The organism is Halalkalibacter oceani (assembly GCF_023715605.1).
Taxonomy (GTDB): domain Bacteria; phylum Bacillota; class Bacilli; order Bacillales; family Bacillaceae_D; genus Halalkalibacter; species Halalkalibacter oceani.
In genome coordinates this window covers 115,344-173,014 of sequence record NZ_JAMBOL010000004.1, presented here as the reverse complement: position 1 = coordinate 173,014, position 57,671 = coordinate 115,344, and the positions used below count along the sequence as shown (strand labels likewise).

Below are 57,671 nucleotides of genomic sequence, written 5' to 3'. Positions count from 1 at the left end.
TGCCGTTTAACGATATCGCACTCTTTGTGAGTGCGTGGATTGAAATTCATTAATAATTCTGTATTCAGTTTTATTAATTATCGCACTCTTTGTGAGTGCGTGGATTGAAATCCTTTTGCAATCACTTCTCCATCTTTTTCTATATGATCGCACTCTTTGTGAGTGCGTGGATTGAAATTACTAATTATGATGTAACTTTAAAAACATATCGATCATCGCACTCTTTGTGAGTGCGTGGATTGAAATTTATCACAAAAATGGCAGATGCACAGGAGTAGTTATCGCACTCTTTGTGAGTGCGTGGATTGAAATAACTTGATTTCGAGCGTGTACAATTCTACCTCTTATCGCACTCTTTGTGAGTGCGTGGATTGAAATATCTGTTAGTAGTACTAATACTTGGTCAATTACCAATCGCACTCTTTGTGAGTGCGTGGATTGAAATATCAACCCCGTAGTCACGCAGACCCCAATAGGGATCGCACTCTTTGTGAGTGCGTGGATTGAAATTGGAGGAAATGAAATCGAATGCCCAGGAGCTTCAGATCGCACTCTTTGTGAGTGCGTGGATTGAAATGAATAGAAAGGAGGATGCTAATGCTTTTTGAAGAATCGCACTCTTTGTGAGTGCGTGGATTGAAATATGATGCGGAAGAATACGTTTTGCCTGATGGTTAATCGCACTCTTTGTGAGTGCGTGGATTGAAATTTGAAGATTATATTGCGTTACATAACAATGCTCAAGTTGCACTCTTTATAAGTGCAGAGATCGAAATAAGTCGTCTTGACAGCCTCTCTGGCGTTCTTCCTAGGAATCACTAGAACGAAGGTGCTGCGACTATTTCGATCAAGTTCTATTATGTTCTACTGGCTTCTTGATACTCGATGAGATGTATAATTCAAAAGAAAGCAGTGCTGCTCTGGCAGCACTGCATTTTTCTTTTTTCATTAAGGCGCTTTTTGTTCCTTCTAACAAAATGGAAATTGATGATGGTTGGTGCCTTTCCTTGGATGATTTTGGGGGGCGGTGAGGGAAAATGATAAAAGATTGTTATATTATCTAACAATAGTAATTTTGTATAGGGGTATGTGTGTTATGGTGAAAAAATTGCTTGTTTTTTGAGCGGGAGAAGTTGTTTGATACTACAGAATGATCGTGGTGTTTCTGTCTATTCAGACATATAACGGAGGGGGCGAATATATTAAACTACATGTAAGAAATCCTTGAAACATTTTATTGAAAAACTTTTAGGGTTTCGGTGGTGGCGCTTTAGAAGCGGATTTTGGAGTTGACAGTAAAGGGGAGTGAGCTGGTGGTTGCTTAGCCGGACGGATCGTCCACAGGGCCGCCGCTCAGCGAAAAACTGGCAGAGCTCAAGGTCCAATGTGGTAAAGGCTATCTGAAGTCTTTTTCTTTTCAGTCTACTACACATACATTTATTTGGAGGGTGTCGAATGGAACAATTTGTGAATCGCGATTCGGTCGAAGATTTGAAAAAAAGAATTGTGAACTGTATCAAAATTTTAAATGAGGAAGGCGTATTTGAACTGACTTATGGCCATATTAGCTGCAGAATTCCAAACAGCGATAAATTCTTGATCTTAGGTCATTTGCATGAAAGCAACAAGAATTTATTTGATGTTACGGAGGAAGATATTGTCACAATGGACATTGAAGGCGAGACATTGCCGGGCGAAGTAGAAGCCCCCGGAGAACGTTTCATCCATACGGAGGTGTACAAAAGGCGTCCGGAAGTGGAAGCGATTGTCCATTGTCATCCGATTTTATCAACGAGCTTCAGTATTTCGGGCGTGCCGATTATGCCTGTAAATAATTTAGGAACGATTTTCGCACCGGAAGTTCCAATCCATGATTATTCCGGGCAAGTGGATACAGCGGAAAAGGCTGCGGCCATGGCGGAAACGCTTGGGAACCGGATGGCGGTTGTTTTGCGATCACATGGGGCGACCATTGTTGGCAGCTCGGTCGAAAAAGCGGCCTTGAACACATTGGCATTGGAACACACAGCAAAAATGCAATTAATCGCCCACCAGGTCGGAACACCTCGCCCTATTCCTGTTGAAGAGACGGATGGCATTTTTAGTGAAGGGACAAAGGAACGTGAATATTACGATACAGCGTGGGATTTCTACTCCCGTAAGTATCAGAACCATTTATTGAAGCTTTAATGATCGGGAAAGAACAGGGGGAGGGGTGAGAAAGATGTCATATGAAAATGAAGTAACAGCTGATGAAAAACCTGCAACCCGCAAGGTTGAGTTTCGCACGATACTGGCAGTTATTTTTGCGCTCTATCATATTATCGCGCTCCAGCTTTTAACAGTGGATCCGCTCGTGTTACGGAGCACATTCCTGGCAGGAACGGTCGTGCTAACCTTTCTTTATTGGCCCTCTAGGAAAAAAGCAAGTAATCTGTATGAGATTATATTAACGCTAGGAACGATTGCTTCCAGCATTTATGTCTTTTTTCAATACCGTGAAATGATTTATCGCATTGGGATCGCGCCTACTTTCTGGGATATTGTCTGTGGGAGCATTGTGCTTATTGCTACACTGGTTGTGGCAAAACGAACATTAGGATATGGACTTCCTGTTTTGGCGGTGCTGGCGATTTTATATGCCCTGTTCGGCGATCTGTTGCCGGGAGCATACGGGCATAGCGGTTTTTCCTATGAAAAGACGGTTAGTATTATTTTCAGCACGAGTGGTATTTTTGGCATACCGATTTCGGTAGGGATCATGTATGTGCTGCCTTTCGTCATTTTTGGGGCCTTTCTTGAGATCAACGGGACAGGCCGTTACATTATGCAATTGTCTCTGGCGATTGCCGGCAGGTTCAGAGGAGGTCCGGCGAAGATCGCGACGTTATCAAGCGCGATGTTTGGTTCGATCAACGGAAGTCCGGTGGCGAATGTCGTCAGTACCGGCGTGATGACGATCCCGATGATGAAGCGGGGCGGCTACAAATCGAGTTTCGCCGGAGCGGTTGAGTCCGTTGCTTCGACGGGAGGGCAGTTGCTGCCGCCGGTGATGGGCGCCTCGGCGTTTATCATGGTTGAATTGATTGGGGTAAGCTATACCTCGATTGTCTTTGCGGCTTTGATTCCGGCGCTGCTGTATTATATTTCTGTCTTTTGGGTGATTGATTTAGAGGCGGGAAGAACGAATTTAAAAGGAATGCCGAAAAGCGAGATTCCAAAACTGGGCACCTTGCTCAGGAAGCAGGGATATTTGCTCCTACCGTTAATCGTCCTGATTGTGGCGTTGATCGGTTTTAATCTCTCTCCGTTGCGTTCGGCGTTACTTGGGATTGTCTGTGCGATCGTCATTCCGGCGATTAAGAAAGAAACGCGAATGTCGATCAAAGATATGGTGTTTGCCTTGGAAATGGGCGCGAAAAACACCGCGTCTGTTGCGACAGCGACAGCGGCTGCGGGAATTATTGTCGGTATTTTGGGCATGACGGGCATGGGCCACCAATTTGCCTCCATTATTCTTGGACTAGGGCAGGGGGTATTGTTCCTTTCTCTCATTCTAACGGCGGTTGTCGCCTTAGTATTGGGAATCGGAATGCCGACGACGGGGGCTTATATCGTAACAGCATCGATTTTGCCAACGGCGTTACTTCCATTGGGAGTCGATGTGCTGGCAGTCCATCTGTTCTTGCTTTATTTTGCCAATATTTCAAATATTACACCTCCGGTTGCGTTGGCAGCTCATGCGGCGGCGGGAATTTCGGGAGGTTCGCCGATGGTTGTTGCTACGCAGGCGTTCAAATTAGGACTGGTCGGCTTTATCATCCCGTTTATGTTTGTCTACAATCCCGCGCTATTGCTGGATGGAGAGGTCTCGCAAATTATTGTCAGTGTGCTGACGGCGGTGATCGGTGTGTTGGCATTCGGAGCAGCGTTAAAAGGCTGGTTCAAAGTTTACTTGCCACTTTGGAATCGACTGCTGCTTTTGGCCGGCTCTCTATTATTAATTAATCAGTCATACATCTTTGATTTCATTGGCTTAAGTTTGATTTTACTATCAGGGTTAAATATTTACATGCTTGTTCAGAAATCCGGTTCCAACAAGGAAGCTGCTAATCCGAGAGTTTCCTAATTACACATAGCAAAAGGGGTAAAGTAAACATGAAAAAAAGTAAACTGTATTTGTTTGTGACGTTACTTGTGATGGCAATGTTGCTCGTCATGACCGCATGCGGAAATGATCAGGCTGCAAATGAAAATGAAGCAGAAGCACCTGCTGCTGAAAATGAGGCTTCTGATGAATCGGGTGAAGAAGCTGGAGAAGGCGAAACGGTATTTCCTGACAGAATGGTCGTAGGTGCATCCGCCCCTGGTGGTTCCTTTTATACATTGGGCGGGGTTATGGGAACGTTAATTGATCAGGAGCTTGGTATTCCTGCCTCTGTGGAAGATACCGGCGGTGGCGTGGCGAACGTCCAGCTGGCCCATCAAGGGGAGTTGACGCTTGGCCTGACAGCAAACTTTGAAGCATATGATTTTTATTATGAGCAAGGGATGGATGGATTTGGAACTGTTGCGCCGATTTTTAACCAAGGTTTGCAGCTCGTTGTCAATGCGGACTCTTCGATTGAAAGCTGGGGCGACCTGGAAGGAGCAAACATCGCTTTATCACGCGCCAATACAACGCATGATATCGCCGGACGAGCGATTTTAGAAACGCTCGGGATTGAGCCAAATCAAATTATTAATGCTGGTAACGATGATATTAATTCAATGTTTAGAGATGGCCGCGTAGACGCGATGCTGCTCGTTTCTTCATTCCCGACCTCTGCCTTCTCAGAAGTCGATGTCACAACGCCGTTGCGTCTGATTCCATTGGCTCAGGATGAAGTGGAGCAAGTAATCGAGGCCAATCCGTACCTTGGACAGATTACGATTCCGGGGGGCGTGTATGAAGGAACACCGGATGATACGTTAACCGTATCAGTCTGGTCGCTGTTTGTTGCACCGAAGAGTGTATCTGATGATGTTATCTATGAATTAACAAAAATTATTTATGATAACAAAAGTACGTTCCAGGATGGCGTTTCTGCCGTCACGCTCGATCCGGAAGATGTTGTAGAGCTGAGAGCGCCTCTACATCCGGGAGCGTTACGCTATTATGAAGAATTGGAAATTGAAATTCCTGATCAAATCAAGCCAGAATAACCGTTGACTAACTAGATAAAACCGGCAGCTGCCGTGCAAGGCATTCCTCCTGGACCTTGCGCGGCAGCTTTTTCATCTATATTCAGCGGGAGAAAATTGAGAAGGAGCGCTGCAAGGACAAGGCGCCTCTGGAGGGTTTCTTATGTTATCTACCCTTGTAATACGATGTGCGTCGTATTACAATGTAAAAAACAAGCAATGTAAGGGTGGTGTGAGATGGATAAAGAATTAATGAAAGGAAGCATTGATATTTTGCTGCTGTCCCTTATTTCGCAGCGGGATATGTATGGCTATGAAATCGTGCGCTCTTTAAAGGAAACGAGCGATCAGCTTTATAATATGAGCGAAGGGACCCTTTATCCGGCATTGAAGCGTTTAGAGAAAAAAGGACGGCTCACGTCGTACTGGAGGGAAAGTGAGGGCGGGAGCCGCCGCAAATATTACGCGATTACCGATGAAGGGCGAAAGGGGCTTCAGGCGAAGCTGAATGACTGGAACACGATTCATCAGCTTATTTATAAATGCGTGGAGGGCGAGGTATGAAGACGATCGACGAGTATATTAACGAGATCCTCCGGCATGTCGAATGTGACCAGGCAGACCGCGATGAACTGGCGGAGGAAATGCGAAGTCATCTGCTGCAGGCTAAGGAACACTATCAGCTGAAGGGTGAAACGGAAGAGCAGGCGATCGCGCTGGCGATCGCCGATTTTGGCGGTGATCAGGAGGTGGGGGAGCAATTACAGCGCTCACTGTTTCCATATCGCAAAGAACTGCTCGTTTTACTAGGAGGCGGCTCGATCCTATTCGCCGCTCTTGCTTATTTACACGGAGCGGTTCAGCTTGCAGAGCCGCATTCTCTCTGGATGACAATTGTCATCCTCTCGGGGCTCGGCTTTCTCTTGCTCGCCCTTTTTCCAGCCTATATGGGAAATCGCAAGCTGCTAATGAATCTTTATTTAGCGGGGCAAATCCCTTTTTATTTTTTGGGGCTGCTTATTATTGATACAGGCACGCAAGCTTACATCATGCCGCTTCAGCTTTTTGGAGGCGGGCTGATTTTGCTCACGTTGACGCTGGTTGTGCTGACAGCGCTGAAAACGCCGGTGGAAAAGAAGCTGTCCAAGAAGAAGGAGCAAAAGCGGAAAGGAGTGCATCTCTTTAATTTATTGGCAGGCATTGTCATTGTCGGCTTTGCCGGTTTCTTTTTGGCAGGGTTGCTGATCTTTGCCGGCTTGACCGTTTATATGCTGTTTCCGCTTGGACTGATTGTCTTTTGGGCGCTTTCCTACTGGTGGCAATATGAAGCGGCTAAAAAGAACAGCCCGTGGATGTGGGTCGGTGCCGGCTTAACGGTGTGTATGATGATCATGTTTGTCGTCGTGTATATGAGATAGAGAGGAAGATAAGCGTGAAGAAAAAAACAATAGCATTAAGCTTGTCCATCGCTGTGCTGCTCGGCATTGTAGTTCTCTGGTCTATCGGGGAGTCTCATCGGCCGGCCGGAGCGAATGAATTCACTGGATTGATCGATGGCTTCGACGTCTCATATGATGAAACGCGGCTTCTCTATCGCTATGCGGTCAATGGTCAAGTCGGCCTTTATCTGGCGGAACAAAACGGCGTTGGAGAACAGCTGCTTACAGAAAGCGAAAATGAGCGCATTTCTTCCCCGGTTTTTTCACCGAATGGAACGGATGTGGTCTATGTCTCCACCATTCAGCAGGAGACCGGCTGGAACAGCTCAGTCGTGAAGCTTGACACGGTCAGCGGAGAGCGGGAAACAGTTTATGAAAGCGGGGAGTTGATTACGAGGCTAAGCTTTGGCGGTGATGACAGTACAGTCTATGCCTTGAAAGCGGCGACCTTTGAAAATTATTCACCGATTGCCCAGGAGCGACCGCATGAATTTGACATTTTTGCGATTCCGCTAGATGGCTCGGAAATGAAACAACTAACAGAACGGCTGGAATATGATATGTCTGACATAGCTGTTTCCGGCACCGATGAGGCATTGTATGTGACAATGTTCGCCGATGAGCAGGAGGCGGAAACAGCGGAAGAGATGTTTGAGGTGAAACAAAGCTTGTTTATGATGCCGCTTGAAGCGCCGGGCGAGCTGACAAAGATCGAGCCGCGTTATTGGGACGAGGAGTTGTACGGACTCGCCGTTTCCCCGGACGGACAAAAGCTGGCCCTCACCACGATTACGAATGCGGATGAAGGCGGAACATTCCAATATGAATTGTTGCTTCTCGATCTCGCGACAAAAGAAGTCGAGCAGGTCACCAACTTAAAAACATATGTGATGGAACCCGTGTTCAGAGAAAAGTATTTGTATTTCACCGAAGATCGCGCTTTTCCGAGCCGGGCCCCTGACTATCATCTTCACCGCTACGACCTTACGACGGGTGAACTGACAGAGATCACAGTCAGCGTGCCTTCCGCAATAAAGGAAGAAGGGTAAAGGCGAAGTCAGCTAAGCAAAACCTTGCTTAAACCGAGAAGGATAAAAAGCAGGGCCGGGGCAATTGAGACATAACGGAGTAGGAAGCGGTTCTTTGTTTCCTGACCGTGAATGACGCCGACAACCATTGAAACGCATAAGAGCAGCCCGGCTAATGGCGCAAAGGATAACGGCCGTTGTGCCAGGCCGGCTTGAATGCCGTAGCCGATATTATCGATGTTCATAAAGAGGGCGATCATTAAAAAATAAGATCGGCGATACAAGGGAGGGTCCTGTAAAAAGTGATAAAGACCGGCGCCGATTAACAGCAGCCCGGCAAATACTTGAATGTTCTTTGTCGGGACAAGCTCACCAATGAGATGACCGACCCCCATCGAAATAAGGATCACGACAGAGGAAAAGCCGGCAATCATCATCACGATCGACAAGGGAATCCGGATCCTTTTTAACCCGAATGAAAAGCCGATGACATAGCCGTCAAGACTGACTAACAGCGAAAGTAAAAACGTAACCAGGATGTTCAGCATAGCGCCACCTCTTGCTTTTTAGTCTATGCTCGTCATCCGCTTTGTAGTCGGTCATGCTATTTATATTTTGCTGTTGGGAAGGAAACAAGCTCATAATAATCCAAATAGGATTCATAGTAGCCCATCACTTCCCGGACATAATCGTCGCTCTGGTTATAAGCAAACAGCGCCTCTTCAATCTCTCCATTAGCCGCCCCGTGGTCAGCGAGGTAGTAGGCCGCCGCATAAGCGGCATCACGCAAGTCAAACGGGTCTGCTTTGCCATTTCCACTGCCATCGACTCCGTATCCATTGTGCTCTGTGATTAACTCGAGATCGGTCAAATCGATCTCATCCTCAATCTCACCTAATTGCCCCCCGGGGTACGACCAGCCGATCCACGTTCTCGGCATGAATTGAAAATGTCCGAGCGCCCCAACCGGACTTATTAACGGGTCCATCGTTGAAAAAATCGTTTCTACTCTATGTACAGAAGCAAGCAGCTCCCACGGGATGTCATATTGTTCAGCCGCTTCTTTGTAAATCGGCACGTAATCCTTCGGAATGTGATGTTCAGCGATTAATGTTTTATAGGTGATTTGCCGTACTTGATCATGATCTAAAAATGTATATAAAACAAGGAAAAAGAGTCCTAGTAAAACGAAAAAAACAATCGTCATAAATTTTTTCACGTGTTTCCATCCTTTAACGGTAAGCATGATCTCATTATAAACCGAAGTGCTTCATAACAAAATAGGTATTTTACCATTGTTCGATCTGCTAGTTTCAGAGCGCGACCTTGAGGGAAATGTGGCGATAGGTGGTGAAAAGGATGAAGACAGAGGTGCTGATTATCGGCGGAGGAGTCGCTGGTTTAAGCCTTGCGCTGACATTGGCGCGGCAAAGAATTCCGGTGGTTGTCGTGGAGCGGGAGGAAGGAGCCGGGCATCTTTATAAAGGTGAATTGCTTCAGCCAAAAACGCTGCAAATTTTCAAGCGCTTAGGCATGCTGGAGCGGGTGAAGGCAGAGATGTACCCGCTTGAGGCGATCCATACGAGGGAAGTCGGCCGGGGACGTGAGGAATTGCTTCACGTCTTAATGGATTATTCGGTTCTGCCGGAGCATGCGATGGCGGCGATGATTCCACATGATCGTTTGCGCGAGCTGTTGTTGAAAGAGGCGCTCACTTACGAAACTGTTCAAATAGTCCGTCCGGCTGTTTTTCTCAACCTGCAGACGAGCTATACAGCACGGATTAAATATCAAAATGAGATTCACAGCATAACAGCCAATATGATCGTCGGAGCGGAAGGGCGGGGCTCGAAAATCCGCAAAATAGCCGGACTGACGTTCAAGAGGCAATCGTATAATCATGATTTTCTTACCTTTTCCTTCGCCTGTCCGCCGGAGCTGACGGAAGGAGAAATGATTGCCGATGAACAGCGCTTTCTCGGGCTGTTTCCCTTACCTGATAAGCGCGTACGGAGCGTGCTCCAGATCAGACCCGGCGAATATAAACAGCTGAAGCAGGCTGGCCCCCAGGCGGTCCATGAGCATTATGCCCGGCTTGAACCGCGGCTTGACGGCTATGTTCAGACGGTGACCGACTGGAAGGAGATACAACTGATGTTTCCTGTCCGGCAGACGGTTTCCCGCTATTACCGGTCTAATTTGATTGTGATCGGTGATGCGGCACACAGCGTTCATCCGATGGCCGGAGAAGGGATGAACCTCGCTATTCAGGATGCTGACATTTTAGGTGAACTGATCGGCTGGATGTATCAAACGGGTAAATCGACGGACTATGCCCTGTTTCATTGGTTCGAGGATGTCAGAAAGCGGCGGGTGGAGTATGTCTCCTGGCTTAGCCACTTGTTTGCGAGAATGTACAGCCCAACGGGAAGAGCATGGCAGAGGCTGCGGCTGAGCGCGATCCGCGCCTTAGTACAAAACGAGAGGCTGCATGATCAGCAAATGATGAATATTTCCGGCCTTGGCCTTATTCCCTTCCAGGTGAAAGACGGTTTGCATCTCTTCTTCCGGGGGAAGAGAACGATATTGCAGCAGCATGTTTTCACAAAGAAGGATGATTATCCTTGGCTAGCAACAGGTGGGGTGAACAACGATGATAACTGAATATTTGCGCTTATGGAACGCGCGAAAATGGATGAAGCAAAATGAGCCTTTTTTGCCGACCTGGCATGCTCATCTTGGCTACAGCCTCGATTTGTTCCACCATTTTTCCAAGGGTGCCTCTGTGGAGGAGGTAGCGGCCCGCAACAATTGGAATCAGGATCTTCTGCAACGCTGGGTGGACGTCGGCATTGTCCTTGGTCATTTGAAAATGAAGCGCAATGGCAAAATCAAGCCGAAGCGACAGCTCGTTAAATATGTTTCCAAGGAAAGTCCTAATTCAGTCGGTATTCTTATTAAAGAAATGATGGAGCTTCATATCCCGACGATGCTCTCCTATCGTGATTTAATCCAGGGGAAAGAGGTTACCTTCTTTGAGGAGAATTATAGCGATACCGTCGCCCGTACGTCAGCTCTGCTGGAGACGATTGCCTTTCCGAAGGTCGCTTCCTCGGTCAAAAAAGAAAAAGTGACATCGGTTTTTGATATCGGTACTGGCTATGGTGGCTATTTGCGCCGGCTGAAGGAAACGAACCAAGAGCTTGAGCTATGTGGAATCGAAGTGGATGAAACGGTCGCTGCCAAAGCCTGGGAAGAACTGACAGACAGCGGCATTGAGATTATCGCCGGTGATATTGATCAGTATGAGACGGCAAAAACGTTTCAGATGGTGATGATGAACAATCTTTTGTATTATTTTTCACAAGAAGAGCGTCAGAAGCTGTTTATCAAAGCAAATCGGCTTCTTGAGCCAAAAGGCACCTTGCTGATCATTTCCCCGCTCGTTCATTCAAAGCACGGTCAGGCGTTCGCGTCGGCTTTTAATAGCTTTATGTCCGCGCATGAAAAGATGTATCCCGTCCCCTCGGCCCGGGAATTGACCGAATACGGCAGGAAAGCGAAGTTTCGCTTGAAAAAAATGACACCCATTATTAGGGAAGGCGGCTGGTATTTGCTTGTTTTCAAAAAAAAGTAGCTTGGAATCAGCCCGTCTCCATTTGGGCATCCTTTAGTGTAGACAGTCGTGGCGGTTGCTCCTATTATGGAAAACAGTTTACAGATGGTGGAATTATCATTTACGATAGAAGGAAAATAGAGACAAAGGAGAGGAATCATGATGCAACGTACTGCCCAGCAAGGTGAGCTTGGCGTCTTTCAAACGATTGAAGAACGCCATTCTGTCCGGAAATTTGATCCGGAAGCAAGGATTGAACGCGAGGAGCTGGAAGAGCTGCTCACAGTCGCGACAAAGGCCCCGTCTTCATGGAACATTCAGCCTTGGCGCTTTATCGTCGTCGATGATCCAAAAAGAAAAGAAGAGCTGTTGCCGATTGCCTACAACCAGAAGCAGGTTGTTGAAAGTGCGGCGGTGATTATTTTGCTTGGTGATTTGGAGGCGAATAAAGAGGCGGAGGCAATCTATCAGACTGCGGTCGATAATGGCTTTATGCCGAAGGAAGTAAAGGAAACTTTAGTCGGCCAAATCAACAAAGCGTACGAAGGGAATTCCCCTTTCCCACGCGATGAAGCGTTTTTAAGTACGTCACTTGCTGCGATGCAGCTTATGCTTGCCGCTAAAGCGCGCGGCTATGATACATGTCCAATGGGCGGCTTCAGCCGCGAAGCATTGATCGAAACATTTGATATCCCTTCACGTTATGCGCCTGTTATGCTGCTGGCGATCGGCAAGGCGGCTCAGCCTGCCCACCGTTCTGCGCGCCGGCCGCTGGAGGATGTAATATCGTATAATTCTCTTACCTAAGACTTGAGAGATTGATGGTGCTGTATCTCCGTTGCCCTTTGCGAAACACTTGTTCCGAAGAAAAGTTCGGGGCAAGTTTTTTTATTTGGCAATTGCCGATTGCAGGGAAAGAGCAGGTTTGCGATAATAAATGACTGGATGAATGACTTTATAGAAAGCAGGCGAAGAAATGATTGATTTACAATTTGAACAGTACCGGGAGTGCAAGCTTGACGGATTCAATCTCGTCGACTCCTATCCGGTTCAGCAATGGACTCATTATGTTGCCCGGTTTTCCGGAGCGGACCTTCCTGAGCAATTGCTGGAGCCGGAAGCTTTAATCATCGCGAACGATACTGGAGAAGTTTTACAGATCGTCCTCCGGGAAGAAGGCTGTGACTCGCCGATGTTCCAATTTACAGAAACGGAAAAAAAGCAAATTACAGCCTGGTTTGACGAGGAGATTTCACGCAAAAAATAAATTCGTTTTTCATGCTTTTATGAAGGAAAAAATCAGGCGAAAAAAAATAAAAAAATCTTTAGAAAAGAACTGGATTTTCTATATGAAAAGTACTACACTTTCTAATTGAAAGCGAAATTCTTCTGGCGAAGGAAGAGCAGAAAATTCGCTGGTTCCATTCGTTAGAAAATCGATCAAAATAAATCTATGAATGCGCTTGGATTTCCTTTAATAAATGTGACAATTATGTTAAAATGACTTGAAAGCGTTGTAATTGTTAACATTCATAGATTTGCCATTGAAGTTAAACTAGGGGGTTTTTATCAAATGTCAAGCAAGGAGCACAAAGTGGACGAACCATGGCAAGGATTTCATGGTCCCAACCTTGGCGTTGCAATCGAGCTTTACGAAGAGTATTCAAGCAATCCAGAAGCAGTCGATGAAGACTTACGGGAACTATTTGATGTCTGGGGACCGCCTCCGGCCTCTGTAGATGAGCAGGGGAGTAAGCGAGCGGCTTCGCCGGTTTTTTCTGCTGCTTCGCCGGATATGATCAGAAAATGTGTTAACGCCGTTAAACTAGCAGATATGATTCGCAGAAAAGGACATCTAGCATCAGATGTAAATCCAATCATCAAAGACAGGAAAAACAGCCAGTTGCTTGAGTTGAGTCGCTACGATTTAACGGAAGAGGATTTGAAAGAGGTGCCGGTCGATCTACTCTGCTCTGATGCTCCTGCGCATGTGAAGGACGGATTGGCCGCAATCCAATATTTGCGCGAAGTTTATACAAAAACGATTGCCTTTGAATTTAACCATGTTCAAGATATGGATGAGCGCCAATGGCTCATTAAAATGGTGGAGTCAGGCATGTATTTGCCAAATCTGACAAAACAGCAGCAAGTTAATTTGTTAAAAAGATTAACACAAGTGGAAGGCTTTGAAAAGTTCATTCACCGCACCTTTGTTGGACAGAAGCGCTTTTCAATTGAAGGACTTGATGTGCTTGTGCCGATGCTTGATGAAGCTGTCAGAGGAGTCGTCCATGAAGGAACAGAGCATGTTTTGATTGGAATGGCCCACCGCGGACGGTTGAGCGTGCTTACTCATACACTTGGCAAACCATACAAGAAAGTATTCTCTGAATTTTTACATGCGCCAAATAAAGACCTTGTCCCTTCTGAAGGTTCCACTGGAATTAATGAAGGATGGACGGGGGATGTGAAATATCATCTTGGAGCAGACAGACAGATTCGGGAAGAAAATACCGCTGAAGCGACCGTGACGTTGGCGAACAATCCGAGTCACCTGGAATTTGTCAGTCCAATTGTCGAAGGATACGCGCGCGCAGCGCAGGAAGATCGCACAGCGAAAGGCTTCCCGCAGCAGGATGTGTCGAAGGCTTACTCGATTTTAATTCATGGTGATGCGGCATTCCCGGGTCAGGGAGTGGTGACAGAAACGCTTAACCTTAGCCGTTTAAGGGGTTATCAGACTGGCGGGTCTCTTCATATCATCGCAAATAACAATATCGGTTTCACGACGGAAACGCATGATTCTCGCTCTACTACATATGCGAGTGATCCGGCAAAGGGATTTGAAATTCCGATTCTCCATGTCAACGCTGATGATCCTGAAGCCTGTATGGCTGCCATTCACTTAGCAATTCAATACCGGAAACGGTTTAAGAAGGATTTCTTAATTGACTTAGTCGGTTATCGCCGCTTTGGTCATAACGAAATGGATGAGCCGGCCGTTACGCAGCCTGGTCTTTATGACATCATCCGCAAGCATCCGACCGTGCGCGAAATCTATGCCAAGCAGCTTTCGACCGGAGGCGTTGTCGAAGAAACGTACGGAGATCAACTCGACCGCGAAACACAGGAATATTTGCAGTCGCAATATGATGAAGTGGCGGCCAACAAATCGAATAAAGTGCTGGAGCTCGTTCCGCCGGACTTTGTCGTGAACGGTCTGCCAAAGGTCAAGACGAGTGTTCCGCTTGAGACGCTGAAGGAAATCAATCAACAGCTGTTGGATTGGCCGGAGGATTTCTCAGCGAATGAAAAGCTCGAAAAGATCTTAAAGCGTCGTCTAAGCGCCTTTGAAGAGAACAACAAGGTCGATTGGGGTCTTGCGGAAACGCTGGCATTTGCGACGATTCTGCATGATGGCACGCCGATCCGTTTAACAGGTCAGGATTCGGAGCGCGGTACGTTTGCTCATCGTCATCTTGTGCTGCATGACCGGACAAATGACTCGATTTTCACACCGCTGCAAAGCTTTGAAAAAGCCAATGCTTCCTTCGCGGTCCATAACAGTCCGTTATCGGAGATGGCTGTTGTCGGGTTTGAATATGGCTACAATGTTCAAGCTCCGGAAACATTAGTATTATGGGAAGCGCAGTTCGGGGATTTTGCCAACGGTGCCCAGGTTATGTTTGACCAGTGGATTTCAGCAGGAAGAGCAAAATGGGGACAAAAGTCAGGCCTTGTCGTTTTGCTGCCGCACGGCTACGAAGGTCAAGGACCGGAGCATTCCAGCGGCAGGGTTGAGCGTTTCCTTGTGCTCGCTGCCGAGAACAACTGGACAATTGCCAATTGTACGTCAGCGGCTCAATATTTCCATATTTTACGCCGCCAAGCGAAGATTTTGGAAAAGGATGCGGTACGTCCGCTCATTATCATGACGCCGAAGAGCTTGCTTCGGAATCAGATGGTTGCATCTACTCACGATGCTTTCACCGAGGGAGAATTCCAGCCTGTCCTTGAGCAGGAAGGGTTGGGGCAGGATACAGATAAGGTCGAACGGATCATCCTTTGTAGTGGGAAAGTCGCGATTGATATTGCCGATAAAATGCAGAAAAGCAAAGATCAGGACTGGAGCTGGCTCCATATCGCCCGCGTCGAGGAGCTTTATCCGTTCCCGAAACGGCCGATTCGCAGCATCTTTGCCCGCTACAGCAATTTAAAGGAAATTGTCTGGGTTCAGGAAGAACCTAAAAATATGGGTGCGTGGCCGTTTATGGAGTCTCGTATCCGGGAAATTACACCAGAGGGAGCGACGGTCAGCTACATTGGAAGAACGCACCGTTCGAGTCCGGCTGAAGGTGACCCGACCGCACATAAAAAAGAACAAGAACGCATTGTGACAGAATCATTGACACGCAAACAATAAGAGGAGGCCTTTTCCCGTGATTGAAATCAAAGTACCAGAACTAGCAGAGTCGATTACTGAAGGAACAATTGCCCAATGGCTAAAGCAGGTGGGCGAACAGGTAAACCAGGGGGAATATATCGCTGAACTGGAGACGGATAAAGTAAACGTTGAAATTACAGCTGAACATTCCGGCGTGATTACTGAATTCAAAAAGGAACCAGGCGATACGGTTGAGGTTGGCGAAGTGATTGCTGTGATCGATGAAAGCGGAAGTGCGGCAAGCGCAGCGCCTGCTGCTCCGAAAGAGGAAGCAGCACCAGCGCCGGCAGCAAGCGCAGAAAAAGCAGAACCGGCTAAAGAAGCTGAGCCGGCTCCGGCAACTGGTCAGGACAGACCGCTCGCTTCACCGGCAGCTAGAAAGCTTGCCCGTGAGCGCGGTATTGATTTAAGCGCCGTAGCAACAGCTGATCCGCTTGGCCGTGTTCGCAAGCAGGATGTTGAAACGCATCAAACAGCACCAGCTGCACCGCAAAAGCAGCCAGCAGCGCCACAGCAGGCTAAAGCACCGGCAGCCTCCAGTGATTCTGCTAAGCCGGTAGAACGGATCAAAATGTCCCGTCGTCGTCAAACAATCGCCAAGCGCCTTGTTGAATCCCAGCAAACAGCAGCGATGTTAACAACGTTCAATGAAGTCGACATGACGGCTGTTATGGATTTGCGCAAGCGTCGTAAAGATGCTTTCCTTGAAAAGAATGGCGTGAAGCTCGGATTTATGTCTTTCTTTACAAAAGCCGTTATCGGTGCTTTGAAAGAGTTCCCGTTATTAAATGCGGAAATTCAGGGCGACGAGATTTTAGTTAAGAAGTACTATGATATCGGTGTAGCCGTTTCAACGGATGAAGGGCTTGTTGTGCCAGTTGTCCGTGATGCAGACCGCTTAGGCTTTGCTGGAATCGAGCGTGAAATTGGTGAGCTTGGGAAAAAAGCACGCGATAATAAGCTGGCAATTTCTGATCTCCAAGGTGGAACGTTTACGATTACGAACGGAGGAGTATTCGGTTCCTTATGGTCTACGCCAATTTTAAATGCACCTCAAGTCGGAATTTTAGGGATGCATAAGGTTCAATGGCGGCCAGTGGCAATTGACCAGGAGAACTTTGAAAACCGTCCAATGATGTATATTGCATTGTCTTATGATCACCGGATTGTCGATGGGAAAGAAGCCGTTAGCTTCCTTGTAAAAGTAAAGCAGCTTTTAGAGGATCCAGAATCTTTGTTACTGGAAGGCTAAGTCAATAATGGTTCTATCTCTTTAGCGGGATGGCTCACCAGGTCGGACTTTTGATCTAGTGAGCCATCCCCTGTTTTTTTCGCGGCAGCTAAGGAAAGCGAAACAGTTTGCAATTAAGCAAGCGGACCTTATAATAGTAAGATAGAAGGAAAAGGAGTGGGATAGGAAAATGATTCACAACACGTGGCAAACGCGCCCGACCATTCGCACCGTAGAATGCGTACATACAAATGCAAAAAAATACATGGTGAACCGGGCACTGACTGCTGGAAAAACATATGAGCTCAAAAATGAAACGGAAGAATTTTATTTTGTGATCGACAATACCGGAAAAATAGGTGGCTATTATAAAGAGTACTTTAAGGGATAACAGCAAAAGCGGACATGGGAGAGGTGCCTCGTTTCCGCTTCTATGGCGATGCAGGGAAGAGGGGGAGCGTAGTGGACTGGATGTTTCTGATTGATATTATCAGGCAGCACGGCTATATTTCACTTTTTTTAATCATGGCGGTTGGTCTGTTTTTCTTTCCAGTTCCCAATGAAGTTCTTTTAATGACGGGTGGTCTGCTGGCGACTACTTATTATTTAGAGCCGCTCCCGACTTTCTTTATTTTATACGCAAGTGTGATGTGTCATGGGACGATTCTTTATGTCAGCGGCCATGTTGTTTCAAAGCGCGCCCACTTACCGGTGAAACGAAAAAAATCGATTTGGCATGAGCGGGCGGAAAAGGGCAAGGAGCTGTTGGAGAAATACGGCTTGAAAGCGGCCAGCTTCAGTTATTTTTTCCCTTTCATTCGCCATGCGGTACCGTTTAGTATCGGTTTGTCTAACATCTCCTATCGCTTATTTGCGTTAGTCGGATTTAGCTCTGCCTTCGTCTGGCTTACGTTTTACTTTTTGGTCGGCTTCTATTATGGAAGAACGATTACCGACTGGTCGTCGTTTGTCGAACATATGATTTATGCGCTTGCGATTCTCGGCTGCCTCGTATTGCTTTATCACTTTATCAAAAAAAGACGACAGCGCAACCGTGGCTATGATCATTAAAAGGTGTGTCGAAAGAAGCTGCTGAAAAAGGACGATTTTCAGCAGCTTCTTCGTGATGAGCGTAGAGCCTTATTTGTTTTTTTAGGTCAGCCGTTTTCGGGCTTCTTTAGAGGAAGAGGATTCAGCTACCAGGAACATCGAGATAAAGACGAGAAGAATCCCGCTCCACTGCCAGAACGTCAGCTCATCGTGAAAAAAGAAAAAACCGACGCAAATCGCGATGACCGGCTCAATCGTCGACAAAATCGCCGCCCGACTTGATTCAATCTGGCTCAGTCCTTTTGTGTAAAGAATATAAGCAAGCGTCGTCGAGAAAAAAGCTAAGCCAAGGCTGTTGAGCATTACATCCCATTGCAGAAGAAGTGGCAGTGTATGCACGAGATTGCTGGAAAAAAGCAAAAAGACAGTCGAGCAAATAAAGGAGTATACTGTAATCGTCAAAGGCTGATAATAGCGGCTGCTCAGCTTGGCGAAAATGCTGTACAGCGCATAGAAAAAACCGGAGCCGATGCCTATTAGCAAGGTAGAGGCTGTCAGCACGATGCTTCCCTGGGGAAGGAAGCCGACGACAAAGCTGCATCCTAGTAATGTCACGACAATCGCCGCCATTTTTCTTGCTGTCAGCCATTCCTTAAAGAGAAAACGGGAAATGATCGTAACAAATAAGGGACCCGTATACAATAGCATGACCGCAAGAGATAAATTCGTCTGCTCGATCACTTTAAAAAAGCACCAATTAAAAAAGACAAAGCTGATAACCCCAGTCCCCATAAAATAAGGAAGATGGCGCCATTTTATCCGTAGCGCCTGCCGTTTCCAAACGAGCAGATAACTGAGCAAAAGAAGCATTGAAAAAAACGAGCGGATCGCGACAACCTGCCAAGCTGTCAGCCCGTGAGCGTAAAGATTTTGTACGAACAACCCGACTAACCCCCATAAAGCAGCACCAATAATCGCCAGGGAGTAGGCAAGCTTAACTGACATCTTCATTTCATCCCCTCAAAATAATTTCATGTACCGTATTAAAAACAAATTTAAAGAAGAGAGCCCACACTTAAGGAACCTATAAGAAGCTGCTGAAAAAGGACGATTTTCACTTTTTCAGCAGCCTCCTTCATACTAGCATGCCAGATTCAATTATAATGTAGAGCGGAATCTTTTTCGAACGAAAAATGGTGACTACAACGTAAATAACGGAATCAGCACCTGTTACAGTCCTTCTATGTGCTCCCATAGAGTTGCGACGAGCACCCAAGAAGTGCGGATCGAGTGTACAAAAATTTCCTCATCGTACTCCCATAGAGTGCGATGTTATTGATAAGAATGTGCTTACAGAAACAGTTATTTCAATCCACGCACTCCCATAGAGTGCGATAAGTGTTGAAGGTGGTCGTCGAACAGTCAATGTATATTTCAATCCACGCACTCCCATAGAGTGCGATGAAATTTTGGAATTGAAAGGGGATTGACACTAAGTATTTCAATCCACGCACTCCCATAGAGTGCGATGATGCTAATGGTAATGGAAAAGCCGATCCTTGGGATATTTCAATCCACGCACTCCCATAGAGTGCGATGAAATCGATCAGCGAGGTACGCCGCAACCGTCCGATTTCAATCCACGCACTCCCATAGAGTGCGATACCACGCCCTTAATAATAATGAGTCTAGTAATATTATTTCAATCCACGCACTCCCATAGAGTGCGATACCAAAACACGAACTATACATCATAACGCTCTTTATTTCAATCCACGCACTCCCATAGAGTGCGATCGTGACACCGCTTGAATATCCAGCGTCTCGGGATATTTCAATCCACGCACTCCCATAGAGTGCGATGATCCTGCTCAAACACTCGTCGGGCAAAAGGGAGATTTCAATCCACGCACTCCCATAGAGTGCGATAGCGAAAATACCTTGGTTTTCGGTGGTGTTTGGTCGCAGAGTGGTAAGGCTTCGCTTTTATGGGCTGGCTTTTTGGCTGTTTTCTTACATAGTTTTACATGGTGATTCATATTTCGGTTGTTTTTTGGTGCGAACCTCCCGGGAATTTTATGTTCGCTTGGGGTTCGCACCTTGTGTGGCATGCTGTATGTTGTTTTACTTTTTTAGTGCTAAATATTCGTTGTAGCTCATTTCTTTATCGATCAGCCCATCATCAGTCAGTTCGATAATCCGGTTGGCGATTGTTTCGTTAAATTGATGGTCATGAGATGAGAATATAAGCGAGCCTTTAAATGAAATCAATCCGTTGTTCAGAGCGGTAATCGATTCAAGGTCTAAATGGTTCGTCGGCTCATCAAGCAGCAGGACATTGGCTCCGCTCAGCATCATCTTGGAAAGCATGCAGCGGACTTTTTCCCCTCCGGAAAGCACACTTGCTTTCTTCTTCACTTCCTCGCCGGAAAAGAGCATCCGACCGAGAAAGCCGCGTAAAAACGTATCGCTGTCATCCTGCGGTGAGTATTGACGCAGCCAATCGACGAGGTTCAAGTCACAATTCTCGAAGTAAGCGGAATTGTCCTTTGGAAAATAAGCTTGCGATGTCGTCAAGCCCCATTTGAAGCTGCCGCTGTCCGGCTCCAGTTCACCGGCAAGGATTTTAAAGAGCGTCGTTTTGGCGATTTCGTTGCTTCCGACTAAGGCGATTTTGTCATCCTTGTTCATCGTAAAGCTGATGCCGTTGAGCACCTTTTCTCCATCAATTGTTTTCGACAGATTTTCGACCCGCAGCAAATCGTTGCCGATTTCACGCTCCGGCGCAAAGTGAACATACGGATATTTCCGTGATGACGGGCGAATGTCATCAAGCTCAATTTTGTCGAGCAGCTTTTTACGCGATGTCGCCTGCTTTGATTTTGAGGCGTTCGCGCTAAAGCGGGCAATAAAGTTTTGTAGCTCTTTAATCTTTTCTTCCTTTTTCTTGTTTTGATCCTGCGCCATCTTTTGCGCAAGCTGGCTTGATTCATACCAGAAATCATAGTTGCCGACGTAAATCTGGATTTTGCCGAAATCCAAATCAGCAATATGGGTACATACTTTATTCAAAAAATGACGGTCATGGGAAACGACGATTACCGTGTTTTCGAAATTAATCAGGAATTCTTCAAGCCATTCAATCGCCTGTAAATCCAAGTGGTTCGTCGGCTCATCGAGCAAGAGAACATCCGGCTCGCCAAACAGCGCCTGTGCGAGCAAAACTTTAACTTTCTCAGCCCCGGTTAAATCGGCGAGTTTTTTATTGTGAAGATCTTCGCCGATTCCGAGACCTTTTAATAGAACAGCCGCTTCGGATTCGGCCTCCCAGCCGTTCAATTCGGCAAATTCGCCTTCAAGCTCGGCTGCTTTGATGCCGTCCTCATCTGTGAAATCTTCTTTCATATAAATCGCATCTTTCTCCTGCATCACCTGATAGAGGCGGGCATGTCCCATAATGACCGTCGTTAAAACTTCAAACTCTTCGTATTCAAAGTGATTTTGCTTTAATACGGCAAGCCGCTGGCCCGGTGCAAGGTGAACGTCCCCTGACTGCGGCTCAATTTCACCTGATAAAATCTTTAAAAATGTCGATTTACCAGCCCCATTGGCTCCGATCAAGCCGTAGCAATTTCCCGGTGTGAATTTAATATTGACCTCATCAAATAGCTTGCGGTCCCCATATTGTAGTCCTACATTTGTTACAGTAATCATAAATGCGTAAGCCTCCATTGAACATAATCCTATGAATTATACCATTCATTGTAGACAAAGGGATAGGGTTCTAACAATATTTTTGCCTCTTTCTATCATGTTAAAGAGGAGCAGGAATTTGCTATAATAGCAGGTAAGTAAAAAAAGTGTGAGAACACATGGAAAGGAGAGGACGATGCAAACGCTACAAATGGAACAAGCGCAGGAAAAGCTGCAAACGATTTTCGGCTACGAGCATTTTCGCCAGGGACAGCAGGCGATTATTGAGCAGGTGCTTGCCGGTCACGATACGCTTGGGATTATGCCGACTGGAGGCGGGAAGTCATTATGCTATCAAATTCCGGCCCTGCTCCTCCCGGGAGTGACCGTTGTCATTACTCCGCTTATTTCTTTGATGAAAGATCAGGTGGATGCCCTTCAGGAATACGGGGTTGGAGCAACCTTTTTAAATAGCACCTTAACTGCGGCGGAGGAGCAAAAGCGTCATGCCCAAATTAAAGCGGGCGCCTATAAGCTCGTCTATGTCGCACCGGAGCGGCTGGAGCATCCCCATTTTCAACAGCTGCTTCAAGCGGTTTCCCTTTCGCTTGTGGCGATTGATGAAGCCCACTGTATGTCGCAATGGGGGCATGATTTCCGCCCAAGCTATTTGCGGATTCCCGAATGGCTGGAGCAGCTGAACGATCAGCCGACCGTTCTCGCCTTAACGGCTACCGCGACCAAGCAGGTTCGCGCTGACTTACAGCAGTATTTACATATTCGCGAGCAGAGCACGGTTACAATGGGATTTGCCCGGCCGAACTTGCGCTTTGAAGTGAAAAAAGGAGTGAATAAGAAGGAGTTTATTCGTTCTTACTTGACGATGCGCAAGCAGGAATCAGGCATTATTTACGCGACGACGCGCAAGGAAGTCGACCAGCTGTTTGAAGAGCTGTCAGCCGCCGGTTTTGAAGTAGCCCGCTATCATGGCGGGATGAGGGAAGAAGAGCGGTCGGACAGTCAGGAAGCGTTTATTTATGATAAAAAGAAAGTGATTGTCGCGACGAATGCGTTCGGTATGGGAATCGATAAGTCGAATGTCCGTTTTGTTTTGCATTACAGCCTGCCGCGCTCGCTTGAAGCCTATTATCAGGAAGCGGGGCGCGCGGGACGTGACGGGGAGGAAAGTGACTGTATTTTGCTGTTTGCGGCTCAGGATATTCGCACGCATACGTTTTTGATCGAGCAGTCGGATCGGATCGACGAGCGGCAGGCGATGGAATATAAGAAGCTGCAGCAGATGACAAGCTATTGTCATACAGAGCGCTGCCTGCAGCACTACATTCTCGACTATTTCGGAGACGAGGACGGAGAGAGCTGCGGCAAATGTTCGAACTGCGTCGACAGCGGTGAAAAAATAGACCGGACCCGGGAGGCGCAGATTATCTTCTCATGTGTGAAGCGGCTGCGTGAACGTTTCGGCAAAACGATTGTCGCTCAAGTGCTCGTCGGTTCCGAAAACCAGAAAATAAAACAGTTCGGCTTGGCCGATGTGTCGACATACGGCTTGATGAAGGAATGGACGCAGCGGGCGGTTGCTGATATGATTGATGTTCTGACCGCGGAAGGGTATTTACAGCCGACTGATTCTTCTTTTCCAACGCTGCAGCTCACGGAAAAAGCGGTTCCTGTTTTAACGGGTGAGGCGAAGGTGCTCTTGTCAGAGACAACGATCCCGGAAGCGGTGGAAGAACAGGATGATATTTTCGAAGCGCTGCGGCAGGAGAGAAAGCGGCTGGCCGAAGAGCAGGGGGTTCCGCCGTACATGATTTTTTCCGATCGGACGTTAAAGGAAATGAGCGGAAAAGTACCGTTGACGAAAGAAGAGTTACAATCGATTTCCGGAGTCGGCGAGCAAAAGCTGGAGAAATACGGCGAGCTGTTCCTGGCGATTCTTGCCCCTTTTGCGGAGCGGAAGCCGGCATCAGGTCAGGGGACGGCCGTGCGCCGCAAAGAACAAAAAGCAAGAAGCGGCCAATTTAAGCAGACAGCGGAAGCGTTTTTAAATGGTGCTACCGTTCAGGAACTAGCAACGGAATTCGGGTTCACCGAGCAGACGATTATCAGGCATCTGATCAAAGCCGAGGAAGCCGGGATGGAGCTTGGGCTGGCGGAAAGAGTCGAGCCACAAAAAAGGCAGCTAATTGAAGAGAAAATGAAGGAGCTTGGTTGGGAGCGGTTGAAGCCATTAAAAGAGGCGTTACCTGATTCAATTTCCTATGAGGATATTCATTTTGTCATCAGCGCATGGAAATAGGTGGGAACATTTATATGGAATGTGTGCTATGATTAGAGTAGAAAAACAGGCTACATGCGAGCTGCAGCAATGAAAGGATGATTGAGATGCAGGAATTACAGTCGATTGAACAATGGCACGACCTTTGGGAAGAATCTGCTTCAAGGACGGTCTTTTTGCTTAAGCATAGTACATCATGCCCGATCAGCGCCGAAGCGTTTCAAGTGTTTCAGGATTTTATCGAAGCGCAGCAAAAACCGGACTTGCAATTTGCGCTGGTGAAAGTGATTGAACAGCGGCCTGTTTCCAACGCGATAGCAGAAGAATTGCAAATCAAGCATGAATCACCTCAGCTGTTTATCGTCAAAAACAAACATGTCATCTGGCATGATTCACATTGGAGAATTACAACAGATCAGCTTGAAGAGCAGCTTGCAGCGTTGTAATAAAAAATGCCTCAGGCCGGTCAACGTTCGAGGTTGATTTGGGAAACCGGGCAGAAATTCAAAAAAAGAGACGGCTTTATTCATCCTGCTCGCCGTAAAAATGGCGGGCAAACTCTACTTTACCGTTTCGGGGGTGTGCCAAAAGGAAACCAACCCTTTTGCCACACCCTCTCTTTGATCTAAGCCGTAGGAGCAGTGTGGCGCCGGAATAGAGCAGTTTCACCTGGATGTATAGTAGCCTGCCAGATTAGAAGGGATGAAACCTTTTCCATCAATCTATCGTAAATCAAATAGAGGTGATCGGGATGTTAGCAGAATACCAGAAACGGTTAACGGAAGTGAAGGAGCGAAAGCGGCTATATGTAAAGTGGAGCGCTCATAAGGAGCGGGCTATCACTCATTTAACAGAGGGACATCAAAAAGCGGAACAGCTCAGACAGCAGCTGGAGCGTGAAAGAGCCGATGTCGAGCAATTAAAGAAGCTTAGTTTTACAAATTTATTTTATACGGTTGTCGGCCGGCGCTTGGAGAAAATGGAGAAGGAACAGCAGGAAGTGCTGCAGGCGCAGCTGAAATATGAAGAAGCGCTGCAAACAATTGAAGATCTGGAAGAAGAGCTGAAGGAAATACAGCTGTTATTGCACTCCCTGTCTGAACCGGTGAAGGAATATGAGCAGTTGATTAAAGAAAAGAAAGCCTATCTGATAGCGACGGATTCTGTTTTGAATGAGCGGCTTTCCTCGTTAATCGATGAGGAAGAAGAGAAAAAAGCCCAGCTAAAAGAGTATCAAGAGGCGATAGCGGCAGGGATAAAAGCAAGAGCTTCGCTTGAAAAGGCGATTTCGTCACTCGAAAGTGCCAGTGGCTGGTCGACCTGGGATATGTTTGGCGGGGGAATGATTTCAACAGCGATGAAGCATGGTCATATTGATGAAGCGCGGTCTGAAATTCACCATGCTCAGCGCGCCTTGCGCCATTTTGAAGAAGAGCTTAAAGATGTGAATGCTTATACGGATTGCACGATAGAAATAGATGGCTTCCTGACCTTCGCTGATTATTTTTTCGATGGATTTATCGTGGATTGGATGGTACACGGCAAAATTCAGGATTCCTTAACTCAAGCAACCGAAATGTCCTATCATGTTGAGCGGATTGTTGGTGAACTTGAACGGGAGGATCGAGCGCTGACAAGTACTATTGCAGCGTTAAAGCAGCAGAGAACTGAGCTGGTTGAGCTCGCTTAAGGAGCTAATGTTTTCATGACAAAGCAAAAATGGATTATCGTGATTATCCTGCTTATGGGGTTAACGGGCTATACGCTCTGGAATGAGCAGGCGGAACAAACAGTGGCACCTCAGGAGGAAGAAAGTCAACAGGAGGAGGAGCCGTCGGAGACTGAGTCTGAGGCGGAGGAATTTTTTAATCCTCTGAGCGTTCAAATCCCGGAGGCGACGCGTGAAGAATGGGATCAGCTTAAGCTCAGCCGTACAAGAGGATTAACGCGGGCGAGAGAGCTGGAGAATACGATTACTCCTGAAATCGAAATTCCATTTAAAGAAGGTGGCCAGGAGAGCTTGATCATTGAGGAGATCTGGTATACGCCGGATCAGGTTCACGTGTTTTACAGCGTTGACCTGTCCGAAGAAATTCATGAATACTACAATTTGCCTGTCCTGAGCGGAAGGTTGCGAATTGGTGGAGAGGGAGAGCTGGAATCAAATGGCTCCTACTCAAATCAATGGATGACGGATGAAGCGCGGATGGTCGAGGGCCGCTATCATGATCGGTTAATTTTTGATCCGGTTCGCAATGAAAATGGAGAAGTGATCCGGCAAATCAGCGAGCTGCATTTATTTGATTTAACGCTTCACAAGGGCGGGAAAAGCTATGAGCTGAATGAAGTTTCGATCCCGATGGAGCTGGATTTCGATCAGGTGGAGACGGTTAGCATTCCGATTGAGCAAGCATTCAGCGCAGACGGAAACAGCATTTACATGGAGGAGCTGCGCATTACTCCATTTGGGATGGAACTATTCTTCCGCGATGAGTCAGAGGATGGGGATCCATTGCTTGATCTGGCCGTTGATTTAGTCAGCAAAGACGAGACGACTATCGGCTTTTTCTACCAGGGAATGTTTCGGGAAAATGAAGAAAAATTTATTCAATTCGAGCCGGTCGACGAGCTGCCGACTGAGTTTGAGCTAAAGGTCCAGCGCGCTACATATGTGAGTGATCAAGATGTATCTTTTGCGATTCCGCTTATTAGAGACTCGCTTTTGCTCAGCATTGACCGCAGCCAGCAGGAAATCTATGAAGAAAGCATTGGAACATGGTTTGGCGCGGAGCTTGTTTTTCAGGAAGCAACTTATAGCCAGAATACATTGGAATGGACCTTGCTCGTGAAAGCGAACGAAAACGCCACTCGATCCTTGGCGATTCCTTATTTTACGGAAGCATCCTTTTACGAAAGGACAGGATTTGAATCTGGACGTCCGCCGCTTTACTTAACGTATAAGACAGGGGACCAGCCTGTCAATGATCTCCATACGATTGGCATGAACGGGAATATCGATGACCTGGGGCAGCATATCTCCGTTGAATTATCAGGCATTCGTCAGCTCGAAGCGGATGAGCTCGTTGTTCAAATTGAAAATGTCACGTACACCCAACATTTTACCGACAGCCTTTCTGTTTCATTTTCTCCAGATAACTAAAACGGAAATGAACTGAGCTGGTGAAACTTATCCGAAGCACCTGTCGTTTCATAAGAGAAAAAAAGGGGGAATCGTATGAAACGACTTTTTGTGATCGGATGTGTAGTCGTAACCGTTGCTATGCTTGCCGCATGTAGCGCCAATGAAAATGATGAGCCGAACAATCCGGCAACAGCGGACGAACAAAGCGAAGTCCCTCCAGCTGACGAGGAGGAAACTGAAACTGGCAATGAGCTGGAGAGTCCGATAGGCTCCAGTGATGCTGCTGAGATTAAGGAAATTCCGGTAACAGTTGAAGGCGAAACGGAAATGAGAGAAGCGCAGTTTCACCGCAGCGCCATCGGCTACAGCATTTACATTCTTCAGGATTTTATGCTTGAGAGCGAGGAGCCGAACCGCGATGTGATCCTGTCTAATTATGATGATTCGTTTTTCACAAGGGTGATCAATCATGGAAGCGGAGCGGATGCACAGGAGATCAAGCAGATGATCACAGAGCATGCCGAGGGAGAAATCGTCGAGGGAGAAGACGTCCCGTTAGCGGATATTGAATATACGGTTAAAGAAGAAATTACAAATGAGGATGGCGTGACCATGATCGTCCATACGGCCAAAGAATACAATGGACAATTGATTGGTTTTACGCTGTTTCTTCCGCAGAAGGAAGCGGCAGAAGGCATTTCCCCGGCTATGTGGGCGATGCTTGATACCATTGAATGGTAATTCCTGCGTAATCTGTTTAAGCCCGGTGTGAGGAAGCTGCTGAAAAAGGACGATTTTCACTTTTCAGCAGCTTTTTCGTAATGAGTGTAGCCATTACGAAAAAGGGGAGGAAATTCTTTGCTGAGATACATCGTTTTGGTCTTTATAATGCTTGTCTTTGTCGGCTGTACTGGCGATGAATCAATAAGTAATCATGTGGTCATGGCACAGGACTTTCTGCGCCATGAAGGATACGAGGTCGTTTCATACGAAGGAGAAGGCCGGCGAACGTTTGCAAAGTCTGATTTATTGGAGCTTTCTAACGAGCAAGTGTGGGCGGTTCAATATACAGAACCGGATGAATATTTAAATAAGCAAATTGAAACGGTCTCTTTCACGGTTAAAAATCATCCTTTGGATGAGCAATTCAATATGGGAAAAACGTCCGTAACCGTATGGCTGCAAAACGGAGAAGTGATCGGTGGCTGGTCGTTTCCCGTATCAAAAAAGAATGATGTGGCCGGAGCGCCAAGCTCTTTAGACGGAAAAACCGCGGAAGAAGTTCAAGGAGACTATTCGAAGTGGCAGGAACAATGGCGGGAAAAATACGGAGAGTGAGTGGAAGGGAAACCTGTCATAGTGGTGACGATGCCTCGGCAGTAAGGGAAAGCAGCCTTTTGCCGAGGTTTTTTTGCTGTTGATTGAACAGGCGGGAAGTACAACTTTCCTGAATTTACAATAAACAAAAAATTTAAAATGTTCTTGACGGATATTTTTGCACTGTGCTACGATCTAGTTAACCGATCAACGAAACCGGTTTCATTAATCGGTTTCAGAAATTGCGAGTAGGGTGGATGCCGATGAACAATAAAGCCAATAAAGTAAATATGGATACAATCGCGAAAAAAGCCGGCGTTTCAAAAACAACGGTTTCACGAATTATCAATGGCAATTTTGAATACGTCAATGAGGCAACAAAGGAGAAAGTATTACGAATCATTAAGGAACTGAATTATAAGCCGAATTCGTTGGCGAGAAGTTTAAAGCAAATGAAGTCAAATGTCATCGGCCTTATTCTCGCCAATATGAAAACGACTTTTTGGTCGCTCGTGATCGAGGGAGTCGAGAAAAGATGCCATGCTAACGGCTACAGCTTAATGATTTGCAATTCTAATAATGATCCCCAGCTTGAAAGAGAGCATATTGAAAATCTGAAAATGAAGCAGGTAGACGGCATCATTATTAATCCAATGATTGAAAACAAGCCGCTGTTTCAGGAGCTGATCGACGAGAAGTATCCGTTGGTTCTGATCAACCGCAGGATAGACGGGATGGCTTTGGATACGGTGATTATCGACAATGTGCGCTCTTCAATGCTGGCCGTTAATCATTTGAGGGATTTAGGCAGGAAATCGATTGCGCTAATCGCCTATACTTCGCAAGGGATCAGTCCGAGAGAGGATCGAATTGAAGGATACCGCAGGGCGATGGAGAGCAATGGAGTCGCTGTCGATGAAATGATGATCCGGGAAGTGGAAGAAAAGCCGGGAACCGCAAAAGAAGCGGTGAAACAGCTGCTTATGGCGCCGGATCGTCCTGATGCGATTTTATCTTCTCATGTTTCAATGATCTCAGAGGTGATCGAGGCTGCCAATGAACTGGGGCTTTCCATTCCAAATGATGTCAGCCACGTCGGCTTCGACGAGTCGGTCTGGTCGCAGCATTTGGCCTCACCATTGACGACGATCAGTCAGCCGAGTTTTGAAATGGGAGAATTAGCGGCAGAGCACATGATTGATTTTATTAAACATAAAGAAGCGTTCGTCCCGACGACTACGCTGCTGCAGCCTGAGTTAATTGTAAGAAGTTCCTGCGGCAACAATTTGTTGAATCGGGCTTGAAAACGACTGTGAAAAAAGAAGCGAATAGACATGGTTGAGGGGTAGAGGCTTTCGAGTTTGCTTGAACGTTTATTCCTCAGCCTTCTATATGAAGGTAATGGAGCAAGAGGCGTTACCGCAGAAAAAATGCAAAGAGAAGGAGTGTCGATGATGGGTTTTGCTAAGTTCCCTTAGCTTTTTTAAAAGTCAATATATGAAAGCGCTTTAATCATGTGAGTGAAACTTTAAAACAACCCGGAGGTGCTACAGTGAAACCAATTCGTTCCCTTTTATTTTGTCCCGCAAATAACGAGAAAATGGTCATGAAAGCAATTGCTTCTGAAGCCGATGCGGTCGTTCTCGATTTAGAGGATGCCGTCGCGATTGAGCAAAAAAAGCAGGCGAGACAGCAGTTGATTGCCACATTGGAAGATGTGGAGCTTTCTCCAAGAATTTTTATCAGAATCAATGATCGCCAGACTGCTTTTTTTGAAGACGATTTACTCGCGGTCGCGACATTGAAAGATGTCAGCGTTATTATTCCGAAAGTCGAGCAAAAGGAAGATATTGAAAAAGCAGTAGAAATGTTGCGGAAAGGAGCGGCTGATGGGGCGGAAAGAAGAATAAGCCCAATTCTTGAAACGGCGAAGGGGATTATGAATGCGTATGAAATTGCCACTGCCTCTGACAAGATTTGCGCCCTTTCTTTCGGCGCTGTCGACTTTGAGCTTGATATTAATGCGATTCGGACCGAGGGAGGGGAAGAATTTCTCTATGCGAAATCGCATGTTGTGATTGCTTCACGGGCAGCGGGAATCGCTCCACCAATTGACAGTGTCTATCCTGATTTCCAGGATGATCATGGCTTACAACGGGATTCATTTAAAGCCAAATCGCTCGGCTTTCAAGGGAAAGGGGCTATCCATCCAAGACAGCTCAGCATTATCAACGAAGTGTTTTCACCGACAAAAGAGGAAGTGGACTACGCCACGGCGGTGGTCGAAGCATTTGAAGAAGCTGAGAAGAATGGGCTGGCTTCGATTAAGCTTGATGGAAAAATGATTGATTATCCAGTTTATAAAAAAGCGAAACAGATGCTTGCTTATCAAAAGTAGCACATATGTAGATGGTAAATTCAGAAAATTGTTTATTACGTTTATTTTCTATAAATTAACAAAATATGGAGGGGTTGTAAGATGCAAAGCAAAAAGTTTTTTGTCGTCCTTATTATTTCATTCATGTGTTTACTTGCTGCATGTGGTGGAACAGATGATGCCAATGGAGACGGTTCAGCAACGGAAGGTGACGGTGGAGGCGAAGCAGGCTCAGGGGAAGCTGTTGATTATCCGACACGGGATATTGAGTTAATCGTTGGATGGGGAGCCGGAGGAGGCTCTGATAGTTTCGGACGGGCGATCGCGCTCGAGCTGGAAGATATTTTGGGGGTAAATGTGAATGTCGTTAATATGGAAGGATCAGGGGGAGCGATTGCCGGAAGCTATATTTTAAATCAGGCAGAACCGGATGGCTACACGCTTTGGGCGATGGCCAATTATCCGGCTACGTATTTAACCGGAGTGAACACGAATCCGTTAGAAGCATACGCGCCTGTTGCACGCATTCAATACGATACGTTGGGTCTTCATGTAACCGACGCCAGTCCGTTCGATACGATCGAAGGAATGATTGAATACGCTCAGGAGAACCCGGGTCAATTGACGATCGGTGGAACAGGAGTCGGAACATTTGACGAGATCGCGGCGACAGTACTGGAGAGAGAATTTGATATTGAGTTAAATTATGTTTCCTTTGATAGTGCCGGTGAGATGCAGGCTGACTTATTAGGTGGTCATATTAATTTGCTGCTGGAGGAGTTCGGTCCAGTAAACGAATATATTCAGGCGGGAGATATGATTCCGATTCTTGCTTTTGCGGATGAGCGGATTGAAGAATACCCGGACGTTCCTGCGGGTGGTGAGCTAGGCTCAGAGAATTTAACAATCGGCGGCATGAGAGGAATTGTTGTCAACGGTGACACGCCTCCTGAAATCGTGGAAATTTTAGAAAGCGCTCTCGAAGAGGCGAAAGATACGGAAAGATACAAGCAATATGAAAGAGATTCCTTTTTACATTTGAGAGATGGCTGGCTGAATTCAGAGGATTATACAGAGAGCATCCAAAGCACGATTGAATTGTATGATGAAATTTTAAATGGCGGGCAGTAAGAAAAGAACATGCAGAAACGGGTTGTGTCAAAAGAATAAGGCTTTTGGCACAACCCCTTCAGCAAAAATGATGATAGGAGGATTTTCATGAGAACAAATATTGTTGTTTCGATTATCACAATTTTGTTCAGCGCTTTTTTCCTCATTCAGACAGGACAGATTGTCGAGAGAGAAACAGATGCAACTTTAAGTTCGACGTTTTGGCCGACCTTTCTTTTAAGCTCGATGCTGGTTCTTGGAATCATCTTGCTAGTAAAAACAATCATTCAACGGAAAACGAACAGAGCGGATGCGGCAGAGGAGCAAGAAGGCGTTGAAGCTCAATTGGATGATTCTGACTTTGTCGACGAAGCGCCTGCATTTCCGAATCGATTATGGCTGATGATTGCGATCTCTTTTGCGTACGTCATTCTTTTGCCTTTGGTTGGCTTTATTCTTTCCTCACTCGTTATTTTAGTCGCCATTACGTTATTAATGGGTGTGAAAAAGTGGTCATCCCTTGTCTTAACATCAGTATTGGGCACCGCTTTTCTTACGTTTCTATTTATCAATCTTCTTCGTGTTCCGCTTCCGCGGGGTGTAGGAATTTTTCGCGATTTAAGTTTGCTTATCTATTAATATCAGGCTTTTCGACGGTGAACAGATCCTGATATGAGAAAGGAAGATACCAATGGGAGAAGCACTGTTTTTAGGCTTAATGAATATTTTGGATCCTATTTATTTATTGGCCTTGGTCTTAGGCGTCATCGTCGGCTTTCTCGGCGGGGCGACTCCTGGCATTAGTGGAACGATGCTCGTTATCATTTTAGTCCCGATCACATACGGGATGGATACGATCGCTGCTTTTATTATCATGACTACGATTTATGTGACTTCGGTCTTTTCAGCGTCCATTAGTGCGATATTATTCCGGACGCCCGGTACCCCGGAAGCTTTGGCGACGGTGTTTGACGGGTATACGATGGCCAAAAAGGGGGAGCCGGGAAAAGCGCTCGGAATTTCCATTTTCAGTTCGGCGATCGGCGGCTTGGTCGGAGTGTTGTTTTTAATCTTTTTAACTCCCTTCTTAGCCAGTTTGGCGCTTCGCTTTTCTTCAGCGGAATATTTTGCGATTGCGTTTCTCGGTTTAACCGTTGTCGCTTCCTTATCAAATAAAAAGGTGATTCTTGGTTTAATTGGTGTTCTTTTCGGATTGTTCATTGCGACTGTCGGGATTGACCCGAGCTCGGGCGCGCATCGCTACACATTTGAGTATGAGCAGCTCTATGCCGGAATTCCGTTCGTTCCTGTTTTAATTGGACTTTTCGCCATTTCTGAAATCTTCCGGAAAGCTCAGGAAGACCATACATTGAAAAAGGCCGTGCGGGAGTCGACGACGAGACTGCCTGACAGAAGCATCATCAAGAAAATCTCGACGACGATCGTGCGCTCCTCTTTCATCGGCACGTGGATCGGAATTTTACCGGGGGCCGGGGCCACTACTGCGGCGATGGTCAGTTACAGTGAAGCGGTCCGCTGGTCGAAGGAGCCGGAGAAGTTTGGAACAGGAATACCAGAGGGGATTGCGGCGCCGGAATCAGGAAACAATGCGGCGGCAATGGGTTCCTTTATTCCGCTAATCGCCCTTGGGATTCCCGGTGGGGCGACGACGGCCGTCCTTTTAGGAGCATTTATTCTTCACGGCATTCAGCCCGGACCAATGGTTTTAACGAACCAGTCGGAGCTCGTTTATACCATTTTTATTGCGCTGCTCTTGTCGATGGTGCTGATCTTAGTTTTAGCGAGGCCGTTTATCTACCTGTTTAAAAGTATTTTGCGAGTGTCTTACAGCTATTTAGGCGCATTCATTTTTTTATTCTGCGTCGTTGGAACCTTTGCGTTGAGAAACAATGTGTTCGATTTGTGGATTATGTTAGTGTTCGGCGTGCTCGGTTTCTTTTTAGAAAAAATCAAGTTCCCGATTGGTCCGATTGTCATTGGAATTGTACTTGGGTCGCTGGCTGAATCTCATTTAAGACGTGCTGTTCAAATAGGCGGCGGGGAGATTAGTGTCCTGTTTACTCGACCGATTAGTGGAACGATTTTGGCTTTGGCGTTACTCGCTATTTTCTTCCCGCTTATCAAATCGCTCATCAAGCGGATCAAAGGCAGCAACAAAGATATCGGTGTTGACAATAAAGGATAACTGAAGGTGGTATATATGACAAATGAGAACAAGTTACCGTTAGCCGGCTTACGAGTGATTGACGCATCATCAATCATTGCAGGCCCGAAGCTGGCGTCATATCTTGGCGACTTCGGAGCCGATGTGATCAAAGTGGAGCCTCCAAAAGGAGACGCTTTAAGGTTCGCCGGAAAGATTAAGGAAGGCAAGTCATTGGAATGGAAGCTGATGTCGCGGAACAAGAAGCCGATCACCTTAAATTTGGGGACGGAGAAAGGGCAGGAGCTGTTTTACCGGTTATCGAAGACAGCGGATGTAGTGATAACCAATTTCCGTCCTAACACGCTGAAAAAATGGAATATTGATTATGAGAACTTGTCGGCGGTAAATGAAAAATTAATTATGGTCAAGGTGTCAGGGTTTGGCGAGAACGGGCCTTACAGCAGCCGGCCGGGATTTGGCACATTGGCAGAAGCAATGGGCGGCTTTGCCAATATAAACGGTTTTCCTGACAGCGGTCCCCTCCTGCCAAACTTTGCGCTCGCCGATCAAGCTACTGCGTTGCTCGGGGCATTCGCGACGATGACGGCGATCTATGAGCGCGAGCACTCTCCGGACGGAAAGGGCCAGTATATTGATTTGCCAATATATGAAGCGTTAATGGGTATTTTAGGAAATCAGGTGATGGAATATGATCAGCTCGGTGTTCTGCCGAAACGGATGGGAAATCGTTCGGAGTGGTCCGTTCCAAGAAACCTCTACCAAACGAAGGATAAAAAATGGGTTGCTGTATCCGGCAGCGCGCAATCAATTGTTGAGCGGATTTTTAAAGCGATCGGGCGGGAGGAGCTCATTCATGATCCGAAATTTAAAGATAACCAGGCGAGATTACAACATGCCGAAGAACTGGAACAAATCATGGCCGATTGGATGATTCTCCACACGCAGGAAGAAATTCTGAAACGATTCATGGAATATGAAGCAACGATTGCTCCCGTTTATGATACAGCGGAAATGTTGCAGGATCCTCATTTTAATTTTCGCGAAAACTTTATTGATGTGCCGGACGATGATTTCGGTTCGGTGAAAATGCTTAATGTCATTCCGAAGTTTTCCCGCACGCCGGGGAAAATCAGAAATACAGGGTTGGAAAAAGGAAGCTGCAATGAGGAGGTTTATCAGGAGTTGGGCTTAAGCGCCGAAGAAATAGAAGAATTCAAGAAAAACAATATTATTTAAGCGAGGGGAGCGGACAGGATGAAATTTAACATTGCCACATTACCAGGAGATGGCGTCGGCCCGGAAATTATCTCGGAGGGAATCAAAGTGCTTCAGGCCGCGGAGAAAATTGTCAGCGGGTTTTCCCTTGATTTTCAGAAGTACGATGCCGGTGCTGGCCACTATGTCAAAACGGGTGATGTGTTTCCGGATTCCACATATGAGGAGTGTAAAGAAAGCGATGCGATTTTTTTAGGCAGTATGGGAATCCCCGAAGTCGTCTGGGAAGATGGTACAGAGGTACAAGGGAAGGTCATCTTAACGCTGCGCTTTGAGCTTGACCTCTTTGCCGGAGTGAGACCGGTGAAACTATTTGAGGGCGTCAAAACTCCATTGGAAAACAAAGAAAACATCGATTTGGTTATTGTCCGTGAAAATACGGAAGGGCTGTTTACGTCCTTTAAGGGAGGGAGCCAGATCGTCAATCAGGTCGTCGCCGACACGATGATGATTTCAAGAACAGGGACGGAGAAAATTTGCGATTATGCGTTCAAGCTGGCACAAAAAAGAAATGGCCGGGTCAGCGATGGCCAAAAAATTGTGACATGCTGCGATAAGAGCAATGTCTTTAAGTCACTTGCCTTTTTCAGAAAGGTTTATACGGAAGTGGCCGACCAATATAAAGGCGAAGTCGCCACCGACTATGCGTACATCGATGCTCTATCTTTATGGTTAATCCAAAATCCGCAAAACTATGACGTCATCGTCTCGGAAAATATGTTTGGCGATATTCTTTCAGATTTGGTCGCTGCGTTAGTAGGCGGAATGGGAATGGCGCCTTCAGGCGACATTGGCTACGATCACGCCATGTTTCAGCCGGCGCACGGCTCTGCTCCGACGATCGCCGGGAAAGGGATCGCCAATCCAATCGCTACAATTTTATCAGGTTCGATGATGCTCGACTGGCTTGCTGATAAGCACCAGAATGAAGCGGCGCGGCAAGCCGCTTCGCTGATCGAAAAAGCGGTTGCCCGCGCCGTCGCTTCCGGGGTGAAAACGCGCGACATCGGCGGTGAAAGCTCGACTGTCGAACTGGGAGATGCGATTGTGAAAGAGATGGAAAAGATTCCTCTCGGTGAGCTGCAATAGAAGCTGATTGCTCCCTTAGCGAGAAAGGTTGAAAGCAGGCTGCACAAAATGAGCTAAAAGAAACGGGGTACAGACGCCATTTGCTTTTTTCTTGAAATAGATTTCCGGTCCCCCTGAAAAACTTATTCAAGCAAGTATCTGATGAACCACTTCATGCGATAAAACGCATAATGTGGTTCAGTCTGTCGGCAAAGTCTCGTAAAAAGAGACGGTCAACGGGCTTTTTTATAGAATATGATTAGGAGCGGCGGATCCCCTTCTTTTCATTTGTTCGGTTAGTCATATAGGTTAAAATACTTTTGACCCACCCTCGCTTTTCTACAGCCTAAACACCTCATGCTATAAATCGCATGAGGTGTTTTTATTTATCACTAAAATAAAAATTTTCAAAAAAAATGAATTGACATAATTGTATACAAAAAATATAATTGTATTAAATCATAAATATTGTATTCACAGGTGGGTGGAGTGATGTGAGAAAAAGCTTAAAAAAAGAAAGCTTGTACGAGATAGTCTATGAATCGTTAAAAACCGCGATTATCAATGGTGAATATGCTCCAGGAGAAAAGCTGATCGAAGCAAGAATTGCCGAACGGTACAATGCGAGCCGAACTCCGATACGGGAGGCGATTCGCAAGCTGGAGCGTGAGGGGCTGGTTGAGTTTACCTCGGGTCAAGGCTGTGTAGTTACGGAGCTTACGAAAGAAGAGATTATCAGCATTTACGAATGCCGGTCAGTGCTGGAGGGATTAGCGGCACGGAAGGCGGCGAAGATGATCACAACAGAGCAGCTTGAACTGCTTGAAGAAAACCTGATTCTATGTCAGCAGTTTCTCGAGCAAAACAAACCGGCTAAAGTCATTAGCAAAAACACGGAATTTCATGACACGATTATTGTTGCGAGTCATAATGAGCCTTTAATCAGCATGATGGATCAATTGCGGTCACAGATTCTCCGTTACCGGATTTTCCATAGTAACGTCGGGTTTCGACCAAACTTTCTTGATGAGCATACCGCGATTTTTGAAGCGGTAAAAAGCAGAAATGAAGATTTGGCTGAAGCTGTAACGCGTGAGCACTATATGAACGATGCAGAGTACTTTATAAAATGGGCCAGAGATTAAATTATAGCTCTTTGTAGCGGACAAAAGGAGGGCCGGTGGTGAAGCAGACATATCATCGTCAGCGTATGGAAGCGATGTCGTTTACCGCATGTCATTGGATCCATGCTCCATAATCGGGAGCAGGATTCAAGCTGTTTACTGAAATGAAAGCGCTTAATAACGGAGGAGGGTTTCTATGCTCGACAAAAAGCGAGGGCCGCTGGAGAATGTGCGAATTTTGGATATTTCAACAGTATTTGCTGCCCCCTTTGCCGCCTCTCTGCTAGGTGACTATGGCGCCGATGTCATCAAAGTTGAGATGCCAGGGAGAGGAGACACGCTGCGGGGCATGCAGCCGACGGAACAAGCGGAATCATTGCCATGGGTGGCAGTAACCCGAAATAAAAAAGCGATCACCTTAAATTTGAAAAAAGAGAAAGGACAGGAACTGTTTTTACGCCTTGTTAAACATACTGATCTTTTATTTGAAAATTTCAGGCCGGGAACGTTAGACAAGTGGGGATTGCCGATCGAGCGCATTCGCGAAGCAAACCCCGATCTTATCATCATTCATGTGAGCGGATATGGTCACACCGGTCCCGCCAGGCATAAAGCCGGCTTCGGCACGTCGGCAACGGCGTTCAGCGGCTACACCTATTTATGCGGCTATCCTGATCGGCCACCTCTTTCGCCGCCGGTTCCGCTGGCCGACTATGTAACAGGAATTTTCGCGGCACTTGGGGCGATGGTAGCCCTCTATCACCGCGATACACGAAATGGGCCTGGCCAGGATGTCGATATTGCTTTATTCGAATCCCTGTTTCGGATATTAGAGACAGTTGTGATCGAACACGGATATACCGGGGCCATTAAAGAACGTACTGGAAACGAGCAAACGAATGCTGCACCAGTAGGCACCTTTCAAGCAAAAGATGGAGAGTGGCTGGCGCTAACTACGAGTACAAACCCGACGTTTTATCGGCTGGCAGAAGTTCTGGGGCGGCCGGAAATGAAAACGGATCCGGATTATTCAACGAACGAGGCGCGCCTTCTTCGCAAAGATGAGCTTCATCAGATGATAGATAAATGGTTTAAGCAGCACACAGCAGAAGAAATCCAACAAATTTGCGATGACAATGGGATTCCTGTCTGTCCTGTCTATGATATTGCTTCGATTTTTAAAGACCCGCAATATAAGGCGAGAGAGGCCATTATTGAGATGGATCATCCTAAATTGGGCAAAGTTTCGATTCCTGGTGTCGTACCAAAGTTTTCAAAAACGCCGGGAACGGTGCAAAGTGTCGGGCCGCAATTAGGAGAACACAATGAAGAAGTGTATCAACAGTTAGGCATTACTCAAGCAGAACTGGAAAGATATATCGAGGAGGGTGTTATTTAATGAATCGTTTCCATTTACCGAAAGAGGTTGAAATTGTCGAAGTTGGCCCACGTGACGGATTACAAATCGAATCGAGATTTATTCCGACAGAAGAAAAAATTAAAATGACTGATGATTTATCAGATTGTGGCTTTAAAGCGATTCAAGTGACATCGGTTGCTCATCCGAAGGCTGTTCCGCAATTAGCAGATGCTGAGGAAGTAATGGCAAAAATAAAGCGTCGGCCGGGCACTGTTTATAATGTTCTCGTTCCGAATTACCGTGGAGCGGAGAGAGCGGTGAACATGAACGCCGACGAGTGGGAATTAATGCTGTCTGTCTCGGATTCCCATAGTATATCAAATGCTAATAAGACGACAAAAGAAGCCTTAAAAGAACACGAGAAGGTTGCCCGGCTCGCCCAGGAGAATGGGGTTATCGCCAGAGGTGGAATGGCAACCGCACTCGGCTGCCCTTTTGAAGGAAGGATGCCGATTGACAAACTGTTTTATGTCATAGAGGCTTACGAGAGTATGGGAATTCGCTACATTACGGTTGCCGATACGATCGGTGTCGCTGATCCGAAACATGTGTACGAAACGATGGTTCAAGTTCAGGAAAAATTCCCGGATATGAAATATAATCTTCATTTGCACAACACGCGAGGGATGGCCTTAGCCAATATTTATGCAGCGCTGCAGGCCGGAGTGACATCGTTTGATACGGCGATTGGTGGACTTGGCGGCTGCCCTTATGTTCCTAACGCGACAGGCAATGTCGCGACTGAGGATGTCGTCCATATGCTTGAACTGATGGGAATTGAGACCGGATTGACATTTGATCAGTTAATTGAAAACGCTTCCTTTGCGGAGCAATTGGTAGGCCATCCGCTGGAAAGCGCAGTTTATAAAGCGGGTCATTCTAACAAATTACACGATGCACCGAAAAAACAAGTGAAGCAAGCCGACTAAAGCAGCAGAAAAATGGATCAACCCGTCCGGGCCGGAGGGAGGTGGGAAGCCTTTCACTTTAATGATAACATCTGCCGTTCAACAGCCGCTTTTGAAAACAAAACGAAAAAACGAAAAGAAAAGAGGAGAATCATGAATACTAGAAAAAGTCGGATCACATTTGGCTTGTTTATCGGGATCGCCCTATCCATTTTATTAGCGGGCTGCGGCTCTGCCAATACAGATTCACAGCCAGATTCTTCATCCCCTTCGGCTACAGAGGGATCTTCTTTCACCCATGAATTTCAATTGACGACCCCGCTTGGCGACAGTCATACAGCTGTACAAATTTGGACGGATCTTTTCGCGGAGCTGGAAGAAAAGACAGATGGCCGGCTGACGGGTAAAGTTTTTTCTAATTCTCAGCTCGGTGGAGGGAATATGAATACGACTGTGGATATGGTGCAGAAAGGAACGATTGATATTGGTGTCTTTGGCTCCCCATTATTAGGCGGGTACGTACCTGAGTTCCGTGTTCCGACGACAGCGTTTCTTTTTGATGATTTTGAAACAGCAGATAAAGCATTGAACGATGAGGCAGTCATGAATTTTTACAGAGAAAAGTCTGGGGAAAGCGGCTATTACTTTATGGGTTGGATGGAAAACAGCTGGAATGAAATTACGAATAATAAAAAAGAGCTGATTTTGCCGGAGGATATGCAAGGGCTGAAAATGAGAGTCGCTGCTGGTGACATTGTTATAGCCGGTTTTCAAGCTGCCGGGGCAAATGTCGTGGATATGAGTTTGAATGAGCTCTATACCGCATTGCAGCAAGGAGTGGCCGATGGCCAGGAAAATGGGGTGTCGGGAGCGATTACGGCGAACAAGCTGTATGAAGTGCAAAAGTATATGACATATACGCAATATTCTTACAGTCCGTTTGCTGTTGTGATGAATAAAAAGCTCTGGGATGAAATTCCAGCCGATGACCAGGCTATCCTGACAACTTTATTTGAAAAATATGCTCCGATGCAGATTCAGCAGAATCGTGAGAGCATGGAAGAAAACCTAGAATTCGTCAAGAGCGAAGGGATGATCGTCCATGTGATGACGCCAGAAGAAAGAGAACAATGGAAAGCGGTTATGGGCCCTGAAGCGCCTGATGTTCAAAAAGTGTTGGATACGTACGATCAGGATTTTGTCAAGATGCTTATTGATGCAACACATTGATCAAAAGAGGGTAGGAGAATTCATTGTGTGACAGGATGTGAAAAGAAATGCCAAAGGGTAAAACAAAAACGAAGTATTCTCCTGAAGAATATATCGTGGCGATTGTGATGACGCTCATGCTGATACTTTGCTTTGCCAATGTGTTGTCGAGGTACATTCTTCATCTGCCGCTGCTTTTTACAGATGCTTTGTTAGGCGCGTTATTTCCGATGGTAACGTTTTTGGGGGCGCCGATTGTCTGCATGAGAAAGAGAAACCCGGCTTTTACTCTTTTTAGCGATATGCTTCCTCGAAAGCATCAGAAATATGTTGAGCTGCTGACAACGATCGCGAGTGTTATTTTGTTTTCTTTTTTGCTGTATTACGGCACGATGAAAACGTTGGATTATTATCAATACAATACGACGATCAACGCATTGAATAATGCGCCGAGATGGATTTTCTCTGTATGTATTCCGGTTGGTGCACTGCTCTATATTTGGAGAACAATTCAAGTTTCTGTAAGCGCTTTCAAGGAAAGGACGATATCAGGCGCTGAGGAGGATGAACGATGAGCGCTGGCACCATTGGCATACTGCTTCTAGGCATCTTCTTCCTGTTGATGATTTTGCGCATTCCGATCGCGATCTCTCTCAGTCTCGCTTCAATAATCACGCTGCTGGCAACGGGAATGGCACCGGCGATGTTCGCCGATATTATGGAAGCTTCAGTTTCTTCAACCGCGCTGCTGGCGATTCCATTCTTTATTATTGCCGGTAACATTATTAATCATTCAGGAATCTCGCAAAGAATTGTAAGATTTGTAGAACTGTTGATAGGGCCTATTCCCGGAGGTCTGGCTATTGTTTCGGTTATCGTTGTCACTTTTTGGGGGGCGATCTCAGGTTCAGGTCCGGCAACTGTTGTTGCTCTAGGACCTGTCCTGATTCCATTAATGGTCAATGCCGGCTATAACAAAGCGTTTGCCGCTTCGATTATCGCGGCAGCAGGTGGAATTGCCGTCGTGATTCCGCCGAGTATAACCTTTATCGTCTACGGTGTCGTCGCCGAGGGCGCATCGGTTGGGAAATTATTTGCCGCTGGCATTCTTCCCGGGATTCTGATGGGATTAGCCTTTTGTGTCTATGTTTTTCTTTACTCTGTACGTCACGGGTATAAAGGGCAGGTTCGGGGTTCCCGAAAAGAAATATTCCGCGCATTTTGGGCCAGTTTTTTGGGGCTTCTTTCCCCGGTTATTATTTTGGGCGGAATTTACGGTGGGATTTTCACACCGACCGAGGCGGCGGCGGTAGCTGCTTTTTACAGTTTGTTTATTGGTGTTGTTGCTTACAGACAAATAAAACGGGAGAATTTTATGCCGGTGATGGTCGACTCAGCAGTGGATTCCGCGATGATTCTTCTCATCACGGCCGGTGCTGGCGTAATGGCCTGGCTCGTGACAACAACCGGAATCGCCTCGGCTGTAACGACGCTGTTAATGGGAATTTCAACGAACCAGTACATTATTATCACGGTGATCTTCTTTATTCTCGTGATGGCCGGTTTTTTCCTGGACGGCATCTCAATCACCTATTTGTTCGTCCCGTTATTGCTGCCTGCTGTTATGCAAATGGGCTACGATATTACATGGTTTGGAGTGATTTTAGTCGTTGCCGTATCGATCGGGATGATCACGCCTCCGGTCGCTGCTAATATTTATCCGGCAGCGCAGATCGCCGGCGTTTCACTTCACGCCATCTCCAAACAGATTATCGGTTTTTTAATAACCGGTATCATTGTCGGACTGTTGCTGCTGTACATCCCGCAAATTTCGCTATTGATTCCTAACCTTTTAGGCTTATAGAAAGATTGACTGACGGGCAGGGAGCTGTTTATAACCTTTTAAATGATGGAGGAAGTGTATGTTACAAGCAAATATTTATCATCCCATTTTTTACAACGTGCTGGATATCGATCAGGATTTGAAAAAAACGACGCAACTTGTTCCAGCCGCGATGGCGTGGTCAAAAAAAGACGGTCAACTGACTGTCGTCGACCGCAATGGTGAGACATATGCGTGGACTGCAGGGGGAGTGGAAAAGGCAGAGACTTCTTTAGGGATGCTACATGCGATGGCTTATGATGCCTACAATCGAATCGTCGGCTGCGATAGAGTAGAGCGTTCCATTGTCCGTTATCACGACGGAGAGCGAACCGTTTTTGCTGAAGCGGAAGAAAATCAGCTGGAAGCAGTCGCATTTGCGATCCATTCAAGTGGGATTATGTATACGGCGACGAACGACGGGATCTATTATGTTTTACCTGAGAATCTTCAAGCGGTGCAGGCGTCTCGCGACGACTCGCTCCAGCCACTGAATGTATGTCTGGCACGAGAGGAAGCCGCTCTCATCTTTACAGATGGCGGTACAGGCTCCGTCTTAACGATTGACATTGCTTTCGATGCGACTCTGACCCGTGTTCGCACACTGGCTTATGCGAGCGAGTTTGCGGATGGCCCACCTACTGATATTAAGGTGGATGAACGTGGAAATATTTATTGCGCCGCGCCGACGGGGGTTCATATTTTTGATCCGTCAGGCTTGCGCCTCGGAACGATCTTGCTTGATCAGCGGCCGGTCACGATATGTTTTGGCGAAGCGAACGAAAAAGCATTATTTATCGGTACAGAAGATGGAATCTATCGGATGAATGTGAAGTAAAGAGAGATAAATTGAGATATGGAGGATGGAGAATGGCTAACTTAACGAAAGAAAGCAAGCGAACTGGACCCCTGAAATCATTGAAGGTAATCGAAATCGCCAATGTTGTAGCAGGACCGTTTGCAGGTTCTTTACTGGCAGACTACGGCGCTGATGTAATTAAAATTGAAATGCCGGGTGTCGGCGATCCGTTTCGTCAATTTCTTCCGCAGAAAGATGGAGAAAGTCTCCGCTGGGCCACAATGGCACGGAACAAACGTTGTGTCACTTTGGATTTACGTAATGAAAAAGGGAAGGATCTTTTTTTGCAGCTTGTCAAAGATGCTGATCTGGTCCTCGAGAATTTCCGTCCGGGAACGATCGAAAAATGGGGTATTGGCTTTGACGTAATGAAGGCGGTCAACCCGAAAATTGTTCTCGCGCGCATTTCCGGCTACGGGCAGGATGGGCCGTACAGGGAGAAAGCGGGGTTTGGTACACCTGCTACGGCTTATTCCGGCTATACGGCTCTTCAAGGATACGAAGATCGCGCTCCTGTCAGTCCACCGGTCGCGCTCGCCGATCTGATGGCCGGGATGTTCGCTGTGATGGGTGGGGTAAGCTCCGTTTTGGCTATTATAAACGGCGATCAAGCAAAAGGACAGGTGGTCGATGTTTCCTTGTATGAGCCGCTCGTCAGGGTGCTGGAATCACAAATTGCAGATTATTCGATTAACGAGACAAAACCGGTAAGGGAGCCGATGAGTACCTCGGTAGCGAGCCCGTCCTACATTCATAAAACAAAGGATAACAAGTGGGTCATTATCGGCGCAAGCACGCAAAAAACGTGGGAGCGGCTGACGGAAGTGATGGAAATGCCTGAGCTGTTAAAGGACCCGCGTTTTATTACAAACCCGGACAGAGTTAAACACAATGATCAACTGGTTAGCATCATCGACCAATGGACGGCAAAGCTTTCGATGAAAGAGCTCGTCAACTTACTTGATGACGGCGGGGTTCCGGCGGGGCCGGTAAACGAAATGGACGATATTTTCTCGGATCCGCATTTTATCGCCCGCAACAGTATTAAGAAGGTCGACCATCCCATCTTCGGTATGCTGGACATTCCGAATATCTTTCCGAAGTTCTCGGAAACCCATTGTGAAATCCGTCATCTGGGTCAGGGGGTCGGCGCCTTTAATGAAGAGGTTTATAAAGGAGATTTAGGGCTTTCTGATGAGGAGTACAATCAGTTGATGAAAGAGAAAATCATCTGATTCGTGCTCAATTTTGCACAGAGTCGCTCAAGTATTTATTTTTCGTAAATGAATTGGAGGAGTCACAATGCTGAAATATGAAGCTGTCGCTGAAAAATTTCATGATCTGATTGATGTTTCACAGGATATGAAGCTTTTAGGAAGCGTCGAAGGATTTTTTGAGGGGCCGATTTGGAGTGAAAAGGAGCAGGATTTAACATTTAGCTCTTTGACGAATGAAAAGACTTGGCGTTGGAAGGAAGGCGAAGGTTGTACTCTTTTGCGAGAAAACACGAATATCGGCAACGGCATGGCCTATGACGCGGCAGGCAGAATTATCGTTTGCGAACAAATAGGCTATCGTATGGCGCGGATGAATCGTGATATGTCGGACTATCAGGTTATCGCTTCTGAATACAATGGCAAGCCGTTTAATAGCCCTAATGATGTTGTCGTTCATTCTAACGGGATGATTTATTTTACCGATCCTACTTTCGGCAGAAGGCCGACTCGTCATGGGCGGTTTGGCCGACAGCAGCAGCCTTGTCAGGGCGTCTACATGATCCACCCGGATGGATTTCAGGTCACGCTTGTGACAGATGAAGTCGATAACCCAAATGGACTCTGTTTTTCTCCGGATGAGTCACAAATGTATTTCGCGGAAAGCGGTCTGAGTCAAATTACAGTGATGGATGTCCTCGACGATGGGACATTGGGCAATAAGCGATTGTTCGCCAAAACATTAAAAAGAGGCCATGGGTTTCCCGATGGAATCAAAGTAGATAGTGAAGGAAATGTTTGGTGCACAGCAGAAGGGGGAGTTCAAGTATTTAGCGCGGAAGGGGAAACACTTGGTGTAATCTTTACCCCTGAAGCGTCAGGAAATCTTTGCTTTGGCGGCAAAGAGATGAAGACATTATTCATGGGCTCTGAATTCGATTTCTATTCAGTCGAAACGAAAGTGCGCGGACAAAGTCTTAGAAGATAAGAAAAAAAGATCCCGTGAAAGGTCATAGAAAAGACCTTTTTGCGGGATCTCCAAAGCAGCGTGCGAAGCTGAGGTGATCGACGGACCCGCTGCTATTTTTGACCAGTTTACTAGCCGGCATTCCAACGAATCGATCCAGCTTTTTCATCGTAATCCACCTCAACCTCAAAATGATGCTTCTCGTAAAAATGGATGAGTCTATCAATATGGTCCCAGTCACGCTTGGCGAGGTCGCCTTTAATGTACTGGACGTTTTGCGCTTTGGCGTGGTCCTTTAAGTATTTCATACAGATCGAGCCGTATCCTCTGTTTTCCTGCCCTTTAATGTCGCCGATGTGAATCGTGTGGCGATCCTCATATTGTGCCTGGATCGAGAAATCCCATCTGCCGTGGTCGGCCGCATCACATTGATTGAGCATGATTTTGCAAAGGTGGCCGTCATCAACCATTGACACAATCACCCATTTTTCTTCATTTGTTTGTTCGATACCGATGATTTTCCATCTTTTGGCGATTTCTTTCATGTTCTCTTGCATTCGGAAAAGCTGAAATTCCAGCTCTTCTAAGTTCTGTTCTATTTGTTCAGCGGTTTTTTGCTCTTCTTCCGCGCGAAACTGCGTTAAAAGCACCGAATCACTCCTCTCCTTGCTCACAAGTACACTATTATAAAGGGAGAAGTGAAAATGTGCAACCGGGGCTGGGCAAAAGGTAAAAAAACCAACCTTTGTCTGAGCACCGTTCTTATGATTAGTATGTTTTGAAGTTTATGAAGGGGAGATCAAGTATTTCACCTACATGAGAGGATATCCACCGCTCCTGAAAGAGACTTCGCTTTCCGCGGGAAGCTGGTGAGCCTCCTCGGGCTACGCCCTGTGCGGTCTCACCGTTGCTTTTCCTCCCGCAAAGTAAGGATATTGTTAATCAGAAAATGGATACGTCCAGAAACGCTCGATCGTCAGCCATTTCCAGGCATCCTCATCACCGTTGGCCCATTTTTGCTCCATTTCCGGAAGCATCCACGCGGTTTGTGAAAGATGAGCGTACATCGCCGCTTTTTTCTGTTCGGCAAATTCGCTGACATCAATTAACACATCAGGCGGCCCGATTTCTTCTTCATGATGATTGGAAAATGCGATCGCGTATAATGGCGGTCTTTCCTCCTTATTGAGCTTGCTCATCGCGCGGACGACAGCGCGGGCGGTTGCTTCATGATCAGGATGGACAGAGTAGCCCGGATAAAAGGAAATGACGAGGGATGGCTTGATTTCCTCCAGAAGGTCAGACACTAAAGCGGTCATCTTATCATCATCCTCAAATTCAATCGTCTTATCCCTGAAGCCCATCATTCGTAAATCTTCGATGCCCATCGCTTCAGCGGCTTTTACGAGCTCTTTACGCCTAATTTCCGGTAAAGATTCCCGTGTTGCAAAAGGCGGGTTGCCAAGGTTGCGCCCCATTTCACCGAGCGTTAGGCAGGCATAGGTCACCGGGGTACCCTTTGCCCTATGCATCGAAATCGTTCCAGAAACGCCGAACGCTTCATCATCGGGATGAGGGAATATAACTAAAACATGTTTTTCTTTCTTCATGAGCGGACACTCCTCTTATTCAAATGGCTGTTCACTAAGTTCCAATGCAACTGCAAGCTTGCCGTCAAAGCCATGGCCGGCCAAGAGCAGCCTTCCTTTTTCGTCAAGCTCGTAATGCGTAAGCCCTTCTGCATAAACCCAGCCGATCTTCAGCTTAAGACCGACGCGATACGGACCGGTCCCAATAATTTTTCCATGTTCATATTCAATTAGAGCATTGCGAATATACGCGCTTGCTGAAAAGAAATTTTCATCATGATGTGAGGCATACGCTCCATTTGTCGTTTCTAAATGAAGGTAAATCTCCCGCCGGGCAAATTGATTGAGGTAGGCTTGTACCTCGTCAAGTGAAATCAGTTCCATGTGCTCCTCCTTTAATCCTCACTGCTGGATGATTTATAATAAGTATAATCCAAGCTTTAGGAAACAACCAATGAATTGACTCATATTCGTTTGCTAAAGCAAAGGTTGTCATCATCAGACAATGCAATAGCGTAAGGGGGAGCCGATGAAGGAACATAACGAACACAATGAGAACGAGCAGCAAGAAGAAGAGTACGAGGAGCCGTCTCTTGAGGATTTTTTAGCAGAGGAAGAGGAGAGCGAAGAGGATCAGGCGCAGCGCGTTAAAAAGAAACGTTTGATCCGCCTTGGCGTCTTTATTATAGCAGGGTTGCTGCTCCTGCAAGGAGTGAGCAGTTTATTCGCTTATTTTTCCCGCGATGCGCTCGAACTGGCCCGGACGTCTGAGCAGGTCATTCAGGAAGAAGATGTCGAAGCGTATATGGAGGCGGTCGTGACGATTCAAGGCCAGGGCAACAGAGGAACTGGCTTTGCGATTACCCCCGACGGCTATTTGCTGACGAATCATCATGTCATTGAAAACAGGCAGCCGTTGGCGGTGACATTCCCGAATGGCGAGATTTACCATGCTGAAGTGGTTGATGCGGTGGAGGAGGTCGATGTCGCTTTGCTGAAGGTGGACGGCGAACAATTGCCTTTCCTGCCTCTCCGTGAGAATTCCGCCGTTGCGGAGGAAGAGATTTTTGTGATTGGCAATCCGCTTACACAGACGCAAATCGTCAATCGTGGGGAGATTATCGAGAATCAGAGCGCCTATCAGACGATGAGAATTTCCAATTCCATTTTCCCCGGACATAGTGGAAGTCCTGTTTTATCGGCAGAGGGGGAAGTGGTCGGCGTCGTCTACGCCCGTTCAGTACCGGGACTGTGGAGTGGGGAAGAACGCTACGGACTGGCGATTCCCGTTGAAGAAGTTTTCCATGCGCTTCCTGACCTTGAGGAGATTCTATTCTAACCGAAAACGCGGCAAGGTGGGACAGAAGTCGAAGTTGAGCAGAAAAAACATCGGCACTGGCTCCGTTCTGCGCTTGCTTCGAGCTGAGACAAAAGCGGTTAGCTACCCCTTTTGTCTCCAGCTCATCCTGTGCGAAACGCTTTGCTTTTGCTGGAAGAGATAGTATACTGGAGGTAAAATAGGATACCTTAGTAATGTACAAGGGGGCAGGTTATGGATCACGTAAAAAAGGTCGACCATCGTCATGATAAGGAAAAAGAACAACTAGTAAATCGCCTGAAGCGGATCGAAGGGCAAGTACGCGGCATTCAAAACATGATTGAAAATGATCGCTATTGTGTCGATATTCTCATCCAAATTTCAGCGATTCAAGCAGCGATGAAAAAGGTCAGTCTTCATTTGATGGAGGATCACACGCGGCACTGTGTCAAGGATGCGATCCAGAAGGGAAATGGCGATGAGGCGATTTCAGAACTAATGGAAGTTGTGGAAAGGCTGACGAAAATTTAGCGTTGTCAACTATACCCTACTATGGTATTGTAATGATAAAGGAGTGATGAGTTGTGAAGATGATTGAGATTAAAGTAGAAGGTATGTCGTGTCAGCATTGTGTCGCAGCAATCGAAAACAGTGTCGGTAAACTGTCAGGGGTGGAAAGCGTTCAAGTCGATCTCGCTAAAGGGACGGCAAGCGTGTCTTATAATGAAGCGACGTTAGATCGAAGCTCGATCGAAAAGGAAATTGAAGAGCAGGGCTATGACGTCGTTTCTTCTTCATAATCAACGGCTCGTTCCACCTGTAGCTTCGAGGTTGCGCTTTCCTTTATCTGCGCAGCCTTTATTTCATTCATTTTATATACTATACGGGGGTAAGGAAAATGAAGATGGATGAAGAACAAAAAATAACATTGTCGATTGCCGGAATGACTTGTGCCGCCTGCGCATCGCGAATTGAAAAAGGAATTAACAAGCTTGATGGCGTGCACGAGGCACAGGTTAATTTAGCGACAGAAAAAGCGACAGTTCTCTTTTCTCCTGAAAAAATTACGATTGATCAGGTCAGTGAGCGAATTGCGAAGCTCGGCTATGACGTAAGAAAGGAGCAAAGTGACTTTATTGTAGAAGGCATGACCTGCGCCGCTTGTGCGACGAGAGTCGAGAAGAAGCTATCGAGCCTGCCCGGAGTCGATAGCGCATCTGTCAATCTCGCGTTAGAACAGGCGCGTGTAACTTATATGCCGACGGTGATTTCTCCACAGGAGATGGAAGCGGCGGTCGAGCGGATTGGTTATCATCTTGAAGAGAAAACGAAATCGTCTGGTCACGCGGAAAAAAAGCAAGCGGAAATGAACAAGCAGCTTGTCAGGTTTTTCGCTTCCGCTATTTTGACACTTCCGCTCGTTTGGTCGATGGTCACACATTTTCACTTTCTGTCTTTTCTGTGGATCCCTGATTTTCTGATGAATCCGTGGGTACAGCTCGCTTTGGCGACGCCTGTTCAATTTATTATCGGCGCGCCTTTTTATCAAGGAGCCTATCGCGCTCTGCGGGATAAAAGCGCCAATATGGATGTGTTAGTCGCTTTAGGAACTTCCGCTGCTTATTTTTACAGCTTGTTTTCTGCCTATGAGGCAAGCCGGGCAGGAATGATGATGGCGGAGTTATATTTTGAAACGTCTGCGGTTATTATTACGTTAATCGTCCTTGGGAAATGGTTTGAAGCACGGGCGAAAGGGAAGACGAGTAAAGCAATTGAGCAGCTGCTGCAATTACAAGTAAAGGAAGCAACCGTGCTGAAAGCCGGAAAAGCAGAAACGATTCCGCTTGAACAGGTGAAAGTCGGCGATCTGCTTTTGATCAAGCCAGGGGAAAAAATTCCGGTCGACGGCATTGTGCTACAAGGCCAATCCGCTGTTGATGAATCAATGTTAACTGGTGAAAGTGTCCCGGTTGAGAAGGAGCGGGGAGACGTGCTTATTGGATCGACTGTGAATAAAAATGGTTCACTGACGATGGAAGCGACAAAGGTCGGCACGGATACGGCCCTTGCTCAAATTGTGAAAATTGTCGAGGAAGCGCAAGGATCAAAAGCGAATATCCAGCGGCTTGCGGATAAAGTGTCCGGTATTTTCGTTCCAATCGTTGTCGGCATTGCGGTGTTGACGTTTTTCATTTGGTATTTCCTTGTTACGCCTGGTCAAGTCGGGGCGTCTCTGCTGCCGACGATTGCGATTCTCGTCATTGCCTGCCCATGCGCCCTTGGACTGGCGACGCCGACCTCGATTATGGCTGGTTCCGGGAGAGCGGCGGAGCTTGGCGTCTTATTCAAGGGTGGAGAGCATTTGGAATCCGCGCATTTGATTCAAACCATAGTCCTTGATAAAACCGGTACGATTACAAAAGGTGAACCGTCTGTAACAGATGTCATCGCAGTAGAACATGAACAAGAGCTTCTCCGGCTCGCCGCATCGGCAGAAAAAAATTCTGAGCATCCGCTGGCTCAGGCGGTTGTAAACCACGCGGAAGAGCTTCAGCTCACGCTTGCAAACCCGGACGCCTTTGAAGCGATACCGGGCCATGGTATTAAGGCAAAGGTGGAAGAGCATGAGCTTTATGTCGGGACAAAGAAATTGTTAAACGAGCAGGAGATTGACTATGTCGCTGCAGAAGAAACAATTGCGGCCTTGGAGGCCGAAGGAAAGACGGTGATGCTGATCGCCGTTAACGGGCACTATCGTGGCCTTGTGGCTGTTGCTGATTCAATTAAGCCGTCTTCCAAACAAGCGATCGAGCAAATGCAGCAGCTCGGACTTGAAGTCATTATGCTGACAGGAGATAATGAGCGGACGGCAAAAGCGATTGCCAAGCAAGTCGGTATAAAAGAGGTCAGAGCCGAAGTGCTGCCGGAGGAAAAAAGCGCGGTCGTGGACGAGCTGAAGCAGCAGGGCAAGGTAGTCGCCATGGTTGGTGACGGATTAAATGACGCGCCGGCACTGGCGGTTGCCGATGTCGGAATGGCCGTCGGTACGGGGACAGATATTGCGATTGAGGCTGCTGATATTACGCTGATGCGCGGTGACCTGTCGAGCGTCGTTGATGCGATCCTATTAAGTAAGAAAACGTTGAGAAATATTAAGCAGAATCTATTCTTTGCCTTTCTTTACAATTCGATTGGGATTCCGATTGCCGCTATCGGGCTGCTCGCACCGTGGGTAGCAGGAGCGGCGATGGCGTTCAGCTCGGTTTCCGTTGTTTTGAATGCTTTGCGTCTTCAAAAGGTGAAGCTGCAGCCGTTGGCGAAAAATCAATGAGGAGGTGGAAAGAGCGTGCAATCAGGTACAAGGAGAAGCGATATTAAAGCTGGAATTGAAGTCGACATCGTCTTAAAAAAGGATCAGCGCACAGGTAAAACGACGAGAGGTACCGTCAAGGATATATTAACGAACTCCGCCACACATCCGCATGGGATCAAAGTCAGACTTGAAGATGGTCAGGTTGGACGGGTGAAAGCGATTCTTTCAAGTAAGGAAGAGCAATAAGAGCCGGTCAAACTTTAAAAGCACTGAAGACAAAACAAATTAACGCTACAAGGCTGGGACAAAAGGTTGTTTTTTTTACCTTTTTCCCAGTCTCTCTAAGCAATGAGCGGAATCGCCACGATCCTTTAAAGCCCGTTGTGAGGAAGCTGCTGAAAAAGTGAAAATCGTACTTTTTCAGCAGCTTTTTCGTAATGAGCGTAGCCGTTGCCTGATTTTGAAAGCCTTGCTACGAGTGGGTTTTTCGTAGTAAGGCGCGCAACGCGCGGAGCCATTACTCTTCTTCGAGTTACGGAAAAAGAGGTTTTTCAGTGGCCTCGTTGTGAGTGGGTTCTCACAACGGGCTTGTGGCGTGTGAAGTCATTGCCGCCAGTAGGTCCAAAGCTAGTTTTGTCTCAAGCTCTTTAACAGATCATGGCGGGTATGCTTTTAAAAGATGATCAGCGCAAGAAAGGTCGAAATGAGGAGACCAAGAATAACGGGAAGAAAGCTTTTGCGCACTAATTCCATGACCGGTACCTTGGCAAAGCCGGCAACGGCGACGAGCGATGACCAGGCAATTAATGTACCGCCGCCGACCCAGATTGATCCCATTTGGCCGATCGCAGCTAATGTGGCTGCATCGACGCCGACACTCTCACTTAATGCCCCGGATAACGCTCCCACAAGCGGCAGGCCCGAGAAGCCTGAACCATCAAGCCCGGTAATCATCCCAATGAGCAAAATACCGAACCCGGCGAGGAAACTGCTTTCCGGGATGGCCTGCTGTCCGGCCTGAACTAGGTCGAACAGAAAAGAAGGCGCTTCGCCTCCTTCGGCGATAGGGAAGATCCGCGCTGAAAATTCGCCGCTGCCGAGAAAGAAGAAGCCGGCAATCGGAATGACCGGGCCCATTGCTTTAAATGCAAAGACGAAGCCGTCGACAAGATAGTCGCTGCTTTTTTGCAAGGCGGTCTTCAGCTTCATGCTTGCGGTGGCGGCAATCAGCAATAGAAGAGCCGAGCCGCCGATTAACGCAGCCCCCGCCCCGCCTTCCATCGCGGGAAGCGCCGTTGAAAACTTTGAGATAATCATATAGGCGATAATCAGCAGGAAGGTCACCGGTACTAAAATCGCAAATGCCAATCGCTTCGCGGCAGTCGCCTCCTGCGCCGTTTCACTCGTTTGCCGATGACTGTTATCTGGAAGCTGAATATGCTTCCGCAAGAAAAAATAGGCTAAAAGCAGAGCGACGCCCCCGGTAATGAATGATAAAACAAGTGCTCTATCGGCAACCGATTCAACGGAAATTCCTGCGGCGGTTGCGCTCAGCATAGGAGCAATCTGAATCATGTAGTCGGATGACAGCGCCATTCCCTGACCGGCCAACGACATGGCAATTGCTGCGCCGATCGGCGGAAGTCCGGCTCTGATCGCCACGGGGATTAATAAGGCGGCAATCAGGGGAACGGCCGGGGTCGGCCAGAAAAATAACGACAGGGAATAAGTGACGAAAGCCAATATCCAGAATGAAAGATGACCATTTTTCATGACGCGCTGAAACGGGGTAATCATCTGGCGGTCAGAGCCGAGCGATTTCAGCGAATGAAGCAAAGCGGTCATAATCGTTATAATTAAAAAAATATTAAACAATTCACCAGCCGCTGTTAAGCTCGATTGAAAAATCGTCTGCAGTCCGCTGGCGAATGATCCGGTATAAATCCAACCAACTAAGAAAGTCATCACAATCGCCGGCACAACAACATTCTGTCTAAAGAGCATTGTCAAAATGATCAAACAGGTTCCGATCAAATAGATCCAATGAGAGGCTGTGAGCTCTGCCATTGTTATCACTCCTTTAGGATGCCAGCTGGACATTTGTACGATAGTCTATGTGGAAAGCGCGGAAATGGTGTCTGATGAAAAAAGAGGTTAGCTCTTTTGCCGAGACGGGTATGATACCTCTGTATAAAGGAGGGAAAGAACATGACAAAGCAACATGAGGAAAAACAGAAAAAACAGCCGGAACAGCAAGGTCAGAAAGGGCTTGACCAAACGAAGGAGCAGGTCGAGAATACCGGAAAGGACGGAACGATTGATCGGAAAAAGGATAAAGAATAACGAACGGCTTGTGGCGTGTGAAGCCATTTCCAGTAGGTCCAAAGCTAGTTTTGTCTCAAGCTCTGTTTTTTTGGTGCAAGGAAGAAGACTGTCGACTGCCGGATGGAAACGATGTCGGAATTTATGCAATTATAGGAAGATCACCCGTATTGCTAAAAATAACGATTTTATTTGATAGAATAGGGAGGATGATAGAACAAGAAACGGACAAGCCGTGCCGTTTCTTGCAATGATAAATACATAGAAAGAGGAGTGTTGGGATATGAATCGGATTGACGCGGACAGGAAAGCAGCGGTGATTGCCAGTCTGACAGTAAAATCAAAGAAAAAAAGAATTCGCCAAAAAGCGTTGAAAAAAGCATTGCAGCAAAGCGGCGGACAACGATACAGCGAGAGCGTGTCAGTCGCTGATTTGCCGGTTACCGTTCTCCTGCAGCTCGGAAAAGCGTTTTTAAAGGAAGAAGAGGCCGTCAAACATTATTACAATGCGGGCAAACCGGAGTTTTACAAAAATAAGACTTTATTGTGCGAGGTATTGGAGACAAAAGCGAGACAGCTGCCAGAAGCGCAATGGATCGCCTTTAAAGAAGAACTGAGCAAACAAAAGGCACAACGGTCCCGTACAGTAACCGCCAGATAGCCGAAACGGCCAAATGGTCAGAAGGGCTGGGCAAAAGATTAAAAAAACAACCTTTTGCCTCAGCCCCCTGCATCTTTCTACATTCTATTATCTCCAAAGATAATCAAGGATCTCCGGTTGAAATAAGTTGGTGTCGATGTTACAAACTTCGGCATCAAGTCCGTATTGCCAAGCGTACAAGAGCCCGCCTTCAGGACCTTCCATGGCAAATTCTTCAGGAGCCGTGGCTTCTGTTGTAATCCCGACCTGAGGCTGGTTGCTCCAGATGACGGTTTCCGCCAGGATTTCTTCGTTTTCCGCGACAGCCTGCTGGAATGCTGCGGTCAGCTCACTGTCAGCTGAGAAAACACCATAAATTCCAGATTGATAGGGAGAAGCGGAGATCGTGTCATGCCATCCAAGAATAAACTGGTGGTCGACCGGATAGATCGGCTCGATATCGGCAAACAGCGCCACGCCTTCCGGAATTTGATAATCATTTGCAAAGGCGATCGCCTGCTCTGCTTCAGCGACGCCGGCCTCATAGGTTGTCGCATCTTCAAAATGATTGTAGATCGGCAAAATCGCGATGTCGTTGGCGTGCAAATATTCAATCTCTTCGCTCGTTAAGCCATGGGACACACCTTCTTTGTCCACCATATAACGGCCAAAAACCGCAGGATCTCCAAAACTGCCGGTGATACAGTTCATGAAATCCTCATTGGCAATATTGACGGAATCAACCCCCCAAAGTGGAGAATCAGGTACCGGAGTTTCCTCATTTGGTGGCTCCGGATCTGGCCCATCTTTACTCACCAGGAAAAAAAGGCTAAAACCAGCGAAGAAAGCGATGATAAGCCCAAGAAATATTTGTCGGAAATGTTCTGACATATCGTAACTCCCTCCTAAGAGCTTTTTTAAAACCTGTCTGTTCATCTTATTGAGCTAGGTTCGAGAGCGTATAGGCTGGTTTACTTGTTTGGCGCTCCCATTTTTTAGCGAAAAGTGGTACGATAAAAGAGGACATGCTAATTTCTATTGGTAGTAAAGGAGAGGGACTATGACAGACAGGCTGGAAATTATCAAATCAACGAAGCGTAAAGCGAAGCCCGATGCTGGAAATCTAGTATTTGGAAAGCAGTTTTCCGATCATATGCTCATGATGGATTATTTGGAAGGCGAGGGCTGGATTAACCCGCGTATCGTGCCGTATGAGCCGATTTCCCTTGATCCTGCGGCAATGGTGTTTCACTATGGTCAATCCGTATTTGAAGGCTTAAAGGCTTACCGTACGGAAGATGAGCGTATTTTATTGTTCCGACCTGAAAAGAATCTGCAGCGCTTAAACCGTTCAAGTGACCGGCTGAGCATCCCGGCTATTGATGAAGAGAAAGTGCTTGGCTATTTGAAGGAGTTTTTAAAGCTTGAGAAGGACTGGATTCCAACAGCTGAGGGGACATCGCTTTATATTCGACCATTTATCTTCGCGACTGAGCCGAACTTGAGTGTCGCGCCGTCTAAGGCGTATACCTTTATGGTCATTCTCTCGCCGGTCGGCTCCTATTACGCTGAAGGCATCCATCCTGTAGGGATTTATGTCGAAAACAGCTATACGCGCGCTGTCCGCGGCGGAACGGGAACGGCGAAGACAGCGGGAAATTATTCAGCGGCCTATAAGGCGCAGGAACGGGCGACGGAAATGGGGCAATCCCAGGTGCTATGGCTTGATGGAGTCGAGAAGAAGTACATTGAAGAAGTCGGAAGCATGAATGTTTTCTTTAAAATAAACGGAGAAGTGGTAACTCCGGCGTTGAACGGCAGTATTCTTGAAGGCATTACCCGAATGTCGATCCTTGAACTGCTTAAGAGCTGGGGGATGAATGTCAGTGAACGCCGGATTTCGATGGAAGAGATTTATCAGGCGTACGAAGCTGGACAGCTGGAGGAAGCCTTTGGAACGGGTACAGCTGCGGTTATTTCGCCAGTCGGCGAATTGAATTGGGACGGGCGGAAAATGGTGATCAATGACCGCCAGACCGGCCCATTGTCAAAGAAGCTGTATGATACACTGACAGGCATTCAAACAGGGAGGCTGGATGATCCGTTCAATTGGACAACGGAAATTAAATAGTTGTTTCAAGGCTGTCTCATAAAGGATACTTCCTTTTGAGGCAGCTTTGTTTTACGTGTTGAAGATTGACAGTTCTTCTTGCTATTTGCGATAATGAAACGTCAATGCCTACGATATTAAACGACGGAGGTCTACCTTTGAAAGCAAGTCAACAATTACCTTTCGCATATGAATTACATGAATCTTTTTTTGAGAAATTGAATGAATGGATTGGGGATGTCTTTTATGATTTGTTGCCTGAAGCCGGAATGGAGCTTCGGGACGAACAAATTTTTATGGCGTTTCAACTGGAAAAGGCCTTTCGTGAGAAGAAAGTG

At 46.8% G+C, this 57,671-nt stretch carries 54 protein-coding genes and 2 CRISPR repeat arrays (2 of these 56 cut by a window edge); of the genes, 45 read left to right on the top strand and 9 right to left on the bottom strand.

The features are described from left to right. Window positions 1-709: direct repeats of the CRISPR family, unit length 32 nt; unit sequence ATCGCACTCTTTGTGAGTGCGTGGATTGAAAT (it extends 1,784 nt beyond the left edge of the window). Window positions 710-1,455: 746 nt separating this feature from the next. The 6 genes from M3202_RS07820 to M3202_RS07795 all read left to right on the top strand — a co-directional run bounded on the left by M3202_RS07820 (window position 1,456) and on the right by M3202_RS07795 (window position 7,672). Beyond that, window positions 1,456-2,190 (top strand): class II aldolase/adducin family protein, encoded by a 735-nt coding sequence (locus M3202_RS07820; RefSeq protein ID WP_251222789.1) that lies wholly within the window; start codon window positions 1,456-1,458, stop codon window positions 2,188-2,190. Between the two features lie 34 nt (window positions 2,191-2,224). After that, window positions 2,225-4,129 (top strand): TRAP transporter permease, encoded by a 1,905-nt coding sequence (locus M3202_RS07815; protein ID WP_251222788.1) that lies wholly within the window; start codon window positions 2,225-2,227, stop codon window positions 4,127-4,129. 29 nt (window positions 4,130-4,158) lie between these two features. Continuing rightward, window positions 4,159-5,205 (top strand): TAXI family TRAP transporter solute-binding subunit, encoded by a 1,047-nt coding sequence (locus tag M3202_RS07810; RefSeq protein WP_251222787.1) that lies wholly within the window; start codon window positions 4,159-4,161, stop codon window positions 5,203-5,205. Window positions 5,206-5,421: 216 nt separating this feature from the next. Further along, window positions 5,422-5,748 carry a PadR family transcriptional regulator gene (locus tag M3202_RS07805; protein ID WP_251222786.1) on the top strand — a complete coding sequence of 109 codons (327 nt, stop codon included), beginning with the start codon at window positions 5,422-5,424 and terminating at the stop codon, window positions 5,746-5,748. After that, window positions 5,745-6,602 (top strand): permease prefix domain 1-containing protein, encoded by an 858-nt coding sequence (locus M3202_RS07800; protein WP_251222785.1) that lies wholly within the window; start codon window positions 5,745-5,747, stop codon window positions 6,600-6,602. Before M3202_RS07805 ends, M3202_RS07800 begins: the two co-directional genes overlap by 4 nt. A 14-nt stretch (window positions 6,603-6,616) precedes the next feature. Further along, the gene (locus tag M3202_RS07795; RefSeq protein WP_251222784.1) at window positions 6,617-7,672 is read left to right on the top strand and encodes a TolB family protein; all 1,056 of its coding nucleotides are present in this window, start codon (window positions 6,617-6,619) and stop codon (window positions 7,670-7,672) included. An 8-nt stretch (window positions 7,673-7,680) separates the two neighbouring features. Here the strand turns inward: M3202_RS07795 and M3202_RS07790 are convergent, their stop codons facing one another. Both M3202_RS07790 and M3202_RS07785 read right to left on the bottom strand, forming a co-directional pair. Beyond that, window positions 7,681-8,199 carry a manganese efflux pump gene (locus tag M3202_RS07790; RefSeq protein ID WP_251222783.1) on the bottom strand — a complete coding sequence of 173 codons (519 nt, stop codon included), beginning with the start codon at window positions 8,197-8,199 and terminating at the stop codon, window positions 7,681-7,683. A 56-nt stretch (window positions 8,200-8,255) separates the two neighbouring features. Next, a complete protein-coding gene (locus M3202_RS07785; RefSeq protein WP_251222782.1) occupies window positions 8,256-8,870 on the bottom strand; it encodes a lytic transglycosylase domain-containing protein in 615 nt (204 codons plus the stop codon). Window positions 8,871-9,010: 140 nt separating this feature from the next. Here M3202_RS07785 and M3202_RS07780 point away from each other — a divergent pair, with 140 nt between their 5' ends. The 8 genes from M3202_RS07780 to M3202_RS07745 all read left to right on the top strand — a co-directional run bounded on the left by M3202_RS07780 (window position 9,011) and on the right by M3202_RS07745 (window position 18,013). After that, window positions 9,011-10,315, top strand: a complete 1,305-nt coding sequence (locus tag M3202_RS07780; RefSeq protein ID WP_251222781.1) for an FAD-dependent oxidoreductase — start codon at window positions 9,011-9,013, stop codon at window positions 10,313-10,315. Then, the gene (locus M3202_RS07775; RefSeq protein ID WP_251222780.1) at window positions 10,305-11,288 is read left to right on the top strand and encodes a class I SAM-dependent methyltransferase; all 984 of its coding nucleotides are present in this window, start codon (window positions 10,305-10,307) and stop codon (window positions 11,286-11,288) included. Before M3202_RS07780 ends, M3202_RS07775 begins: the two co-directional genes overlap by 11 nt. A gap of 141 nt (window positions 11,289-11,429) precedes the next feature. Further along, window positions 11,430-12,074, top strand: coding sequence for a nitroreductase family protein (locus tag M3202_RS07770; protein WP_251222807.1), 645 nt, complete (start codon window positions 11,430-11,432; stop codon window positions 12,072-12,074). Window positions 12,075-12,243: 169 nt separating this feature from the next. Then, complete coding sequence (locus tag M3202_RS07765) at window positions 12,244-12,534, top strand: hypothetical protein (protein ID WP_251222779.1); 291 nt, start codon at window positions 12,244-12,246, stop codon at window positions 12,532-12,534. 306 nt (window positions 12,535-12,840) lie between these two features. Next, the gene (locus tag M3202_RS07760; RefSeq protein ID WP_251222778.1) at window positions 12,841-15,690 is read left to right on the top strand and encodes a 2-oxoglutarate dehydrogenase E1 component; all 2,850 of its coding nucleotides are present in this window, start codon (window positions 12,841-12,843) and stop codon (window positions 15,688-15,690) included. Window positions 15,691-15,706: 16 nt separating this feature from the next. After that, window positions 15,707-16,963 (top strand): 2-oxoglutarate dehydrogenase complex dihydrolipoyllysine-residue succinyltransferase, encoded by a 1,257-nt coding sequence (gene odhB / locus M3202_RS07755; protein ID WP_251222777.1) that lies wholly within the window; start codon window positions 15,707-15,709, stop codon window positions 16,961-16,963. A gap of 169 nt (window positions 16,964-17,132) precedes the next feature. After that, entirely contained in the window at window positions 17,133-17,333 is a 201-nt protein-coding gene (locus tag M3202_RS07750; protein ID WP_251222776.1) for a DUF6501 family protein, read from the top strand. Between the two features lie 80 nt (window positions 17,334-17,413). Beyond that, window positions 17,414-18,013, top strand: a complete 600-nt coding sequence (locus M3202_RS07745; RefSeq protein ID WP_251222806.1) for a DedA family protein — start codon at window positions 17,414-17,416, stop codon at window positions 18,011-18,013. Window positions 18,014-18,094: 81 nt separating this feature from the next. Here M3202_RS07745 and M3202_RS07740 read toward each other — a convergent pair whose 3' ends face one another. Both M3202_RS07740 and M3202_RS07735 read right to left on the bottom strand, forming a co-directional pair. Then, on the bottom strand, window positions 18,095-18,997 hold the full coding sequence (locus M3202_RS07740; protein WP_251222775.1) for a DMT family transporter: 903 nt from the start codon (window positions 18,995-18,997) through the stop codon (window positions 18,095-18,097). A 359-nt stretch (window positions 18,998-19,356) separates the two neighbouring features. Beyond that, window positions 19,357-19,921: a CRISPR direct-repeat array (repeat unit 32 nt; unit sequence ATTTCAATCCACGCACTCCCATAGAGTGCGAT). A 195-nt stretch (window positions 19,922-20,116) separates the two neighbouring features. Continuing rightward, on the bottom strand, window positions 20,117-21,706 hold the full coding sequence (locus M3202_RS07735) for an ABC-F family ATP-binding cassette domain-containing protein (RefSeq protein WP_251222774.1): 1,590 nt from the start codon (window positions 21,704-21,706) through the stop codon (window positions 20,117-20,119). A 175-nt stretch (window positions 21,707-21,881) separates the two neighbouring features. On the opposite strand from M3202_RS07735, the gene recQ reads away from it, so the two are divergent. The 22 genes from recQ (at window position 21,882) to M3202_RS07625 (ending at window position 46,062) form a co-directional block, all read left to right on the top strand. Continuing rightward, entirely contained in the window at window positions 21,882-24,002 is a 2,121-nt protein-coding gene (gene recQ, locus M3202_RS07730; RefSeq protein ID WP_251222773.1) for a DNA helicase RecQ, read from the top strand. A gap of 86 nt (window positions 24,003-24,088) precedes the next feature. Beyond that, window positions 24,089-24,427 (top strand): bacillithiol system redox-active protein YtxJ, encoded by a 339-nt coding sequence (gene ytxJ, locus M3202_RS07725; RefSeq protein ID WP_251222772.1) that lies wholly within the window; start codon window positions 24,089-24,091, stop codon window positions 24,425-24,427. A gap of 305 nt (window positions 24,428-24,732) precedes the next feature. Beyond that, on the top strand, window positions 24,733-25,671 hold the full coding sequence (locus M3202_RS07720; protein ID WP_251222771.1) for a hypothetical protein: 939 nt from the start codon (window positions 24,733-24,735) through the stop codon (window positions 25,669-25,671). Window positions 25,672-25,686: 15 nt separating this feature from the next. Next, the gene (locus M3202_RS07715; RefSeq protein ID WP_251222770.1) at window positions 25,687-27,141 is read left to right on the top strand and encodes a hypothetical protein; all 1,455 of its coding nucleotides are present in this window, start codon (window positions 25,687-25,689) and stop codon (window positions 27,139-27,141) included. A gap of 75 nt (window positions 27,142-27,216) precedes the next feature. Further along, window positions 27,217-27,864: an aryl-sulfate sulfotransferase N-terminal domain-containing protein gene (locus M3202_RS07710; RefSeq protein ID WP_251222769.1), complete on the top strand. Its 648-nt coding sequence runs from the start codon at window positions 27,217-27,219 to the stop codon at window positions 27,862-27,864. Window positions 27,865-27,981: 117 nt separating this feature from the next. Further along, on the top strand, window positions 27,982-28,461 hold the full coding sequence (locus M3202_RS07705; protein WP_251222768.1) for a hypothetical protein: 480 nt from the start codon (window positions 27,982-27,984) through the stop codon (window positions 28,459-28,461). Window positions 28,462-28,703: 242 nt separating this feature from the next. After that, complete coding sequence (locus tag M3202_RS07700) at window positions 28,704-29,744, top strand: LacI family DNA-binding transcriptional regulator (RefSeq protein WP_251222767.1); 1,041 nt, start codon at window positions 28,704-28,706, stop codon at window positions 29,742-29,744. A 248-nt stretch (window positions 29,745-29,992) separates the two neighbouring features. Then, the gene (locus M3202_RS07695; protein ID WP_251222766.1) at window positions 29,993-30,838 is read left to right on the top strand and encodes an HpcH/HpaI aldolase/citrate lyase family protein; all 846 of its coding nucleotides are present in this window, start codon (window positions 29,993-29,995) and stop codon (window positions 30,836-30,838) included. Window positions 30,839-30,919: 81 nt separating this feature from the next. Next, on the top strand, window positions 30,920-31,948 hold the full coding sequence (locus tag M3202_RS07690) for a tripartite tricarboxylate transporter substrate binding protein (RefSeq protein WP_251222765.1): 1,029 nt from the start codon (window positions 30,920-30,922) through the stop codon (window positions 31,946-31,948). Window positions 31,949-32,035: 87 nt separating this feature from the next. Then, window positions 32,036-32,566, top strand: a complete 531-nt coding sequence (locus M3202_RS07685) for a tripartite tricarboxylate transporter TctB family protein (protein WP_251222764.1) — start codon at window positions 32,036-32,038, stop codon at window positions 32,564-32,566. Between the two features lie 52 nt (window positions 32,567-32,618). After that, on the top strand, window positions 32,619-34,133 hold the full coding sequence (locus M3202_RS07680) for a tripartite tricarboxylate transporter permease (protein ID WP_251222763.1): 1,515 nt from the start codon (window positions 32,619-32,621) through the stop codon (window positions 34,131-34,133). 15 nt (window positions 34,134-34,148) lie between these two features. Continuing rightward, window positions 34,149-35,351: a CaiB/BaiF CoA transferase family protein gene (locus M3202_RS07675; RefSeq protein WP_251222762.1), complete on the top strand. Its 1,203-nt coding sequence runs from the start codon at window positions 34,149-34,151 to the stop codon at window positions 35,349-35,351. A gap of 18 nt (window positions 35,352-35,369) precedes the next feature. Then, entirely contained in the window at window positions 35,370-36,479 is a 1,110-nt protein-coding gene (locus tag M3202_RS07670; RefSeq protein ID WP_251222761.1) for an isocitrate/isopropylmalate dehydrogenase family protein, read from the top strand. 473 nt (window positions 36,480-36,952) lie between these two features. Continuing rightward, entirely contained in the window at window positions 36,953-37,603 is a 651-nt protein-coding gene (locus tag M3202_RS07665) for a GntR family transcriptional regulator (protein ID WP_251222760.1), read from the top strand. Between the two features lie 175 nt (window positions 37,604-37,778). After that, the gene (locus M3202_RS07660) at window positions 37,779-38,981 is read left to right on the top strand and encodes a CaiB/BaiF CoA transferase family protein (protein WP_251222759.1); all 1,203 of its coding nucleotides are present in this window, start codon (window positions 37,779-37,781) and stop codon (window positions 38,979-38,981) included. Beyond that, complete coding sequence (locus tag M3202_RS07655) at window positions 38,981-39,931, top strand: hydroxymethylglutaryl-CoA lyase (RefSeq protein WP_251222758.1); 951 nt, start codon at window positions 38,981-38,983, stop codon at window positions 39,929-39,931. Before M3202_RS07660 ends, M3202_RS07655 begins: the two co-directional genes overlap by 1 nt. Window positions 39,932-40,063: 132 nt before the next feature. Further along, window positions 40,064-41,140, top strand: a complete 1,077-nt coding sequence (locus M3202_RS07650) for a TRAP transporter substrate-binding protein (RefSeq protein ID WP_251222757.1) — start codon at window positions 40,064-40,066, stop codon at window positions 41,138-41,140. Between the two features lie 47 nt (window positions 41,141-41,187). Continuing rightward, on the top strand, window positions 41,188-41,694 hold the full coding sequence (locus tag M3202_RS07645) for a TRAP transporter small permease (RefSeq protein WP_251222756.1): 507 nt from the start codon (window positions 41,188-41,190) through the stop codon (window positions 41,692-41,694). Then, window positions 41,691-42,983, top strand: a complete 1,293-nt coding sequence (locus M3202_RS07640; protein ID WP_251222755.1) for a TRAP transporter large permease — start codon at window positions 41,691-41,693, stop codon at window positions 42,981-42,983. Before M3202_RS07645 ends, M3202_RS07640 begins: the two co-directional genes overlap by 4 nt. Window positions 42,984-43,041: 58 nt before the next feature. After that, the gene (locus M3202_RS07635) at window positions 43,042-43,839 is read left to right on the top strand and encodes an SMP-30/gluconolactonase/LRE family protein (RefSeq protein WP_251222754.1); all 798 of its coding nucleotides are present in this window, start codon (window positions 43,042-43,044) and stop codon (window positions 43,837-43,839) included. A gap of 32 nt (window positions 43,840-43,871) precedes the next feature. After that, window positions 43,872-45,095, top strand: coding sequence for a CaiB/BaiF CoA transferase family protein (locus M3202_RS07630; protein ID WP_251222753.1), 1,224 nt, complete (start codon window positions 43,872-43,874; stop codon window positions 45,093-45,095). A 67-nt stretch (window positions 45,096-45,162) separates the two neighbouring features. Continuing rightward, complete coding sequence (locus M3202_RS07625; protein ID WP_251222752.1) at window positions 45,163-46,062, top strand: SMP-30/gluconolactonase/LRE family protein; 900 nt, start codon at window positions 45,163-45,165, stop codon at window positions 46,060-46,062. 110 nt (window positions 46,063-46,172) lie between these two features. On the opposite strand, the gene M3202_RS07620 is transcribed toward M3202_RS07625, so the two are convergent. From M3202_RS07620 to M3202_RS07610, 3 genes are all read right to left on the bottom strand, one after another. Beyond that, window positions 46,173-46,691, bottom strand: a complete 519-nt coding sequence (locus M3202_RS07620) for a GNAT family protein (protein ID WP_251222751.1) — start codon at window positions 46,689-46,691, stop codon at window positions 46,173-46,175. A 288-nt stretch (window positions 46,692-46,979) separates the two neighbouring features. Further along, entirely contained in the window at window positions 46,980-47,651 is a 672-nt protein-coding gene (bshB2, locus tag M3202_RS07615; protein ID WP_251222750.1) for a bacillithiol biosynthesis deacetylase BshB2, read from the bottom strand. A gap of 15 nt (window positions 47,652-47,666) precedes the next feature. Continuing rightward, on the bottom strand, window positions 47,667-48,014 hold the full coding sequence (locus M3202_RS07610; protein WP_251222749.1) for a YojF family protein: 348 nt from the start codon (window positions 48,012-48,014) through the stop codon (window positions 47,667-47,669). A 145-nt stretch (window positions 48,015-48,159) separates the two neighbouring features. Here M3202_RS07610 and M3202_RS07605 point away from each other — a divergent pair, with 145 nt between their 5' ends. The 5 genes from M3202_RS07605 (at window position 48,160) to M3202_RS07585 (ending at window position 52,507) form a co-directional block, all read left to right on the top strand. Then, entirely contained in the window at window positions 48,160-48,969 is an 810-nt protein-coding gene (locus tag M3202_RS07605; protein WP_251222748.1) for a S1C family serine protease, read from the top strand. 213 nt (window positions 48,970-49,182) lie between these two features. Continuing rightward, entirely contained in the window at window positions 49,183-49,479 is a 297-nt protein-coding gene (locus M3202_RS07600) for a metal-sensing transcriptional repressor (protein ID WP_251222747.1), read from the top strand. 59 nt (window positions 49,480-49,538) lie between these two features. Next, window positions 49,539-49,748, top strand: a complete 210-nt coding sequence (gene copZ, locus M3202_RS07595; RefSeq protein ID WP_285890310.1) for a copper chaperone CopZ — start codon at window positions 49,539-49,541, stop codon at window positions 49,746-49,748. 104 nt (window positions 49,749-49,852) lie between these two features. Then, window positions 49,853-52,279: a heavy metal translocating P-type ATPase gene (locus M3202_RS07590; RefSeq protein WP_251222745.1), complete on the top strand. Its 2,427-nt coding sequence runs from the start codon at window positions 49,853-49,855 to the stop codon at window positions 52,277-52,279. A 15-nt stretch (window positions 52,280-52,294) separates the two neighbouring features. Continuing rightward, complete coding sequence (locus M3202_RS07585; protein ID WP_251222744.1) at window positions 52,295-52,507, top strand: YwbE family protein; 213 nt, start codon at window positions 52,295-52,297, stop codon at window positions 52,505-52,507. A gap of 426 nt (window positions 52,508-52,933) precedes the next feature. Here M3202_RS07585 and M3202_RS07580 read toward each other — a convergent pair whose 3' ends face one another. Next, window positions 52,934-54,328, bottom strand: a complete 1,395-nt coding sequence (locus tag M3202_RS07580) for a hypothetical protein (RefSeq protein WP_251222743.1) — start codon at window positions 54,326-54,328, stop codon at window positions 52,934-52,936. 141 nt (window positions 54,329-54,469) lie between these two features. On the opposite strand from M3202_RS07580, the gene M3202_RS22315 reads away from it, so the two are divergent. Together M3202_RS22315 and M3202_RS07575 are read left to right on the top strand one after the other, a co-directional pair. Continuing rightward, window positions 54,470-54,604 (top strand): hypothetical protein, encoded by a 135-nt coding sequence (locus M3202_RS22315; protein WP_285890298.1) that lies wholly within the window; start codon window positions 54,470-54,472, stop codon window positions 54,602-54,604. A gap of 262 nt (window positions 54,605-54,866) precedes the next feature. Beyond that, window positions 54,867-55,244: a hypothetical protein gene (locus M3202_RS07575; RefSeq protein WP_251222742.1), complete on the top strand. Its 378-nt coding sequence runs from the start codon at window positions 54,867-54,869 to the stop codon at window positions 55,242-55,244. A gap of 87 nt (window positions 55,245-55,331) precedes the next feature. On the opposite strand, the gene M3202_RS07570 is transcribed toward M3202_RS07575, so the two are convergent. Beyond that, window positions 55,332-56,114, bottom strand: a complete 783-nt coding sequence (locus tag M3202_RS07570) for a glycoside hydrolase domain-containing protein (RefSeq protein WP_251222741.1) — start codon at window positions 56,112-56,114, stop codon at window positions 55,332-55,334. 169 nt (window positions 56,115-56,283) lie between these two features. Between M3202_RS07570 and M3202_RS07565 the strand changes: the two genes are divergently transcribed. Beyond that, window positions 56,284-57,354, top strand: a complete 1,071-nt coding sequence (locus tag M3202_RS07565) for a branched-chain amino acid aminotransferase (protein ID WP_251222740.1) — start codon at window positions 56,284-56,286, stop codon at window positions 57,352-57,354. 104 nt (window positions 57,355-57,458) lie between these two features. After that, window positions 57,459-57,671: the 5' end (the start) of an ATP-dependent DNA helicase gene (locus tag M3202_RS07560; RefSeq protein ID WP_432805967.1), read on the top strand. 1,830 nt of this gene lie beyond the right edge of the window; only the first 213 of its 2,043 coding nucleotides appear in the window; its start codon is at window positions 57,459-57,461; the stop codon falls past the right edge of the window.

Bases quoted from the DNA above. Each gene is read 5' to 3' on its own strand.
- M3202_RS07600 (WP_251222747.1), top strand. From the start codon at position 49,183: ATGGATCACGTAAAAAAGGTCGACCATCGTCATGATAAGGAAAAAGAA.
- M3202_RS07570 (WP_251222741.1), bottom strand. From the start codon at position 56,114: ATGTCAGAACATTTCCGACAAATATTTCTTGGGCTTATCATCGCTTTC.
- M3202_RS07675 (WP_251222762.1), top strand. From the start codon at position 34,149: ATGACAAATGAGAACAAGTTACCGTTAGCCGGCTTACGAGTGATTGAC.
- M3202_RS07645 (WP_251222756.1), top strand. From the start codon at position 41,188: ATGCCAAAGGGTAAAACAAAAACGAAGTATTCTCCTGAAGAATATATC.
- M3202_RS07610 (WP_251222749.1), bottom strand. From the start codon at position 48,014: ATGGAACTGATTTCACTTGACGAGGTACAAGCCTACCTCAATCAATTT.
- ytxJ (WP_251222772.1), top strand. From the start codon at position 24,089: ATGCAGGAATTACAGTCGATTGAACAATGGCACGACCTTTGGGAAGAA.
- M3202_RS07685 (WP_251222764.1), top strand. From the start codon at position 32,036: ATGAGAACAAATATTGTTGTTTCGATTATCACAATTTTGTTCAGCGCT.
- M3202_RS07765 (WP_251222779.1), top strand. From the start codon at position 12,244: ATGATTGATTTACAATTTGAACAGTACCGGGAGTGCAAGCTTGACGGA.
- M3202_RS07740 (WP_251222775.1), bottom strand. From the start codon at position 18,997: ATGTCAGTTAAGCTTGCCTACTCCCTGGCGATTATTGGTGCTGCTTTA.
- M3202_RS07715 (WP_251222770.1), top strand. From the start codon at position 25,687: ATGACAAAGCAAAAATGGATTATCGTGATTATCCTGCTTATGGGGTTA.
- M3202_RS07770 (WP_251222807.1), top strand. From the start codon at position 11,430: ATGCAACGTACTGCCCAGCAAGGTGAGCTTGGCGTCTTTCAAACGATT.
- M3202_RS07700 (WP_251222767.1), top strand. From the start codon at position 28,704: ATGAACAATAAAGCCAATAAAGTAAATATGGATACAATCGCGAAAAAA.
- M3202_RS07775 (WP_251222780.1), top strand. From the start codon at position 10,305: ATGATAACTGAATATTTGCGCTTATGGAACGCGCGAAAATGGATGAAG.
- M3202_RS07575 (WP_251222742.1), top strand. From the start codon at position 54,867: ATGAATCGGATTGACGCGGACAGGAAAGCAGCGGTGATTGCCAGTCTG.
- M3202_RS22315 (WP_285890298.1), top strand. From the start codon at position 54,470: ATGACAAAGCAACATGAGGAAAAACAGAAAAAACAGCCGGAACAGCAA.
- M3202_RS07590 (WP_251222745.1), top strand. From the start codon at position 49,853: ATGGATGAAGAACAAAAAATAACATTGTCGATTGCCGGAATGACTTGT.
- M3202_RS07800 (WP_251222785.1), top strand. From the start codon at position 5,745: ATGAAGACGATCGACGAGTATATTAACGAGATCCTCCGGCATGTCGAA.
- M3202_RS07605 (WP_251222748.1), top strand. From the start codon at position 48,160: ATGAAGGAACATAACGAACACAATGAGAACGAGCAGCAAGAAGAAGAG.
- M3202_RS07580 (WP_251222743.1), bottom strand. From the start codon at position 54,328: ATGGCAGAGCTCACAGCCTCTCATTGGATCTATTTGATCGGAACCTGT.
- M3202_RS07760 (WP_251222778.1), top strand. From the start codon at position 12,841: ATGTCAAGCAAGGAGCACAAAGTGGACGAACCATGGCAAGGATTTCAT.
- M3202_RS07745 (WP_251222806.1), top strand. From the start codon at position 17,414: ATGTTTCTGATTGATATTATCAGGCAGCACGGCTATATTTCACTTTTT.
- M3202_RS07690 (WP_251222765.1), top strand. From the start codon at position 30,920: ATGCAAAGCAAAAAGTTTTTTGTCGTCCTTATTATTTCATTCATGTGT.
- M3202_RS07735 (WP_251222774.1), bottom strand. From the start codon at position 21,706: ATGATTACTGTAACAAATGTAGGACTACAATATGGGGACCGCAAGCTA.
- M3202_RS07750 (WP_251222776.1), top strand. From the start codon at position 17,133: ATGATTCACAACACGTGGCAAACGCGCCCGACCATTCGCACCGTAGAA.
- M3202_RS07790 (WP_251222783.1), bottom strand. From the start codon at position 8,199: ATGCTGAACATCCTGGTTACGTTTTTACTTTCGCTGTTAGTCAGTCTT.
- copZ (WP_285890310.1), top strand. From the start codon at position 49,539: ATGATTGAGATTAAAGTAGAAGGTATGTCGTGTCAGCATTGTGTCGCA.
- recQ (WP_251222773.1), top strand. From the start codon at position 21,882: ATGCAAACGCTACAAATGGAACAAGCGCAGGAAAAGCTGCAAACGATT.
- M3202_RS07565 (WP_251222740.1), top strand. From the start codon at position 56,284: ATGACAGACAGGCTGGAAATTATCAAATCAACGAAGCGTAAAGCGAAG.
- M3202_RS07720 (WP_251222771.1), top strand. From the start codon at position 24,733: ATGTTAGCAGAATACCAGAAACGGTTAACGGAAGTGAAGGAGCGAAAG.
- M3202_RS07635 (WP_251222754.1), top strand. From the start codon at position 43,042: ATGTTACAAGCAAATATTTATCATCCCATTTTTTACAACGTGCTGGAT.
- M3202_RS07640 (WP_251222755.1), top strand. From the start codon at position 41,691: ATGAGCGCTGGCACCATTGGCATACTGCTTCTAGGCATCTTCTTCCTG.
- M3202_RS07810 (WP_251222787.1), top strand. From the start codon at position 4,159: ATGAAAAAAAGTAAACTGTATTTGTTTGTGACGTTACTTGTGATGGCA.
- M3202_RS07650 (WP_251222757.1), top strand. From the start codon at position 40,064: ATGAATACTAGAAAAAGTCGGATCACATTTGGCTTGTTTATCGGGATC.
- M3202_RS07815 (WP_251222788.1), top strand. From the start codon at position 2,225: ATGTCATATGAAAATGAAGTAACAGCTGATGAAAAACCTGCAACCCGC.
- M3202_RS07780 (WP_251222781.1), top strand. From the start codon at position 9,011: ATGAAGACAGAGGTGCTGATTATCGGCGGAGGAGTCGCTGGTTTAAGC.
- M3202_RS07655 (WP_251222758.1), top strand. From the start codon at position 38,981: ATGAATCGTTTCCATTTACCGAAAGAGGTTGAAATTGTCGAAGTTGGC.
- M3202_RS07680 (WP_251222763.1), top strand. From the start codon at position 32,619: ATGGGAGAAGCACTGTTTTTAGGCTTAATGAATATTTTGGATCCTATT.
- bshB2 (WP_251222750.1), bottom strand. From the start codon at position 47,651: ATGAAGAAAGAAAAACATGTTTTAGTTATATTCCCTCATCCCGATGAT.
- M3202_RS07660 (WP_251222759.1), top strand. From the start codon at position 37,779: ATGCTCGACAAAAAGCGAGGGCCGCTGGAGAATGTGCGAATTTTGGAT.
- M3202_RS07630 (WP_251222753.1), top strand. From the start codon at position 43,872: ATGGCTAACTTAACGAAAGAAAGCAAGCGAACTGGACCCCTGAAATCA.
- M3202_RS07710 (WP_251222769.1), top strand. From the start codon at position 27,217: ATGAAACGACTTTTTGTGATCGGATGTGTAGTCGTAACCGTTGCTATG.
- M3202_RS07820 (WP_251222789.1), top strand. From the start codon at position 1,456: ATGGAACAATTTGTGAATCGCGATTCGGTCGAAGATTTGAAAAAAAGA.
- M3202_RS07805 (WP_251222786.1), top strand. From the start codon at position 5,422: ATGGATAAAGAATTAATGAAAGGAAGCATTGATATTTTGCTGCTGTCC.
- M3202_RS07625 (WP_251222752.1), top strand. From the start codon at position 45,163: ATGCTGAAATATGAAGCTGTCGCTGAAAAATTTCATGATCTGATTGAT.
- M3202_RS07670 (WP_251222761.1), top strand. From the start codon at position 35,370: ATGAAATTTAACATTGCCACATTACCAGGAGATGGCGTCGGCCCGGAA.